This window comes from Actinomycetaceae bacterium MB13-C1-2, from assembly GCA_035621235.1.
Taxonomy (GTDB): domain Bacteria; phylum Actinomycetota; class Actinomycetes; order Actinomycetales; family Actinomycetaceae; genus Scrofimicrobium.
The window spans coordinates 1,551,935-1,609,605 of record CP141731.1 but is presented as its reverse complement, the minus strand read 5'-3'; the positions used below and the strand labels follow the sequence as shown (position 1 = coordinate 1,609,605).

Annotated in this window: 44 protein-coding genes and 3 tRNA genes (2 of these 47 running past the window's edge); 20 read left to right on the top strand and 27 right to left on the bottom strand. The window is 57.8% G+C overall.

Annotation, left to right across the window (positions count from 1 at the left end; all coding sequences use genetic code 11):
- Positions 1 to 941 carry the 5' portion of a 3-isopropylmalate dehydratase large subunit gene (gene leuC, locus U6G28_07035; protein ID WRS29283.1) on the bottom strand. It extends 460 nt beyond the left edge of the window, so only the first 941 of its 1,401 coding nucleotides appear in the window; the start codon lies at positions 939 to 941; its stop codon lies beyond the left edge, outside the window.
- Positions 942 to 1,193: 252 nt separating this feature from the next.
- Here leuC and U6G28_07030 point away from each other — a divergent pair, with 252 nt between their 5' ends.
- A complete protein-coding gene (locus U6G28_07030) occupies positions 1,194 to 1,931 on the top strand; it encodes an IclR family transcriptional regulator (GenBank protein WRS29282.1) in 738 nt (245 codons plus the stop codon).
- A 374-nt stretch (positions 1,932 to 2,305) separates the two neighbouring features.
- Here the strand turns inward: U6G28_07030 and U6G28_07025 are convergent, their stop codons facing one another.
- From U6G28_07025 to gltX, 5 genes are all read right to left on the bottom strand, one after another.
- The gene (locus tag U6G28_07025; GenBank protein ID WRS29281.1) at positions 2,306 to 3,574 is read right to left on the bottom strand and encodes a glycosyltransferase family 4 protein; all 1,269 of its coding nucleotides are present in this window, start codon (positions 3,572 to 3,574) and stop codon (positions 2,306 to 2,308) included.
- A 140-nt stretch (positions 3,575 to 3,714) separates the two neighbouring features.
- Positions 3,715 to 3,787: transfer RNA gene (locus tag U6G28_07020), tRNA-Glu, on the bottom strand.
- A 179-nt stretch (positions 3,788 to 3,966) separates the two neighbouring features.
- Positions 3,967 to 4,039 (bottom strand) — tRNA-Glu (locus U6G28_07015).
- 31 nt (positions 4,040 to 4,070) lie between these two features.
- Positions 4,071 to 4,142: transfer RNA gene (locus U6G28_07010), tRNA-Gln, on the bottom strand.
- A gap of 107 nt (positions 4,143 to 4,249) precedes the next feature.
- Complete coding sequence (gltX, locus tag U6G28_07005) at positions 4,250 to 5,767, bottom strand: glutamate--tRNA ligase (GenBank protein ID WRS29280.1); 1,518 nt, start codon at positions 5,765 to 5,767, stop codon at positions 4,250 to 4,252.
- Between the two features lie 159 nt (positions 5,768 to 5,926).
- On the opposite strand from gltX, the gene U6G28_07000 reads away from it, so the two are divergent.
- Positions 5,927 to 6,691, top strand: a complete 765-nt coding sequence (locus U6G28_07000) for a glycerophosphodiester phosphodiesterase family protein (GenBank protein ID WRS31213.1) — start codon at positions 5,927 to 5,929, stop codon at positions 6,689 to 6,691.
- A gap of 402 nt (positions 6,692 to 7,093) precedes the next feature.
- On the opposite strand, the gene U6G28_06995 is transcribed toward U6G28_07000, so the two are convergent.
- From U6G28_06995 to U6G28_06980, 4 genes are read right to left on the bottom strand one after another with little or no spacing between them, the layout of a single operon-like run.
- A complete protein-coding gene (locus tag U6G28_06995) occupies positions 7,094 to 8,251 on the bottom strand; it encodes an ABC transporter permease (GenBank protein WRS31212.1) in 1,158 nt (385 codons plus the stop codon).
- Between the two features lie 29 nt (positions 8,252 to 8,280).
- Entirely contained in the window at positions 8,281 to 8,985 is a 705-nt protein-coding gene (locus U6G28_06990) for an ABC transporter ATP-binding protein (protein WRS29279.1), read from the bottom strand.
- Positions 8,982 to 10,076 (bottom strand): HlyD family efflux transporter periplasmic adaptor subunit, encoded by a 1,095-nt coding sequence (locus U6G28_06985; protein ID WRS29278.1) that lies wholly within the window; start codon positions 10,074 to 10,076, stop codon positions 8,982 to 8,984. Before U6G28_06985 ends, U6G28_06990 begins: the two co-directional genes overlap by 4 nt.
- Positions 10,077 to 10,082: 6 nt before the next feature.
- Positions 10,083 to 10,595, bottom strand: a complete 513-nt coding sequence (locus U6G28_06980) for a hypothetical protein (GenBank protein WRS29277.1) — start codon at positions 10,593 to 10,595, stop codon at positions 10,083 to 10,085.
- A gap of 178 nt (positions 10,596 to 10,773) precedes the next feature.
- Between U6G28_06980 and U6G28_06975 the strand changes: the two genes are divergently transcribed.
- The 3 genes from U6G28_06975 (at position 10,774) to U6G28_06965 (ending at position 13,884) form a co-directional block, all read left to right on the top strand.
- Positions 10,774 to 11,439, top strand: coding sequence for a response regulator transcription factor (locus tag U6G28_06975; GenBank protein WRS29276.1), 666 nt, complete (start codon positions 10,774 to 10,776; stop codon positions 11,437 to 11,439).
- On the top strand, positions 11,436 to 12,596 hold the full coding sequence (locus U6G28_06970) for a HAMP domain-containing sensor histidine kinase (GenBank protein ID WRS29275.1): 1,161 nt from the start codon (positions 11,436 to 11,438) through the stop codon (positions 12,594 to 12,596). Before U6G28_06975 ends, U6G28_06970 begins: the two co-directional genes overlap by 4 nt.
- A 100-nt stretch (positions 12,597 to 12,696) precedes the next feature.
- Positions 12,697 to 13,884 (top strand): aminotransferase class I/II-fold pyridoxal phosphate-dependent enzyme, encoded by a 1,188-nt coding sequence (locus U6G28_06965; GenBank protein ID WRS29274.1) that lies wholly within the window; start codon positions 12,697 to 12,699, stop codon positions 13,882 to 13,884.
- Between the two features lie 45 nt (positions 13,885 to 13,929).
- Here the strand turns inward: U6G28_06965 and U6G28_06960 are convergent, their stop codons facing one another.
- Entirely contained in the window at positions 13,930 to 14,763 is an 834-nt protein-coding gene (locus tag U6G28_06960; protein ID WRS29273.1) for a glycosyltransferase family A protein, read from the bottom strand.
- 243 nt (positions 14,764 to 15,006) lie between these two features.
- Positions 15,007 to 15,774 carry a fumarylacetoacetate hydrolase family protein gene (locus tag U6G28_06955; GenBank protein ID WRS29272.1) on the bottom strand — a complete coding sequence of 256 codons (768 nt, stop codon included), beginning with the start codon at positions 15,772 to 15,774 and terminating at the stop codon, positions 15,007 to 15,009.
- 31 nt (positions 15,775 to 15,805) lie between these two features.
- Between U6G28_06955 and U6G28_06950 the strand changes: the two genes are divergently transcribed.
- Positions 15,806 to 18,535, top strand: a complete 2,730-nt coding sequence (locus U6G28_06950; protein ID WRS29271.1) for a DUF3516 domain-containing protein — start codon at positions 15,806 to 15,808, stop codon at positions 18,533 to 18,535.
- Positions 18,536 to 18,694: 159 nt separating this feature from the next.
- Here U6G28_06950 and U6G28_06945 read toward each other — a convergent pair whose 3' ends face one another.
- The gene (locus U6G28_06945) at positions 18,695 to 19,744 is read right to left on the bottom strand and encodes a biotin/lipoate A/B protein ligase family protein (GenBank protein WRS29270.1); all 1,050 of its coding nucleotides are present in this window, start codon (positions 19,742 to 19,744) and stop codon (positions 18,695 to 18,697) included.
- Positions 19,745 to 19,856: 112 nt separating this feature from the next.
- Between U6G28_06945 and ilvD the strand changes: the two genes are divergently transcribed.
- The 4 genes from ilvD to U6G28_06925 all read left to right on the top strand — a co-directional run bounded on the left by ilvD (position 19,857) and on the right by U6G28_06925 (position 26,442).
- Positions 19,857 to 21,731, top strand: coding sequence for a dihydroxy-acid dehydratase (ilvD, locus tag U6G28_06940; GenBank protein WRS29269.1), 1,875 nt, complete (start codon positions 19,857 to 19,859; stop codon positions 21,729 to 21,731).
- A gap of 9 nt (positions 21,732 to 21,740) precedes the next feature.
- Positions 21,741 to 22,934 carry a mannose-6-phosphate isomerase, class I gene (gene manA / locus U6G28_06935; GenBank protein ID WRS29268.1) on the top strand — a complete coding sequence of 398 codons (1,194 nt, stop codon included), beginning with the start codon at positions 21,741 to 21,743 and terminating at the stop codon, positions 22,932 to 22,934.
- Between the two features lie 248 nt (positions 22,935 to 23,182).
- Positions 23,183 to 23,914, top strand: coding sequence for an ABC transporter ATP-binding protein (locus U6G28_06930; protein WRS29267.1), 732 nt, complete (start codon positions 23,183 to 23,185; stop codon positions 23,912 to 23,914).
- Positions 23,914 to 26,442, top strand: coding sequence for an FtsX-like permease family protein (locus U6G28_06925; protein ID WRS29266.1), 2,529 nt, complete (start codon positions 23,914 to 23,916; stop codon positions 26,440 to 26,442). The genes U6G28_06930 and U6G28_06925 overlap by 1 nt, the downstream gene beginning before the upstream one ends.
- Before the next feature lie 90 nt (positions 26,443 to 26,532).
- On the opposite strand, the gene panB is transcribed toward U6G28_06925, so the two are convergent.
- The 7 genes from panB to U6G28_06890 form a co-directional block, all read right to left on the bottom strand.
- Positions 26,533 to 27,384: a 3-methyl-2-oxobutanoate hydroxymethyltransferase gene (panB, locus tag U6G28_06920; GenBank protein ID WRS29265.1), complete on the bottom strand. Its 852-nt coding sequence runs from the start codon at positions 27,382 to 27,384 to the stop codon at positions 26,533 to 26,535.
- Positions 27,385 to 27,432: 48 nt separating this feature from the next.
- Positions 27,433 to 28,350, bottom strand: coding sequence for a pantoate--beta-alanine ligase (panC, locus tag U6G28_06915; protein WRS29264.1), 918 nt, complete (start codon positions 28,348 to 28,350; stop codon positions 27,433 to 27,435).
- Positions 28,351 to 28,499: 149 nt separating this feature from the next.
- The gene (locus tag U6G28_06910; protein WRS29263.1) at positions 28,500 to 29,651 is read right to left on the bottom strand and encodes a branched-chain amino acid aminotransferase; all 1,152 of its coding nucleotides are present in this window, start codon (positions 29,649 to 29,651) and stop codon (positions 28,500 to 28,502) included.
- Positions 29,652 to 29,800: 149 nt separating this feature from the next.
- A complete protein-coding gene (locus U6G28_06905) occupies positions 29,801 to 30,871 on the bottom strand; it encodes a 3-isopropylmalate dehydrogenase (GenBank protein WRS29262.1) in 1,071 nt (356 codons plus the stop codon).
- A gap of 2 nt (positions 30,872 to 30,873) precedes the next feature.
- On the bottom strand, positions 30,874 to 31,899 hold the full coding sequence (gene ilvC / locus U6G28_06900) for a ketol-acid reductoisomerase (protein WRS29261.1): 1,026 nt from the start codon (positions 31,897 to 31,899) through the stop codon (positions 30,874 to 30,876).
- A gap of 2 nt (positions 31,900 to 31,901) precedes the next feature.
- On the bottom strand, positions 31,902 to 32,420 hold the full coding sequence (ilvN, locus tag U6G28_06895) for an acetolactate synthase small subunit (protein ID WRS29260.1): 519 nt from the start codon (positions 32,418 to 32,420) through the stop codon (positions 31,902 to 31,904).
- Between the two features lie 2 nt (positions 32,421 to 32,422).
- Positions 32,423 to 34,219 carry an acetolactate synthase large subunit gene (locus U6G28_06890; protein ID WRS29259.1) on the bottom strand — a complete coding sequence of 599 codons (1,797 nt, stop codon included), beginning with the start codon at positions 34,217 to 34,219 and terminating at the stop codon, positions 32,423 to 32,425.
- Positions 34,220 to 34,577: 358 nt separating this feature from the next.
- Between U6G28_06890 and U6G28_06885 the strand changes: the two genes are divergently transcribed.
- Positions 34,578 to 36,173, top strand: a complete 1,596-nt coding sequence (locus tag U6G28_06885; protein ID WRS29258.1) for a TrkA C-terminal domain-containing protein — start codon at positions 34,578 to 34,580, stop codon at positions 36,171 to 36,173.
- Between the two features lie 414 nt (positions 36,174 to 36,587).
- Here U6G28_06885 and U6G28_06880 read toward each other — a convergent pair whose 3' ends face one another.
- The 4 genes from U6G28_06880 to gatC form a co-directional block, all read right to left on the bottom strand.
- Positions 36,588 to 38,018 (bottom strand): NAD-dependent malic enzyme, encoded by a 1,431-nt coding sequence (locus U6G28_06880; protein ID WRS29257.1) that lies wholly within the window; start codon positions 38,016 to 38,018, stop codon positions 36,588 to 36,590.
- A 76-nt stretch (positions 38,019 to 38,094) separates the two neighbouring features.
- Positions 38,095 to 39,594: an Asp-tRNA(Asn)/Glu-tRNA(Gln) amidotransferase subunit GatB gene (gene gatB, locus U6G28_06875; protein ID WRS29256.1), complete on the bottom strand. Its 1,500-nt coding sequence runs from the start codon at positions 39,592 to 39,594 to the stop codon at positions 38,095 to 38,097.
- On the bottom strand, positions 39,591 to 41,105 hold the full coding sequence (gatA, locus tag U6G28_06870) for an Asp-tRNA(Asn)/Glu-tRNA(Gln) amidotransferase subunit GatA (GenBank protein WRS29255.1): 1,515 nt from the start codon (positions 41,103 to 41,105) through the stop codon (positions 39,591 to 39,593). Before gatA ends, gatB begins: the two co-directional genes overlap by 4 nt.
- Complete coding sequence (gatC, locus tag U6G28_06865; protein WRS29254.1) at positions 41,102 to 41,401, bottom strand: Asp-tRNA(Asn)/Glu-tRNA(Gln) amidotransferase subunit GatC; 300 nt, start codon at positions 41,399 to 41,401, stop codon at positions 41,102 to 41,104. The genes gatA and gatC overlap by 4 nt, the downstream gene beginning before the upstream one ends.
- A gap of 39 nt (positions 41,402 to 41,440) precedes the next feature.
- Here gatC and U6G28_06860 point away from each other — a divergent pair, with 39 nt between their 5' ends.
- Positions 41,441 to 42,724 carry a phospholipase D-like domain-containing protein gene (locus U6G28_06860; protein WRS29253.1) on the top strand — a complete coding sequence of 428 codons (1,284 nt, stop codon included), beginning with the start codon at positions 41,441 to 41,443 and terminating at the stop codon, positions 42,722 to 42,724.
- Positions 42,725 to 42,817: 93 nt separating this feature from the next.
- On the opposite strand, the gene ligA is transcribed toward U6G28_06860, so the two are convergent.
- Positions 42,818 to 45,130, bottom strand: a complete 2,313-nt coding sequence (gene ligA, locus U6G28_06855; GenBank protein ID WRS29252.1) for an NAD-dependent DNA ligase LigA — start codon at positions 45,128 to 45,130, stop codon at positions 42,818 to 42,820.
- Between the two features lie 735 nt (positions 45,131 to 45,865).
- Here ligA and U6G28_06850 point away from each other — a divergent pair.
- Together U6G28_06850 and U6G28_06845 are read left to right on the top strand one after the other, a co-directional pair.
- On the top strand, positions 45,866 to 48,550 hold the full coding sequence (locus U6G28_06850) for an FtsK/SpoIIIE domain-containing protein (GenBank protein WRS29251.1): 2,685 nt from the start codon (positions 45,866 to 45,868) through the stop codon (positions 48,548 to 48,550).
- Between the two features lie 64 nt (positions 48,551 to 48,614).
- Positions 48,615 to 48,863: a WhiB family transcriptional regulator gene (locus U6G28_06845; GenBank protein ID WRS29250.1), complete on the top strand. Its 249-nt coding sequence runs from the start codon at positions 48,615 to 48,617 to the stop codon at positions 48,861 to 48,863.
- 6 nt (positions 48,864 to 48,869) lie between these two features.
- On the opposite strand, the gene U6G28_06840 is transcribed toward U6G28_06845, so the two are convergent.
- Positions 48,870 to 50,357, bottom strand: coding sequence for a histidine kinase N-terminal domain-containing protein (locus U6G28_06840; GenBank protein ID WRS29249.1), 1,488 nt, complete (start codon positions 50,355 to 50,357; stop codon positions 48,870 to 48,872).
- A 110-nt stretch (positions 50,358 to 50,467) separates the two neighbouring features.
- On the opposite strand from U6G28_06840, the gene U6G28_06835 reads away from it, so the two are divergent.
- From U6G28_06835 to U6G28_06820, 4 genes are read left to right on the top strand one after another with little or no spacing between them, the layout of a single operon-like run.
- Positions 50,468 to 50,959, top strand: coding sequence for a DUF2505 domain-containing protein (locus tag U6G28_06835; protein WRS29248.1), 492 nt, complete (start codon positions 50,468 to 50,470; stop codon positions 50,957 to 50,959).
- A 37-nt stretch (positions 50,960 to 50,996) separates the two neighbouring features.
- Positions 50,997 to 51,425 carry an OsmC family peroxiredoxin gene (locus U6G28_06830; protein ID WRS29247.1) on the top strand — a complete coding sequence of 143 codons (429 nt, stop codon included), beginning with the start codon at positions 50,997 to 50,999 and terminating at the stop codon, positions 51,423 to 51,425.
- Positions 51,422 to 52,222, top strand: coding sequence for a thymidylate synthase (locus tag U6G28_06825; GenBank protein WRS29246.1), 801 nt, complete (start codon positions 51,422 to 51,424; stop codon positions 52,220 to 52,222). The genes U6G28_06830 and U6G28_06825 overlap by 4 nt, the downstream gene beginning before the upstream one ends.
- Positions 52,223 to 52,777, top strand: a complete 555-nt coding sequence (locus U6G28_06820) for a dihydrofolate reductase (protein WRS29245.1) — start codon at positions 52,223 to 52,225, stop codon at positions 52,775 to 52,777.
- 134 nt (positions 52,778 to 52,911) lie between these two features.
- Here U6G28_06820 and rfbC read toward each other — a convergent pair whose 3' ends face one another.
- The gene (gene rfbC / locus U6G28_06815) at positions 52,912 to 53,529 is read right to left on the bottom strand and encodes a dTDP-4-dehydrorhamnose 3,5-epimerase (protein WRS29244.1); all 618 of its coding nucleotides are present in this window, start codon (positions 53,527 to 53,529) and stop codon (positions 52,912 to 52,914) included.
- 159 nt (positions 53,530 to 53,688) lie between these two features.
- Between rfbC and rfbD the strand changes: the two genes are divergently transcribed.
- Together rfbD and U6G28_06805 are read left to right on the top strand one after the other, a co-directional pair.
- A complete protein-coding gene (rfbD, locus tag U6G28_06810; GenBank protein WRS29243.1) occupies positions 53,689 to 54,546 on the top strand; it encodes a dTDP-4-dehydrorhamnose reductase in 858 nt (285 codons plus the stop codon).
- Positions 54,547 to 55,140: 594 nt separating this feature from the next.
- On the top strand, positions 55,141 to 57,671 hold the 5' portion of the coding sequence (locus U6G28_06805; GenBank protein ID WRS29242.1) for a sodium-translocating pyrophosphatase. 37 nt of this gene lie beyond the right edge of the window; the window shows 2,531 of its 2,568 coding nt (coding positions 1-2,531); the start codon lies at positions 55,141 to 55,143; its stop codon lies beyond the right edge, outside the window.

Here is a 57,671-nt window from a genome sequence, read left to right as displayed (position 1 = left end):
GGGTCATCGAAGCTCTCCGGATCGGGAACCTCACTGGAAAGCGGCACACCCTGCCCGGGATTGGTCCCCCAAGTGACAAACGGTTCGATTTTATCGCCATCCAGGATTACCTCGGCGTCGAACTCAGCGTCCTCGTCAGTAACCAGGGACTTCCAGTACTCAACCGCGGAGTTCCATTCCTCGCCCTTTGGCGCATGCGGACGGCCCTTCAAGTAATCGAAAGTCGTCTGGTCGGGAGCGACCATGCCAGCACGCGCGCCCGCCTCGATGGACATGTTGCATATGGTCATGCGGCCTTCCATCGAAAGCTCGCGGATTGCCTGGCCCCGGTACTCAAGGACGTAGCCCTGGCCGCCGTTGGTTCCAATCTTTGCGATAACCGCCAGGATGACATCTTTTGCTGAGACTCCCGGCCGGAGTGAGCCATTGACGGTTATGGCCATGGTCTTAAACGGCTGAAGTGGAAGAGTCTGGGTCGCCAGAACGTGCTCGACCTCAGAGGTTCCGATTCCGATTCCCAAAGCCCCAAAAGCTCCGTGAGTCGAAGTGTGGGAGTCACCGCAGACTATCGTGGTCCCCGGCTGCGTCAGACCGAGTTGCGGGCCGACAACGTGGACAATGCCCTGCTCGGGGTCTCCCAGAGAGTGCAGACGAATCCCAAACTCACGAGCGTTTTTCCTCAGCGTATCGATCTGAAGTCGGCTAGTTAGGTCGCTAATCGGCAGGAAGATGTCCTTGGTGGGAGTGTTGTGGTCCTCCGTCGCGATGGTCAGGTCGGGGCGGCGCACCGGGCGCCCGGCAAGTCGAAGACCCTCGAAAGCCTGAGGACTCGTTACCTCGTGAAGAAAATGCAAATCAATATAGAGCAGGTCAGGTGCTCCGTCTTCGCCGGGTTTGACGATGTGGTCGCGCCACACCTTCTCAGCCATTGTGCTACCCATGTGTCCTAATCTCCCACCGGTAAGCGGTCAATCAAATCGGTTCTAGTTCCGCGCCATTCTGCTGTGAAATCGTCAAGAAACAAGCAGATTGGCGTGTCATAATCTCACGCCAGGTTAGTTCCATAGGGAACAATGTGTTGAGGGTGTCCGTCCCTCGCACCGTGATATATGCCGCGGGTGAATGTCGGACATTTTGGAATTCCATTCGATAACGATTTGGCATCTCACTAGTTGGAATGGCAGTATCCAAATATGGACAGCAACACGGACTCAAGCGGTGTTGGTGTACTCGACAAAGCAGCGCTCGTTCTGAACGCTCTCGAGTCCGGCCCCGCTACCCTTGCTCAGCTTGTGGCTGCGACGAAACTGGCGCGGCCCACAGCCCACCGACTAGCGGTCGCGCTGGAGTATCACCGTTTCGTTGCCAGGGACATGCAGGGGCGGTTCGTCCTGGGTCCAAGGCTTCAAGAACTCGCCTCTTCTGCGGGTGAGGATCGACTCATCTCCTCTTCCATGCCCATTCTTGTGGCGCTCCGCGACCATACGAAAGAATCGGCGCAGCTGTTCCGTTGGCAGGGCGAACACCGTGTCTGCGTCGCAGCGGCTGAGAGACAGGTCGGCCTGCGCGATTCGATTCCTGTCGGGGCAACACTGACGCTGAAGGCCGGGTCAGCCGCTCAGGTACTACTCGCTTGGGAAGAGCCAGAGCGGCTACACAGGGGCCTGATCGGCGCTACTTTCACTGCCACTACGCTCTCGCAGGTGCGTCGGCGTGGGTGGGCGCAATCTGTCGCGGAACGCGAGCCGGGTGTTGCCTCCGTCTCCGCGCCGGTACGAGGGGTTGATGGTCGCGTCATAGCCGCGCTCTCAGTCTCCGGACCGATTGAACGTATGGGCCGCCAACCTGGTCGTCTGTATGGGCCCGCAGTCGTTGCAGCCGCGAACCGTCTAACCGAGTTCTTGCGCACCGCAGAGGAAATGGGACTCTAGCGTTCCGGCTCGGACCGGTAATTTCTGCCGATGTGGCTGGTTTGTGGCGGAAAACCCTGGTGCGCCTCAGGAGAGCGCAACCACACTGGCAGATGCTCTGCTGTCACCCCTCTACCAACGGGCAATGCACCGGTATTTTCTGCCGATGTGGCTGGTTTGACCGTTAGGAATGTCTGATCTAGACGCGAAACCAGCCACACTGGCAGATACTCTGCAGACGCATAAGTGCGCGCACAAATCCTTGGGATGTCCTAGCAGTCTCACCGGGCTTCGTGCTGGATAGCTAGCCAAAACCTCCGCCTTCTTGCCCACTGCCCACATTATCTCGGCGCGAAACGGGCGACGACGGCCATGTTTCCCAACCGATGCCGCGACTAGTGGCGGCCTAGGTTTCTTAGTTCTGCGGCATCCTCGTAATGTCTCTTGAACTGTGGAAGCGCATGATCCCAGGTGTATGGCATAGGGGTTTGCCGATTGTGGCGCTTGTAAGCCTCGACCGCCTCCGGTTCCCGTGCCCATTCAACTAGAGTGCTAGTCATTTCTTGATCGGTGGCAACGCTTCTTCCCTCGACCCCATCGTGGACGGCGGCGCCAAAACCAGACTGTGAGCGAGAAAGGATCGCCAGTCCAGCCGCACGCGCCTCAAGTCCTGAGATCGAGAATGCATCCTTCACGCTCGGAGAGAGATAAATGTCCGACTGCGCGTAGAGGTTCACCAGGTCCGCCTTATCAAGGCGGCCGGGAAGCGAGACCCAGCCGGTCATTCCGTTAGATTCGATGAACCGCTCGGCGGATTCGAGCCCGGAGCCCTCCCCCGCAATCACGACACGCAACGGGTAAGCTCCCGGCACCACTTCAGTCCTAGTCCTCAGCGACGTTTCCGAGGCGTTTGCTGTGCGACTGTCCTTTCGAGCCTCGGATCGGGGCATGGACAAGGGACCATTGATGCCCAGACTATGCCCCGCATCCCGCAAGATCTCGAGTAGTTCGGGGACTCGTTTACGCGGAGCAAACCGGGTCGCACTAACGGCGACAAGCCCCTCGTGCGGAATCGGTGCAACCTGCCAGCCCGCGGCGTCAACGGAGTTGTTTTGAACTCTTACCCGTTCCGAATCGATGACCTTACGCACCGCCGTTGCTGTTAGCTCAGAGTTGGGGAGCCAAATTACGGGAGCGTCTTCAAGGCCAACCACACGGGCCCCCGCGCGGTAGAGCGGAACTGTTGGAAATCCTGACCAAATCGAATGAACGGACACCACAGTTGGCACAGTGGAGTCCTGCAACCGTAGGAGTACATGGGTCGCTACGGGGGTCAACTCACCAACATGGATGTGGACGACATCCGGTTGTTCATTTCCAATCAGTTCCTCGAAGCGTTTTGCCGCACGAGGATCAACGGGAAAACCGGCCGGGTTCGGCCATTCGGAACGGATAACTCGATATGGAACTTCGTCGCTCGCATTTTCGCGGACAAGTTTCTCTGAAGCCGATATTCCGACACCGCGACGTGGATGCTGCATCGTAGTGGTAAGAACGGTGACGTCATCACCACTCACCGCCTGTTGAAAGGCGAGTGCGGCAACCTGCGTTTCGATACCGCCCATCACCGGCGCGAATGCATCGGTTACGTGAACGATCTTCATTCCACTCCCACATAAAGCCCGGGCAGATACAGTGAAGGCTCCGCCCTCCGGTGCAACTGCCCAGATTGCGGAGCCTCGTCACGTAGCCTTCGCCACGTCATGTACTGCCTTCCAAATGATGCATAACCACTCGGATGAAGTACCCCCGACGGGATTTGAACCCGTGTTACCGCCGTGAGAGGGCGACGTCCTAGGCCGCTAGACGACGGGGGCCTATGTATCCCACTTCTGAATATTACTTCAGAAGCGGAAACTAGTCCGCTGCTTCGACTTACCGGGAGACCGGCAGTATCGATCCAATCAGACCAACTGAGTTCGACGAATCTCACTCAGCAAACTCAATCGACGTGAAGCTGGAAGCTAGCTTCCTGTTCCACATCTCAATCGTAGAGTACCCCCGACGGGATTTGAACCCGTGTTACCGCCGTGAGAGGGCGACGTCCTAGGCCGCTAGACGACGGGGGCCAGGATCGATCAGTTCCAAAGAACCAACCTGCTGGGGTACCAGGACTCGAACCTAGACTAAATGAACCAGAATCACTCGTGCTGCCAATTACACCATACCCCAAGGGTTTTGCCAGTCTCCGTGAGGGGAACCGACAAGGTGAAAGGCTACCGGAACTGCGCCACTCCACTCAAATATTCTGGGCGTGAGTGCCGTCACGGGTCACCTTTCTAGATCCGCTCGGCCAGTCGTTCCAGCCTGCGAATCGAAGAGCCTTTACCCAGAATTTCCATTGATTCGAACAGTGGCGGGGACACGCGGCGTCCGCTGATCGCGACTCGGGCGGGGGTAAATGCCAAACGTGGCTTTACTCCCATTTCCTCTACCAGAGAATCTCGAAGGGACTGTTGGACCCTCTCCGCAGTGAAATCCTGCTCAGGAATCGCGGTAAGAACCTCAATGGTTTGCGCAAGAATCTGCTCAGACTCGGGACGCAGAGTTTTCATCGCGTCCTCCTCCAACACCACTTCCTCGTCGGACACGAAGAAAAAGCCAAGCATCCCCTGGGCCTCCTTGAGGAGCTGAACCCGTGTCTGGATCAGAGGGGACGCCTCACGAACGACACGCTGTTCCTCGGGAAGCAGCGAGTCAAAGTTCTCTGCGCTAACGAAGTTCTCCTGATGCAAAAACGGAACAATTCGGCGCATAAAGTCATCGGGTTCAAGCATCCGAATGTGATCGGAGTTGATCGCGGTGCACTTCTTCAGATCGAAACGTGCCGGGTTCGGGTTGACATCAGCGATGTCAAAGGCCTGAACCATCTGGTCCATCGTGAAGATATCCTCGTCCGGACTAATTGACCAACCAAGCAGGGCCAGGTAGTTCAGTAGTCCCTCGGGGATCATGCCGTTTGCCCTGTGCAGCAACAGGTTCGATTCGGGATCGCGCTTAGAAAGCTTCTTGTTGCCCTCGCCCATCACGTACGGGAGGTGACCATAGAGCGGTATCTGCTCGGCTACGCCAAGTTCTATCAGCGCACGCATGAGCACGACCTGTCGGGGCGTCGAACTGAGCAAGTCCTCGCCGCGGAGGACGTGAGTGATCTTCATTAGGGCGTCGTCGACCGGGTTGACCAGAGTGTAGAGCGGGTCTCCGTTCGCGCGAACAATCACATAGTCAGGAACCGAACCGGCTTGGAAGGTCACGTCGCCGCGAACCAGGTCGCTAAAGGTGATGTCTTCCTCGGGCATCCTGATGCGAATGACCGGTTCTCGCCCTTCGGCGCGGAAGGCCGCCTTCTGTTCGTCGCTCAAATCACGATCGAAGCCGTCGTATCCGAGCTTGGGGCTACGACCAGCGGCAATATGGCGCGCCTCAACCTCTTCGGGGGTGGAAAACGATTCGTAGGCGTAGCCACCCTCAACGAGTCTGTTGGCGACGTCCCGGTATATGTCCATCCGCTCGGATTGACGGTACGGACCGTATGGACCCCCGACTCCGATACCCTCGTCCCAGTCCAAACCGAGCCAGCGCAGGGACTCGAGGATTTGCTCGTAGCTCTCGGCTGAATCGCGCTGAGCATCGGTGTCCTCGATTCGGAAGACAAAGGTGCCGCCGACGTGGCGCGCGTAGGCCCAGTTGAAGAGACAGGTGCGGACCATCCCGACGTGAGGTGAGCCGGTGGGCGAAGGACAGAAGCGAACGCGAACCGGCGAATCGGCGGGAGCGGGAACAGATGAGTTAGCCATGATTCGAAATCCTACCTTCCGCCCCATATGGACTCTGTGGCGCTAAAGACAGTCGTGACCAGAAGTACACCCTCTGAGCGGTTGCTGTTTGCGTGGCACACTGGTCTAGTTGGCCTCATTAGACCACGCTCACAGTATTCGGCCGAGGAGAGTCCTTTGATGGTTGTAGGAGAACCAACCGCGCACGTTCCAACCAGTGACCGGATCGTCTTTGCTCACAGGGGGCTCAATCACCGCGCTCCCGAGAACACGATGCCCGCATTTGGGCTGGCACGCGACAGCGGAGCTTCCTGGCTTGAGATGGATGTCGATATCCTCGGGGACGGCACTCCAATCGTCCTGCACGACACCACACTCGATCGAACCACGAACCGCTCCGGTCGACTTGCTGACTACTCGGCAGCGGACCTTGCCAACATTGATGCGGGCTCCTGGTTCAGTCAAGACTTTGCTGGTACCGCCATGCCGACCTTCTCGCAGTTCATCGACTTCCTCAATGAGAGCAAGATGAACTGCAACGTGGAGCTCAAATCGAATCAGATGGGTAAGGCTGGCACCGAGCGTCTGGTTGACGCGGTGATCGCTGAACTGGACCGTTTAGCTCCAAGCGTTGAGATTATCATCTCCTCGTTCTCCGCTCTCACATTGGAAAGGTTTCATGAACGCGCACCCCAGTACGCGATCGGGATGCTCTGGGAACAGCGGACCGTGGCGGAGGACTGGCTGACGACCCTCGAGACGCTGGGAGCCAGTTATGCGCATCTTGAAGACGGCCAGATGATCAAGCCGCAGATCGACATGCTGTCTGCGGCAGGTTACGGGGTGAACGTCTGGACTGTTAACTCTAGGGCGCGCGCAAATCAGCTGTTCAACTGGGGTTGCACTGGGGTGTTCACCGACGTCGCCGACAAGCTTGGTCACTAGGGTGTGTCTCCTGAATCTGTGCTCGGGCGAGGATGCCCGGGAAACTCGTGGTTGCAAGGCGGAAGAGGAGGCTTTGCTGGTGGCAAAGCCGACGATGACAACGTAGCAAGCGCGGATTTCTCGGTCACCACAGCAAGCAGAGATAAGCGAGCAGAGATATAGGAGACACGCCCTAGCATCTCGCGTCGCAGCTTCGCCACTATTTCGCGCACCGAGCCAATGCCTCGTGACGGTTCCGTGGCTTGTCTAGCCCCGGGGAACCTTCACTCGTCTGATTTGAGATGCGCGGACTCTGTGCCGCGATCTTGGAAACAAGTTCGCGGCACAGACACCGGATGGACAAGGGTCGGCGCCACGTTCTCACAGACCGATTGACGTGAACGCCGACCCAAGGGCGGGAAGTTAGGCAACCAGTGCGAGGGAGGGCGCCACCCTCGACGCCTTGATCGCCGGATACAGACCTGCCGCCGCACCGATAAGAATTGTCGTCCCCAGCGCTAGGCCCATCCCTGGAACCGAGACCGTCGGTGACCATCCGTTGATTTCGCAGACAATCCCCACGACCACGATTCCGAGGACCAAGCCCAGTGCCGCGCCAAGGAGCGACAGAGCCACCGCTTCGGCCAGGAACTGTAGTGCAACATGGACTCGGGTGGCCCCCAGGGCACGCCTCAGGCCGATTTCACCGCGACGTTCAAGCACGGAGATCACCATGGTATTTGCAACCCCAATGCCGCCGACCAAGAGTGCGACTCCGCCCAGTGCCACCAACAAACCGGTGAATGCCTGATCAGCCGCCTGCTTCGCAACGAGTGCGTCCGAGGGACGAGACACCTTCACTTCCGCAGGCGCCCGCGGATTCACAGTTGCCGGAATCAGTTGCCGAACAGAATCGATCGTCGACTCATCCAAACGCTGATAGATGGTGCTGGGGCTGCCGCTGAACTCAAAAACACTGCGCGCATAGGACTCGCCAACCAGTGCAGCAAGATCCAGTTCAGGGGCAAGCTTGGACGGCTTTAGAATGCCGACAACCGTGACCTGCTGATCACCCAGGAGGATTTGGCTTCCGACACTCACCACGCCCAGCCGTTGCGCGGCTTTGTCCCCGAGGACAACCGTTGGCAAAGTCGAAGTTGCCGAATCGAGCCATTTGCCCTTGGCGAGTTCGGTCGCAGTTACGTCAAGCAAAGCGAGATCGGCCACCATAGTTTCTATTCCGCCGGTGACATTCTTGTCGATCAACTCGCTGCGATAGGCGCTCTGTTCCGGCAGGATTGCGGTAGAACTCGCTGAAAACACGCCCTCAACTGATCGCACACGGTTAACTGTGCCTTCCGGCAGCTGAGCCTCATTCATTCCGGTTCGATCCGCCGACGAGTCCGCTACCGCAGTGAGAAGATTCGTGCCGAGCGAGTCTAGCTCCTGCTGTAACTGCGCCCGGCTAGAGGTCGAAATCCCCGTGATTGCAATAATGGCGGCAATACCAACCGCTATGCCTAGGGCTGACAGCAACGCCCGCGAGGCCCGCGAGAACAAGCCATGCAGTCCCAAACGCATGAGGTCCGCGACTCGCAACTTCGATCTGTTCACGCCGCGCTCACTTTCCTCGAATCGTCGACCACTAGGCCGTCACGCACAGTTATTTGACGTTCGGCTCTCGATGCCAGTTCTCGGTCGTGGGTAATCATGACGATCGTGCTGCCCTGCCCGTGCAAATCGGATAGCAACCGCATGATCGCCTCGGACGAGGCGCTGTCCAGGTTGCCGGTTGGTTCGTCTGCCAGTAGTAAAGGTGGACGTGCTACGAGCGCACGAGCAATCGCCACCCGCTGCCGCTCACCACCAGACATTTGCGCTGGCTTGTGGGCGCCACGTTCCGAAAGACCAACTCGTCCGAGGGCATCCCTCGCCTGAGCCATCCGTTTGCGCCCCGGCACCCCGAGATAGAGGAGACCGTCGGCCACGTTGTGCAAGGCACTGACCCCGGGATCGAGATGGAACTGCTGAAAGACGAATCCAATCGTGCGGGCACGCAAACCGGAAAGTCTGCTATCCGAGAGCTTTTCGGCGTTATGCCCTTCGAGCAGGACCTGCCCTTTTGTTGGTGTGTCCAGCGTTCCAATCAGGTTCATCAGGGTTGACTTGCCCGATCCGCTCGGACCCACAATCGCACAGAACTCTCCGTGCCTAATCTGCAGATCTACGCCAGCGCACGCCCTAACGGGTGGCTTCCCATAGTGCTTTTCTACCCCGCGCAATTCGACCACAGGAGTCCGACCAGATTCGATCATGACGGAACCACAACTTTCGTTCCCTCGGTGATTCCGTCGCCCTCGATCTCCGCGAATCCTCCAGCAATAAGTCCTACCTTGACCGGCACCTTGCGCGCTTGACCGTTCTCCATGACTTCAACTCCAAGTTGGTCACCGGAGAGCGCGCTTAGCGCTTCGAGTGGGACGTACAGGACGTTCTCGCGCACCTCGGAGGGAAAGTCCACGCTCACGTTGATTCGCTGGAGACCGCTTACTGCTTCCTGGTCGTTTAGCGCGACAGTAACGGGTATCACCACTGCCCCGTCCTTCTTCGATGGATCATCCTGGGTCTGTCCGACGTTTCGAATGACGCCTCCGACTTTCTTTTGGGCGGGGAGTTCGACCTCGACCTCAGTTCCAACCTGGGCGAGTTGCTGGTCACTCAACTTCACGTTGACAGTGACTTCCTTCGTCTGCCCAGAGAGCTGCAATACCGGACTCTCTGGATTGACCACACTTCCTAGGTTCGCCACGATTCCTGCGACACGAACGTCCGTCGGTAAAAAGACGACTGATCCGAGTTCGATTTCGCCGGTAACCTTTTGTCCCGTTGCTCGCTGCCAGTCCATGATTGCTTTCATGGTCGACCAGGTGAAATAGGGTCCTGGGTCACCGTAGAAGAATCCAAGCTCGGCGAGAGCACGATCCAACTGTTCGATGTCGGGTCCGGGATCCATTCCCTCGGTGAAGCCACGCCAGGCCGGCGTCTGGCCGTGCATCAGATAACGACCCACGTTATCTATCGCGTAGAGAACTTCTCCGGCGCCAATCGTGTCTCCGCCCTGAGGCAACCAGGTAACCGTACCCTCAGCGTTTGCACGAAGCTCTTTGGGTTCAGTGAAATCCAGTGTCCCGGGCATTCGCTTTGTTCCGGATAGAGTGCCTTTAGCCACCTCTGCCATGGCGGGAGGATCGGCCGACTGCGGACTAGCCCCTTGAGCAGATTTACCAAGAGCCGTGTAGGTGATGCCCAGGCCCAGGCACAGGGTCACGACGAGCGCCAGAGCCCATGGCCAGCGTTTGCGCTGAGATACGTCGCCCGCTTTGTGAGTGTTGGTTGATTCTTCCAAGGCCGCCTACTCCACTGTCACGCGAGTGACGAAACCACCATCGCACTTCTCTGCGATCTCGTCGGGCACGCTCTCGGGGAGGTGCAGATCCTCGGGTCGTTTGGGGTCGGGAACGTCGTAGCCGTTATCGCGGTAGCATTTCGCGGTCTCCCTCATGAACTCAAGGAGTTCAGCGTCATGTTCAGCTTGCTGAGCTTCGGGGAGCGGGGGCATCTCGCCAAGCTGCTTTTCGCAGCGTTCATTGGCTGCGAGCATCGCGTCAGCCTCCTCCTCCGTCATCGTTACCGACTTGTTGCCGCCAAAGGACATATCGACGCCCTCCTTCGCCAAACACTTCGTATACTCCTGCTCCCACTCCTCTCGGGTTAGCGATGTCGGAGTCGCGGTGCCATTCGACTGAGGGGCGGGCGCGGCTTTCGACTGGGGGGTAGCGGCGGGGCCGCACGCCGACAGTGACAGAGCTAGTCCTATAACAGAAATCGCAGCAGCGACGCGGGTTACTCGGTTGGAAGTTCTCACGTCAGTCCTTTCTTCGTTCCCGGCGCGAGCAGTTCTCACGCCACGAACAAGCAAACAGACCGGAGCGTTAAGTCAGCGTTAGCAAAAATCTTTACGCCGTCTTTATCCATTCACTGCTGAGATAGGTCTGTTCCGAGAACTCTGGGAAAATAACATAGCGGCAACTAGAGGGGGACCCATGCGCGTGCTGGTGGTTGAGGATGAGGTCTACATGGCCGATGCAATCAAGACGGGTCTATCACGAGCGGCAATCGCAGTTGATGTCGTTTACGACGGTCAAAGCGCCCTTGATCTTCTGGGCATCAATGATTATGACGTTGTGGTGCTCGACCGAGACTTGCCCCTGGTCCACGGAGACGAGGTCTGTGGATGGATCGGCGACCAGGGACTAGCAACGCGGGTACTAATGCTCACTGCCGCGCGCACACTGGACAACAAACTTGAGGGTTTCGAAATCGGCGCGGATGACTACCTCCCAAAACCATTTGAGTTTCCGGAGCTCCTGGCACGGGTTAAGACGCTGGCAAGGCGCACCGGGCCGGTACGAAATCCAACGCTTGAAAACTGTGGAGTCGTTCTTGATTCGTTTCGTAAGGAGGTCTATCGCGACGGTCGCCTCGTTCGCCTCACGAACAAGGAGTTTGCGGTCCTTGAAATCCTTATGGCCGCTGATGGCGGCGTTGTCAGTGCAGAGACCCTGCTAGAAAAAGCCTGGGATCAAAATGCCGATCCCTTCACCAATACGGTTCGAGTGACCATTTCAACACTGCGCAAGCACCTTGGCAAACCGGGTCTGATCTCGACGCTCCCAGGCGTTGGCTATAGGTTTGGACTGAGCGCATGAGCCCGCGCAAAGCTCGCCTAACCATCCGGGGGCGGCTCACCCTCGCTTTTTCCGTCATCTTTGCGCTGGTCGGCACGCTAATGGTCGTTGCCACCTACTTCTTCATGCGTTACGTGCCCCACTACGGCTTGATGCGCGAGGTTGGTACCGTCGTTTCTTTTGAGACGGAGGAGCTCAGCCCGCTCTCCATCGTTCGAACTCCAGACGATGACGCAATTCAGTCTGAGTGGTCGACGTTCGTTATTCAGGACGCGACGACACTGCTAAACGTGCAGCTTTTGATTTCACTGGTTTTCCTGGTGGTCCTGATATGTGCGGGAGCCGTGGCATCGTGGTTCATTGCCGGTCGAATATTGCAGCCAATAAACACCCTGAGCCAGGTCGCCAAGGATGCCTCGGAAGGTAACCTAAAGCAGCGCGTTGAGCTCGATGGCCCCGATGACGAAGTACGTCGGCTCGGAGCAACGTTCGACCACATGCTGACGCGCCTTGATGCAGCATTCGAGTCGCATAAGAGATTTGCTGCGGGCGCGTCACACCAGCTTCAGACCCCGCTCGCAGCGACGCGGACGATGATCGATGTCGCGTCATCCGATCCTTCCCCCAGCGTGGAGGGCTTACAAGAAACGCTGTCCAGAGTTCGGCAGATGAATGAGCGCAGTATTGAAACCGTCGATGCGCTGCTAGACCTGACCGCAATCGAGTACCGTTCGGACAACGTCGAGGAGGTGGACCTTGGAGTTCTTGTGGGCGGCGCACTGTCCGTCGTTGCGGCGGAGAGCGCAGACCGAGGCATCACGATAACCTCGGACATCGCACCGGATTCCCGAACGTTCGCGAATCCGGTGCTGATCGAACAAATGCTAGTGAACCTGCTACAAAACGCGGTGCGTCACAACCACGACGGCGGCAGCATAGAAGTGCGACTGACAGCAGACACCTGCCCCAAACTTCACATAAGTAACACAGGCGAGAAGGTAGACCCGGCTCGGGTAGAGCAGTTGACCGAACCCTTTAGTCGAGGAAGGGACCAGGCCGCAAAGACTGGGCACGGCCTGGGCCTTGCGATCGTCCAGAGTATCGCCGATGCAAGCAACGCACGGTTGACGCTGGAATCGAATCCCGAAGGAGGACTCTGCGTAACAGTGACATTTTGAGCATTACCCGTTGGAGTTCATCAATGGCGCGGGATCGGGATGTTCGCTGACTTTGCAGAGTAGTTTAGGCTCAAGAGCAACAATCGATAGGAGCACCACGTTGACCGTTTGGCACCCGACAGAACTACAGCTTCGCGACACCGGCTCCCTCAAGTGGACTGGAATGAAGACCGCTGACGGTCAAGAAACCATGGGTGCCTGGGTCGCGGAAATGGATTTTGCCACGGCTCCTCCAGTCGAGGAAGCCCTAGTTTCCTCAATCAAAAATGGTCTTCTCGGTTACCCGCCAAGGTGGGCGGATGAGGAGTCCATCAACGCACTTGTCTCCTTCCTCGAACGCCGCACCGGATGGGCCGTGAATCCGGGATGGGTGCGCTCCCACTCCAGCGTTCTCGGGGCGCTTCACACAACTATTGAGGAACTCACCCGGCCCGGTTCCGCCATCGTCGTGCCGACTCCGAACTACATGCCTTTCCTCACGATTCCAGGGGGACACGACCGCGAACTGATTGAGGTTCCCTCACTGCACTCCGCAGGCGCGGCCGATCCTCAGAAGGCTTGGTCCCTTGATCTCGAAGGAATAGAGGCGGCGTTAGCAAAGGGCGCAGGTCTGTTGATCCTCTGCAATCCCTGGAACCCAACCGGTCGGGTACTAAGCGTCCCGGAGCTTGAAGAGCTAAATCGAGTGGTCAGCAAGTACGACGCTCTGATCTTTAGCGATGAAATCCACGCTCCCCTGGTCTACGGGGATCCAGCTTCAATGGTGTCTTACGCGTCGCTCGGTGATGCCTACTCCCACAACACGGTTACCGCGGTAGCTGCCTCAAAAGCCTGGAACGTTGCCGGGTTGCCCGCCTCGCAAGTAATCGTTCCAAACGCGGAGCTTCGCGAGCGATGGGACCTAGCTCATCCCCGCGATCATGCCACCACCCTGGGTTCCGTCGCCGCTATCGCCGCGTACACCGATGGGGATGAGTGGCTCGCCGAAGTCATCGCGACCATCGATGCCAACGTGAGGCTGTTGGACGAGGCGCTACGCGATACCGCCGTTGACTACTCGCGTCCGCAGGGAACCTACCTTAACTGGCTTGGGTTCGACGCATACGCCCTGGACAGGACGCCGCAGAAGGTTCTACTCGATGACTATGCCGTCGCGACCAATGAGGGAGTCTCTCTTGGAACGGGCTACGAGCAGTGGGTTCGGGTGAACGCCGCGATGTCTCGGGGACCGTGGGAGGAGACCGTCGGGCGAATCGCGGACTTCGCGAGTAGGGCACCTTTGAAATAGCCCCTCGTCTGAAATAGCCCTTCGTCGGAGCACGCCAGTCAATTTTCAGCTGTTTCTTGACTCTATTCTCACCACTGATGCCATGCCTCCATCGCCAAATGTTGCGGTCTTCTGGCCTTGTGAAGCAAGTTCTTCCCAGTTGCGCAAGTGAAGCTGGCGACCATCGTCGAGGTCGAGGAGCACCTGACGGTAATTGGCCCGATAGTCGTCGGAATGCTTGTCGATCAGTCTCCCAAAGAGTTCGCTTCGGCCATTCATGCTGGTAATGTTCGCTGATACCGAGGAAGTCCGGTAATCAATAAGAGCCTCGGGAACTATCTCGATTGCTCCCCCGTCCGCCAGCAGCGAGAGGCAGAAGTCCCAGTCCTCAAATCCGTCCCGCATCGCCGCGTCATATCCGCCGCTCGCAAGCCATGCTGATTTTCGCATCATGATGCTGGAGGGGCTCTGATTCCTACTCAAGAAGTCAACCAACGTGCCGCCGCCGGGTTGTACCAGCGCCGTCGCCACCCCGAACATTCGCATCCAGGAGGAGACTCCCACAAGTCTGTCATCACCATCCAGTAGCTCAACAGAGCTCTCAGCGAACGTGGGCTTCCAGCGGTCATCACCGTCCAGTACCGCAACGTACTCGGTCCCGACAAGCGAAATCCCAAGGTTCCTGGCCGAGGAAACCCCACCGTTTGGCTGCCGGACAACCTCAACGCACGGGAACTTATCAAGTTCCGCAAGTACCTCGATGGATTTCTCATCCGTACTTCCATCATCAACGACTAGGACCTTTGCGGGGGCCAACGACTGACCTAATACTGACTCAGCCGCTTCACGAACGAAACCACGTTGGTTATGGGCGGTAATGACGACACTGTATGCGCTCATGCTAAGAACCTAGTTGACTGGGCGGAGTACCTGCCAAAGTGGGGCGTGGCCGGTTTACCGTTTGGGAACCGCATAATTTGGTCGCGAGGGTGACCACTGTGGCAGATACTCGGCGGCAGGGTCTGGGATGGCGGCCTGGAGACCCCTGATATCTGCCGGTGTGGCCCCTCATCGTCCGAAACCATGCCGTTCCCGAAGGACAAACCGGCCACACTGGCGGATACTCACTTCAGACGCAGCCTGCTACCGCCGTATCACCGGATTAGAAATCTTCCCGATTCCCTCAATCTCAACCTCAACACGATCCCCCGGATGCACCGGCACCGAGTCAGTTGGAGTCCCAGTGAGGATCACGTCCCCAGGCAACAGGGTAAAACAATGGGAAACAAACGAAACTAACTCCCGCACCGGGAAGATCATGTCCGCAGTATTGCCCTGCTGAATCGGGGTTCCATCAACCCTGGTTGTGATCTGCAGACTGTCAATATCTAGCTCCGGGTCAACCGTAATCCACGGACCAAGCGGACACGAGGAATCAAACCCTTTTCCGCGAGTAAATTGCCCATCCTTACGCTGCTTGTCGCGCGCACTCACATCATTTCCAACGGTGTACCCAAAAACAATGTCATCAACTCGGTCGACAGGAACATCCTTAGCAAGAGTCTTCACCACCACCGCAAGCTCACCCTCCGGCTCAATATGATTCGACCAAGCCGGATAAATAATCGGATCCTCCGGACCAGTAACCGAAGTATTTGGCTTGATAAAGATGACCGGCTCATCGGGAATGTTCTCCGGCGCGTGGGTCGGCCAGTTACGCGCCGCCGCAACCACCTTCGAACGAGGAATCACAGGGGCCAAGAGCCTGATCTCGTCTAGCTCAAAAACCTCTCCCGACGGTTCGATCGGAGAGAACATCGGGTCGCCCCTCAACACGAACACTCGATTCGAGTCGTCCTTGAGCAAACCGAACTTCGGGGAGTCACCATCTGAGAATCGCACGATACGCATGTCACCAGCTTAGTCATGGGATGATCAGGGTATGAAGGCTTCCCTGAACGAAATCCTGGATTCCCTTGAAGACCAAGGCGCGCTCGGTGACACCGATGAACTTCTTGATGCCTTCGCAAGCTGGGCGGATTCGACTGGCAGACCGCTGTATCCACACCAGGAAGACTCCCTGGTCGAACTTCTCTCAGGCAATCACGTAATCGCCCAGACACCGACCGGATCGGGCAAGTCGATGATCGCGCTGGCGGCCCACTTTATCTCGCTGGCTCGAGGTGGCAGGTCCTACTACTCCGCGCCACTCAAGGCCCTGGTGTCTGAGAAGTTTTTCGACCTGGTTGACGTTTTCGGTGCCGCCAACGTCGGCCTGGTCACCGGAGATGTGTCGCTAAACGCCGAGGCGCCGATTATCTGCTGCACCGCCGAGATTCTGGCGAACCAGGCACTTCGCGAAGGCTCTTCCCTTGACGCCGATACCGTGGTTATGGATGAGTTCCATTTCTACGCCGACCCACAAAGAGGCTGGGCTTGGCAGGTGCCGATAATCGAACTGTCAAAACCACAGTTCGTCCTACTTTCGGCAACGCTTGGTGACACCGCGGCAATCGCGGCCGATCTGGAAGAACGAACGGGACGTGAGGTCGCAGTAATCAGCGATGCCAAACGCCCCATCCCCCTCGAGTTCGACTACCTGGTTGATCCGCTACCAACGGTTGTCGAAAGACTGATTGACGAGGGAAGAACGCCGGTCTATATCGTTCACTTCACCCAGGCCGATGCTGTCAAAACCGCTGTCGATCTGGCCCGCACGGTTCCGATCACAATCCGCGACAAGGACCAACTCAAGCGCGAACTACAGGGCCAGAAACTCGACCGTGGTTTCGGCAAGCAACTGCGCGAGCTACTGCTAAAGGGCGTCGGCGTCCATCACGCAGGAATGCTCCCTCGCTATCGCCGTCTGGTCGAGCGCCTCACTCAAAAGGGCCTACTCTCCGTCGTCTGCGGTACTGACACCCTCGGCGTCGGAATCAACGTTCCGATCAGAACCGTCCTCTTTACCTCCCTTGTGAAATACGATGGCCGCCGAACTCGACATCTGAGCGCGCGCGAGTTCCATCAGATTGCGGGCCGCGCCGGGCGTCCGGGCTTTGATGATGAGGGCTCCGTGCGCGTGCTCGGAACTGAGGAAGAAATTGAGTCGGTGAAGCGCCGCGCAAAGATGACGGCTGCGCAGGAAGAAGGAGACGCCGCAAAGCAACGAAAGCTCCAGAAGCGCGCCGCAAAGTTGGGGGGAAAGTCGCAAAAAGGGAGCGGCGGAAGGGACAAGACTGTCTCGTGGAACCGTTCGACGTTCGATCGTCTGGTGGCCGCAGAACCCGAGATGCTCGTGCCACGCTTCCAGACCAGCCACTCTATGTTTCTCAACGTTCTCCACGGCAAAGATGACCCCGAGGAAAGACTGCTCCGACTTGCCAAGGAGGCGGCGAACACAGATCGTGAAGCCAACCCCGCTCTCGATCCTGGACGCAATGCCTATCTGCGCCAGTTCGGAGATATCTATCGCTCGCTATTGCAGGCGGGCCTCATTGAGCGGGTGAGCAACGATGAGGGCTCGAAGTTACGCGTCGTTCGTGATCTCCCAGACGACTTTGCTCTCAACCAACCACTCACCCCGTTTGCCCTGGCCGCTCTGGACCTCCTTGACCCCGAATCCGCCGACTTCAGCATGGACATTATCTCCGTCATCGAATCGGTGATGGAGGACCCATCTGCAGTTCTCTACGCCCAGCAGCGAAAGGCACGTGACATCGCATTCGCCGCTATGCGGGAAGAAGGACTGGAGTATGAGGAAAGACGTGACCGTATCGATGCCGTCACCTGGCCCCAACCGCTCAGCGAGTTGATAACCCCTGCATTCCATACTTTCGCCATCACGAATCCTTGGGTGAGGGGACGTGAGCCCTCACCCAAGCGGATTGTTCGGGAGATGGTTGAGGAGGGCCTGACGTTCTCCCAATTTGTCGCCAAATATGACCTGACCAGAAGCGAAGGAGTGCTGCTCCGCTATCTCTCAGATACCTATAGAGCGTTACGTCAGGTTCTCCCGGACTCCTACAAAACGGATCAAATCGATCAGGTTACCGACTGGCTTCGTGAACTTCTTGGTTCAGTGGATACCTCGCTACTTGCCGAGTGGGAAGGTTTGATGTCCGGGCAGTCTCGCCCGTCCTCGTCCGCAGAGGCCGAAGACGAGACTGCTTTCGGCGCCGACGAAAGCGGGCAGGTCCTCTTTGTCCGCAACCCTCACGCAATGGTTCGGGCAATACGAAATGAAACATTCGCTCGAGTGGAGCTTCTCGCACGCGACGCGTTCGAGGCGCTCGCTGAGAGAGAAGTAGAGTTTTTCCCCGGTGAAGCAACACAAAACAGTGATTTCACAGACTCCACGCAATGGGAAACCCTACTCGGAACCTACTGGGACGAGTATGACCGAATCGGTATTGGACCGGAAGCCCGCGCGGCCGACCTCTTCTCCCTCGCGCAGCATCCCGACGAAACTGAACTACTGCTCGCCCTGAGACTCGCGGATGCCTCAGCTATCCCGCTCACAGCGGAGGGCGACCGCGACTGGATTCTGGTCCGCCAGGCGATCCTTGATCCGGAAGACGAAGGTAACTGGCAACTGGTGCTGTTGGTAGACCGCGCGGCGACAACAAGGCAGAACCGACCGGTCCTTAGGACGGGAGCGTTCCGTTCGCTCTAGGTAATCGATCCCAAGGGTTTCAACGGTCGTGGACGGTCAGGGAGCGTAAGACCGGCTGGTTGACCTGTGTGAGCCCGAGTTTGCCAATCAGATAGGGGCCTTTTCACGCCCGAAACCCGGCGTGTCGCGCCCCTATCTGATTGGCAAACCGGAAGAGGGTTACGGAACTCTATGGACCCATTCAGGGGTGCTGAACTTGGTTTCGACACGCTGGCGTGCGACCTCTAAGTCGTCCTCCGTGATGCTCCCAGGCTGAGCGTCGTACTTTTCCGCGAACACCCGGATGAACTCGTCGATGATGTCTTCCCGTGGCATGCCCGTTTGTGATCGCATTGGATCGACCCGCTTAACCGCTGATCTAAGCCCCTTATCGCGAACCTTTTCACGCCCGATTCGCAAACATTCCATCATCTTCTGGGCATCAATATCGTACGAGGAAGTCATGTGGTGCATTGTGTACCCGTTGGCAAACCGTTTCTGAGCCGCACCGCCAATCTTTCCTGCGGGCGAGGCAATATCATTCAGTGGGACATACTTCGCCTCGATTCCGACCTTGCGAAGCGCCTCCATAGTCCACTGATCGAGGAAGGCGTAGGAGTCTTGGAAACTCATTCCCTCGACAAGGGCCGTTGGTACCACAACAGAGTAGGTAATGCAGTTTCCGGGTTCCATGAACATGGCACCGCCACCGGAGACTCGACGTGAAACGGTGATCCCGTGTCTGTCGACGCCCGCCTGATCAATCTCGTTCTCATATGACTGGAACGAACCAATCACGATCTGGGGACTGTCCCACTCCCAGATTCGCATGAACGGCTTGCGCCTTCCCGCGGCGACATCCTCGACCAAGGTCTCATCCATGGCAACGTTAATGACCGGCGAAACGAACGGACCGTGGATCACCTCAAGGTCGAGATCATCCCAGTCAACCGCTCCCCCAACCGCGCGGCGAAAAGCAGTCGCGATGCCCGAGGGGGTGAGTCCAAACAGGACATCGGCCGGTTCGAGAGTCTCTTCCAAAAGCCCTGCAACGTGGCTAGCAGATGCGTCTAGAGGAAGTCCTTTCAGCGCTGCTTCTAGGCGGATAATAACCCCGTCCGGCTCAGCAAAGAAGTCCCCTGCGATCCGGGCGCTACCGACGTAATCCCCATCAGGCTCAACATCGACAACGACTAGTTTCTGGCCCTGTTCTTTGTACTCACCGTGCATACGTACGAGGTTACGCCAGTCCAACGATCGTATGCTCGGACGCACAGTCGGTGCTAGCCGCGAGCGAACTAGACTTGCCCAGAAGCAGGCAACACCACCTAGAGGAGGCAGCATGGCTCGCCGACTTCGGTCCGCAACCTCAACCGCCGGCAGGAACATGGCTGGAGCACGCTCACTTTGGCGTGCCACCGGAATGACCGATAGCGACTTTGGCAAGCCGATTATCGCGGTCGTAAACTCGTTCACCGAGTTCGTCCCCGGCCACGTTCACCTTCGGAACATGGGCAAGCTGGTCGCTGACTCGATCAAAGAGGCCGGTGGAGTCGCCAAAGAATTCAACACCATTGCAGTTGATGACGGAATCGCAATGGGGCATGGCGGCATGCTCTACTCGCTCCCCTCGCGCGAGCTGATTGCCGACTCAGTCGAATACATGGTTGAGGCACACTGCGCCGATGCCATGGTTTGCATTTCAAACTGTGACAAGATCACCCCCGGAATGCTGATCGCTGCGATGCGGCTGAACATTCCCGCTATTTTCGTCTCGGGTGGCCCGATGGAGGCTGGAAAGAACCTCCCCGAAGACGCGATTATAGGTGGATCAAAGACCGGTCACGGGAACCTCATCACAGTCATGAATGCAACGGCCGACGACTCTATCAGCGACGATGAGTTGCTTCAGCTTGAGAAACTGGCTTGCCCGACCTGTGGTTCCTGTTCCGGCATGTTCACCGCGAACTCCATGAACTGTTTGACTGAGGCTCTTGGCCTGTCTCTGCCTGGCAACGGTTCTACCCTTGCAACCCATGTGGCCCGCAAGGAGCTGTTCGAGGAAGCTGGTCGCACCATCGTCGAGATGTGTCATCGCTATTATGACGAGGAGGATGACTCGGTTCTCCCCCGGAACATTGCCACGGAGGACGCCTTCTGGAACGCAATCTCCCTTGACATGGCAATGGGCGGTTCCTCGAACACGGTACTTCATATCCTCGCGGTAGCACGCGAGGGCGGCATCAAGTTCACTCTTGACACTATCGGTGAGGCGGGCGATCAGATCCCCTGCCTCTCGAAGGTTGCGCCGAACCACAACGATTACCACATGGAAGACGTCCACCGTGCGGGTGGAATCCCTGCGATTCTGGGCGAACTGGACCGCGCTGGCCTGCTGCGACACAGCGTTCATACTGTTCACTCCCCCGATATCGAATCTTGGCTGGGCAAGTGGGACATCCGCGGCGAGAATCCCTCCCCCGAAGCGATCGAACTGTTCAGTGCCGCCCCGGGAAACGTGCGGACCACGGAGGCCTTCTCCACCGACAACCGCTGGGTGGAACTCGACAAAGACGCTGCTGGCGGATGCATTCGCGATGTCGAGCACGCATACACTGCCTCCGGTGGCCTAACTGTCCTCTACGGAAATCTGGCCGAGGACGGCGCGATCGTGAAGTCCGCTGGCATCGATCCTTCCCTATTCCATTTCGAAGGCCGCGCCCGCGTCATGGAATCGCAGGAAGAGGCCATCGACCGCATCCTCGACAAGACAGTTGAGGCGGGCGACGTCGTTGTGATTAGGTACGAGGGTCCTTCGGGCGGACCCGGCATGCAGGAAATGCTCTACCCAACCTCATTCATTAAAGGCCGCGGCCTCGGCGCGAAGTGTGCGCTGATTACGGACGGTCGCTTCTCGGGCGGAACTTCGGGCATTTCAATCGGACATATCTCCCCTGAGGCGGCATCGGGTGGAACCATTGGCCTGATCGAAGACGGCGACCGTATCCTCATCGACGTCAATCAACGCAGGCTCGACCTTCTGGTTGATGACGAGGAACTGGCGAGGCGCCGCGAAGCCCAAGAAGCGCGTGAACATCCATGGACCCCAAAGAATCGCGAGCGCTGGGTCTCTCCCGCCCTTAAACTCTACGGAGCGACCGCACTCTCGGCTTCACAGGGGGCGGCTCGCGACATCTATCGCGTAGTTCCCGAATGAGAGCGGCCAATGCAGGTATTGACTGGTGTTCCTAAGCACCATGACTGGGGGTCATTCGATGCTATCCCCCGATTTCTTGGGGTGGAACCGGGTAGTGATCCGGTAGCCGAGCTTTGGTTCGGTGCCCATCCCCTGGGGGCGAGTGGGCTTCCGGATGGCTCCGATCTGAAAACACTGATCGAGTCCGATCCGGAATCTACTCTGGGGCCATCAACGCAGTTCACGTTTGGCGATGAACTTCCCTATCTGGTGAAGCTAATTGCTCCGCGGGGCGCGCTTTCGATTCAGGTTCATCCGGGACGCAGGCGGGCCGCAAGAGGATACGACGAAGAGGAGGCCGCCGGAGTCAAGTTCGACGCCTTTGAGCGCATCTTTCACGACCAGACCCACAAACCAGAGATGGTTTACGCTATCTCTGAGTTCGACGCGCTCATCGGTTTTGCAGTACGACGTCAGGCGCGTGAGCGCCTGGAGAATCTGGGCGGCAAGACCGCCTCACGTCTCTCACGCAAACTACTTCTGGCAACCGGACGAGGGATAAAGCCCGTCGTTTCATGGATTCTCGATCCGAAAGACGGTCCTGACGCGGCCGACGTGCTCGATTTCGTCAGCGCTTGCGAACGAAGAGTGAAGTTGGGTGAGTCACCAGATCTGTTCATCGACCAGGCGACAGTCAAGCTCCTGGCGCAGTTCGGCCCCGATCCAGCGATACTCATCGCATTCCTGATGAATCATGTTCACCTGGATCCGGGTGAGACAGCGTTCCTGCAAACCGGCACGGTTCACTCTTATCAGCAAGGAATCGGACTTGAGTTGATGGCCAACTCCGACAATGTCGTCCGCGCGGGTCTTACCAGCAAGCATGTTGATACTGAGTTGTTCCTCGAAATCGCTGACTTCGATGGTGTTCCGCCAACTCGCATCGCGCCGGAACACCCGATCCCCGGTATCAACCACTTCCGGTCCCCTGTCGAGGATTTTGAGCTAGTGACAGCAGAGCCAAAAGCGCCCGGTGCTAGGTCCCCTCTGCCTCTTCCTGGATCGGGACCGAGGGTGATGGTGTGTCTCAAGAATTCCGTTCGCGTCACCACGATGAAGGGCTCGGTTGAACTGCATCAGGGTGACGCTGTCTTCCTTCTGGACACGGACGGCCGTGCCGTCGCCGAGGGAGATGGAACGGTAGCAGTCTGCGGAGTCCCGTAGCCCGTCCCGTCCCCGCACCCCTCTGGCTCAGGGCCTTGCGACATCCGCCCGAACTCGCCGCCTTTACCCCGCGTTTGGTTTGCCAATCACATAGGGGACTTTTCGGCCGCGAACCGCCGCGTGTCGCCGCCCCATGTGATTGGAGATCCGCACGAGGGGCCAAATTGGGGTCCCCTAGATCCTCTTTCGGGGTTTGTTCAGGGGATTAACCCAGGCCGTCCCGGGTTGAGCGATGTAACACTTAGGCCATGCACAGAAATCCCCAGGCGCCCCAAGTCGTCTCTGCACTTGATTCGGTCAGCAAGCTTTACGGTCAGGGAGACACCGCCGTTACTGCCCTCGACAACGTCACCATCGGGTTTCGCTCAGGCGAGTTCACTACAATCATGGGGCCGTCGGGGTCCGGCAAGTCAACCCTACTGAACGCGCTCGCCGGGCTGGACTCCGTTACCTCTGGCGAGGTGGAACTCGAGGGTGTGATCCTCGGAAGTCTCTCCGATGACAAACTAACTCGCCTACGTCGTGACCGCATCGGTTTCGTGTTCCAGTCTTTCAATCTGATTCCTACCCTGGATGCACGGGACAATATCCTTCTTCCTTCGCGGCTGGCGGGAACCAAAACGGACGAGAAACTGTTTGAGATGGTCGTTGAAACCCTTGGGCTGCGCGATCGACTTCACCACCTCCCCTCTCAGCTCTCAGGGGGACAGCAACAACGCGTTGCCCTGGCTCGCGCTCTTGCAACCGGCCCGGCAGTTGTTGTCGCCGACGAACCAACAGGAAACCTTGACTCCGCCTCCACTCAGGAAGTCCTTGGCCTACTTCGCTCGGCAGTCGACGAACTAGGCCAAACGGTCATAATGGTGACCCACGACAGACACGTTGCGGAGAAATCAGACCGAGTGGTCGTCATGCGCGACGGCAAAGTCTCTGCCGACCTGTGGAAACCCACTTCCGAGCACATCGAACAGGTCGCCTGATGCGCGAGTTAGTCGCAGGAAACCTCAGACACCACGGCAGACGATACACGGCAACGATCGTTGCCGTAGCAATAGCGGTAGCCTTCGTCGCTGCCGCGCTGGTATTTGGCGGGTCGCTCAACGCGGGTGTCAAAAGCAGGGTTGCTGGTCGATACGACCAAGCAGCAGTGGTTGTGCAGAGCGACGGACCCGATGATAGCCGGAACTTAAGAGATGCCCAGAAAATCCTCGACCAAGTCCCCACGGTTGCCGGAACGTTTGTCGATCAGTCTGGGTACTACGAGGGAAAGATGGTTGGTCAGGAGAACCTCTGGTTGCACGCATCACTAGTTCCAACTCCAAAACTCGGCACCATTCCACTTTCGGACGGTGCGCTCCCCGCATCGCCAGATCAAGCAGTCGTCTCCCTCGAACTGGCGGAGCGTCTAGGCATCGGTGTAGGCGATTCCCTTGCCCTGGTTCAGGACAACTTCGTCTGTGATGACACCGGGTGTCAGGAATCCGAGGGTCCACAGACCGAAGTCAAACTAGACATTGTTGGGATCGGTGAGAAAGAGGGCGGCTCGCTCGCATACCAGGTGACTGACCTCTGGGTGACTCCCGAGGCAATGGATAAGCTGAGCCCCGGTTGGACCGGATGGGAGTTGCTTGTCGCCGGTGAGAGTTCAAAGCCATCGAAAAGCCAGCAGGACGCATTGAAAACTGACGTGATTGATGCTCTGGATTCCGCCGGTATGAACGGCGGATTCACTGAGACGGCGTACTCGGTGGTGGACCAGGAACTGGAGAGTATCAACACTAGCCAGTGGACAATGACTCTGATGTTGCTCCTCTTCCCAGTCATCGCCTCGATTGTTGCCCTAATCGTCGTCGGCACAACCTTCCAGGTGGTCTTCCGCCAACGTGAACGCGAACTAGCTTTACTGAGGACAATCGGCGCGACCGGCAAGCAAGTACGACGACTAATGCTGCTGGAATCGGCGGTCGTTGGGTTGATCGGTTCACTCATCGGAGTCCTCATCGGATGGTTTGGCGGTGCCTTAATCGCGCTTACGGCTGACGTTGTGCCCTCGTACCTAAGTGCACTCACTTCTGTCGGTTGGAGAGCATTCGCACTACTTCTGCTAGTCGGAACACTATTTACCCTGTTCGCGGGCTTCCGTCCAGCGGTCAGAGCCTCCCGCGTCCCACCGATCCGCGCTCTGGCGGGCGATACCCAAGGAATCCAGGGAGTAACGAGAAAGAGGAAGATCGTTGCCCTCGTTTCGAGTGTCATCACCGTCGGACTTGGGATTTTAACCTGGGTTCTTGCAAACGGCCCCGAGGAAGGAAAAGAAGATGCGTTTCCAATGGTCCTCTTGGCCGCAGTCGCTACCGCAGCCGCAGTAATTACGTTCGTTGCGGCGATACTACCGATAATCACAAGGATGTTCGGGTCCCTCGGCAATCGCGAGTCCTTCAAACTCGCTGCGGGTAACACCGCCAGAAACCCGGGACGCACTGCAGCGACGGGCATTGCGATCTTCATTGGGGTAACACTGATTTCGATGTTCACCCTCGGCGCGCAATCGCTTCGTGCTACCTCTCAGGCAGCCATGGATGGGAGCGCCCCGATCGACATGATGGTAAGTGGCGATTCGCAGGGACTGTCCGCCAAACAGATTAGTGAAATGAAAGCTCTCGACGGGGTCGACGCTGTCGCTGTCGAGGGCGCGTGGGTCAACGCGAAACTCCTAGATACGGGCGCGACTTGGACCGGGTACTTGCTGAACTCCACGGGCACCGAAGAAGTTGTACGAGGTGCAATCCCCAACCTCGGATCCGGACAGATAACAATGCCCTGGTGGGGCGCGGATTCCGCATCGGCGGTTGAGATATGTGCTGGAGACAAGTGCGGAACCACTGAGGGAGTGCCCGCCGGAGCTTTGGCTGATGCCGGACTGATGTTGACGACAGACGCGACTATCAAACAACTCGGCCTTGAGACCACGCCGGTTCAGGTCTGGCTGAAACTGGACAATCCTGATGACTACAAGGCAATCATCACCGAGATTGGCCTGATTGCGCCCGACGCAGCTGTGGACGGATTTGTCGCAATGCGCTCGGCAATCGATGACATCGTAAACGTCCTCGTAATGGTTGTGGTCGCCCTGCTAGCGGTCTCCGTACTGGTCGCACTAGTCGGAGTTACCAACACGCTCTCGCTCTCGGTTACTGAACGGGTCAAGGAGAACGGACTACTTCGAGCGCTCGGAATGACTAAGCGGGCCATGCGATCGATGCTTGGATGGGAGGCAGTTCTGATTAGCGGCGTTGGAGCAGTGGCCGGAATGATAGCCGGCGCGTACTTCGGGATCGTCGGGTTTACCTCGCTCCCGATTGGAGTCGAAAACCGAATTATCCAGATTCCTTGGGCCCAGTGGTTCCTGATCCTTGTGGTCGCAGTCGGTGCGGCTCTGCTGGCATCGGTGATACCGGGAAGAACCGCGGCTAGAGTCTCCCCAACGGAGGCCCTAGCGGCAGAATAGATGCGGCTACCTGAAAACGTCTCCGGTAGAGCAGAGTGACGGTACGCCTAGGGTCTTGGAAGATATCCGCAGTTCTTCTCAATGGGAGATCTAGTTCGAGTTCGCCAGGAGGTTTCTGGCGGCTTCCACTGCTTCCTGGGTTGCCTTGTACTGATGCTCTACTGCGGGGAACCTGCCATCGCGAACCTCATCCGCGTACGCCTTGATTGCCGCAGTCACTTCTTCACCCACGTTGCCGTAACGCTTCACGAACTTTGCGGTGTGTCCCTCGGTGATTCCTGCAAGATCGTGCAGGACGAGGACCTGCCCGTCCGCGGGTCCGGCCCCAATTCCTATTAGTGGGATAGAAAGATGCTGGAGCAGTAGCTCTGTCAGTTCCGACGGAACCGCTTCCACGACCAGGCAGAAGGCGCCAGCTTCCTCGACTCCCAGGGCATCCGTAATCAGGCGTTCGGCGCTCGCGGTTGTCCTTCCCTGAGCACGCAGGCCGCCAAGCGCCGTCGCCGTTTGCGGGGTTAGACCGATGTGTCCGACGACGGGAATCCCTGCGCCAACAATCGCGCGGATACGGCTGAGCCGAGCCGGGTTTCCGCCCTCTAGCTTCACCGCATCGGCTCGAGCCTCGTTTACGAAGCGGACTGCGGTCGAGACCGCCTGCTCATCCGAGACCTCAGTTGATCCGAACGGAACATCGCACACGACGAATGCCGATTCGCTCCCCCGATGAACCGCTTTCGCCAGAACCAGCATTTCATCGGTCGAGACCGCAACGGTGGAGTCGTAGCCCAGTACTACCTGTGCGCCCGAGTCCCCCACCAAGATCATGTCAACCCCAGCCCTCTCGGCGGCGCGAGCACCCGGGTAGTCGTATGCAGTGACCATGACAATGGGCTCACCGTTTGCCCGCATTTCCACAAGCCTGGGGATTGTCATCTTCGGCATTTAGTTGTCCTAGGGTTAGTACGAGGTCGTAGTTTGAAAAGCTACCCTTCAAGATACCCCGGTCGCGCCCGTGGCGTCGTGGCCCGGCGACACAAGCATCACATTGTCAATCAGGCGCACCTCGCCGACTCGGGCAGCGACAGCGCAAAGGACAGGGCCCTCAACGGCCTCGGCCGGACGAAGGGTCTCAGGATTAACAAAGGCTAGATACTCCACGTCGACGTCTGATTCGGTGAGGACGCGCAAGCCTACTGTTTCGAGCTCGCCGGTGTCAGTTTCACCATCTGCAACTGCCGCCGCGACGGTGAAAAGGGAGCGTGAGAGCGAAAGCGCCCGTAACCTATCCTCGCCCGTCAATCGTTCATTGCGGCTTGAGAGCGCCAGTCCGTCTTCGGCTCGCACGATTGGACATGTAACGATCTCAGTTGGGATTCCAAGATCGCGAACCATTCGCCTCACGACAACCACTTGCTGAGCATCCTTCTGCCCAAAGTAAGCGCTGTCCGGAAGCACCATGATCAGGAGCTTGGCGACCACCGTTGCCACACCGTCAAAGTGACCACGTCCCCGGCGAGCGCCTTCAAGGGTCTCGGAGAGGGGCCCGTTCACGCTCACAGTTGTTGCATATCCATCGGGATACATTTCGGCGGCAGAGGGAATGAATAGCAGGTCGACTCCCGCTTGCTCGGCGAGACCGGCGTCCCTTTCCTCAGCCCTCGGGTAGGCGACGAGGTCCACTGCTTCGTTGAACTGCGTCGGGTTGACGAACACTGACATGACGACAATGTCGTTTTCAGATCGCGCGGTCTTGACCAAGCTCAGGTGCCCCTCGTGCAACGCTCCCATCGTGGGGATCATGCCGACAGAAGGAACCCTATTTCGGCCTGAACCGCTCTTGTCGGTAAACGCTTCGGACAGCTCAGCGAGCGCTTCATGTAACTCGGCAACTGTGCGAACAGTCTTCAAAGTACCCCCTCCGCCACCTGCGGTCCCAGTTCCCAGTCACGCCGCCCCCCGGTTTTCCAATCAGATAGGAGGTCGACACGCCGCATTTTACGGCGGAAAAGTCCCCTATCTGATTGGCAACCCGGAAGAAGATCGAGGGGAACCGGGCTCTAGACCAGCTGATACATCCAGTTATGACGATCCGGCACCGTTCCGTGTTGGATTCCGCTGAGTTCATCGAGGATCTCGCGCGTCAGCTGGTCGCCGCTGATCTTCACATCGAAGCCTTCTCCGGCCAACTGGCCGATTGGAACAACCACGGCGGCAGTCCCACAGGCAAACATCTCGACAACTTCGCCGCTTTCGATAGCTTCGATCAGCCATTCGAGTTCGATAGTGGTCTCGTCAACCTCGGTGCCCTTGTCAGCCAACAGTTGAATGATCGCGCCCCGGGTTCCACCCTCAAGGATCGAACCCGTCAGCTTCGGGGTCAAAACGGTTCCGTCTTTTTTGATGACAAACACGTTCATCCCGCCGAGTTCTTCCAGGTTCCGTCCAGTCTTCGGGTCCAGGTAGCAGACCTGTTCGAATCCCTTGGCAGATGCCAAACGCTGTGGAAGCAGTGATGCTGCGTAGTTTCCACCAGTCTTTGCATCACCGGTTCCGCCGGGAGCGGCGCGGCAGTACTCTCTAGTTATCCAAATGGATACGGGGGCGAGGCCACCCTTGAAGTAGGGACCTACCGGAGTTTCGATCACCACGTACTTGTAGTGCTTTGCGGGGCGCACGCCAACGAAGGACTCGTCAGCGATCATAAATGGACGCAGGTACAAACTGGAGTTCTCGGTCCCAGGAACCCAGCGCTCGTCGGCACGCACCAACTGAACCAGGGAGCCGATAAAGTCCTCGGGCGGAATCTCTGGCATCGCCAGCCGCCTGGCGGAGTGGTTCAGTCGGGCCGCATTGAAGCCGGGGCGGAAAGTCCACACACTACCATCAGCCCAACGGTAGGCCTTCATTCCCTCGAAGACTTCTTGTGCATAGTGAAGAACCGCAGCTGCGGGGGTCAGATCTAGGGGCCCATAGGGAACGACACGCTGGTCGTGCCACCCCTCCTTCTCGGACCAGTCAGCGACGGCCATATAGTCGCCGAAGTTGACCCCGAATGCCAGAGCTTCCATCGCGGTGGCATGGTCCTCATCCGAAGAAGGGTTCTCATTCACCGTTATCGGGAAGCGCTCTGCGGCAGTGTCCGGATCAGGTAGTTGCTGCGAGGCTACCTCTTTCGCAAGTTCTGTTTGATTGCCTGCCGAAGTTGCCATTCGTCGCCTCCTTCATTCAGCTGCGGGCGGGATGTCCGTAGCGCCTCTGGGCCAATCCAATCACGGATTCGGCCCTGCTATTACGTTAAAAGTCCTAGTAGAAACTGACTGGTAACGCCTACCAGCTCGCACTGTCAGGGCCGTGTTCACTAAGAATGTAGCTGGTGCAACTGGGCGTCCAGGGCGCCAAGCACCGCGTCGCCAACCGCTACTGTCGAACGTACTGCGTCGGGATTCACAGCGCGCCACTCCATATCGGATTTGATCGCGCTGTTGACCCGCGCGGCCTCCTCCGTGTATCCCTGAGCTTCCAAGAGGAGCTGGACGGAGGCAATAGCGGCGATCGGGTCAGCGATGCCCTTGCCCGCAATGTCCGGTGCCGAACCGTGGATCGGTTCAAACATCGAGGGGAACACTCCGGTCGGGTTAATGTTCCCGGAAGCAGCAAGACCGATCCCGCCAGTAATCGCAGCGGCCTCGTCCGTCAGGATGTCACCGAACAGGTTGTCTGTGGCGATAACATCGAAATCCGCGGGCCGAGTCAACAGGTGGATTGTCGCGGCGTCGACATGCAGATACTCCACCTCGACCTCAAGAAACTCGCTACCGACTTCGTCAGCAATGCGCGTCCACACTCCCCCTGCGAAGGTGAGCACATTGACTTTGTGGACCAGTGTCAGCTTCTTGGCGGGTCTGGACTGCGCCAGTTCGAAGGCGTAGCGAAGCAGTCGTTCGACCGCGAACGCCGTGTTTACCGATACTTCGGTAGCGACCTCGTTTGGGGTGCCTACCCGAAGCGCCCCGCCGTTTCCGACGTAGGGACCCTCCGTTCCTTCGCGCACTACTACGAAGTCAATCCCCTCAGGATTCTTGAGGGGAGAGGCGACGCCGGGGTAGTACACCGACGGACGCAAGTTGACGTATTGGTCAAAGGCAAACCGGAGTTTGAGAAGAAGGCCCCGTTCGATAATTCCTGGCTTGACCCTGGGATCGCCAACGGCACCGAGCAGAATCGCGTCAAACCTGGCTAGCTCATCCAAATCCTCTTGCTCGAGGATATGTCCCGTATCAAGATACCTCTGGCAACCAAGATCAAAGTGCTTTAGCTGGAGGTCTACGCTGGCGTCCGCGCCAACTCTTGTCAGAACGCGGACAGCCTGCGTAGTTACCTCCGGACCAATGCCGTCACCTTCAATGACCGCAACACTCAGACCGCTCACGACTAGCGTGCCGCCGAGCCGTCAACGTAGTCCGAGTCGCCCTGTGTCCAGCCGAACTTCTTACGAAGTTGCTGTCCGGTCGCCTCGATTGGGTGGGACTCGCCCTCGGCGCGCAGTGCCTTGAACTCCTGACCGCCATTATCCTGGTCCTCAATGAAGCGGGTGGCGAAAGTGCCGTCCTGAATGTCCGACAAGACCTCCTTCATCGCTTCCTTGACCTGCGGACCAATAACGCGGGGACCTGAGACGTAGTCGCCATACTCGGCGGTGTCTGAGATCGACCAGCGCTGCTTGGTGATTCCGCCCTCGTTCATGAGGTCAACGATTAGCTTCATCTCGTGAAGTACCTCGAAGTAGGCGATCTCTGGCTGGTATCCCGCTTCGGTCAGAGTCTCGAAACCATACTGAACCAGCTTCGACATCCCTCCGCAGAGAACTGCTTGCTCGCCAAATAGGTCAGTTTCAGTCTCTTCGGTGAAGGTCGTCTTGATGACCCCTGCACGAGTGGCACCAATGGCCTTGGCATAAGAGAGGGCCAAGTCCCAAGCCTGACCGCTCGCATCCTGCTCAACAGCGATGATCGCAGGGATTCCCTGTCCGTCCACATAGGTCTCGCGGACCTTGTGTCCCGGGCCCTTGGGAGCCACCATGCACACGTCGTGAGACGGGTCCGGCGTGATGTATCCATAACGAATGTTGAAGCCGTGAGCAAAGAAAATCGCGGCATCTTCCTTGAGGTTGGGGGCAATCTGGTCTGCATAGACAGTGCGCTGGTACTGATCTGGAACCAGGATCATGACCACGTCGCCCTGGGCGACGGCGTCTGCGACCTCGGCAACCTCAAGTCCGGCCGCCTCGGCCTTGGCCCACGAGCTTGAGCCAGCCCGAAGACCGACGACAACGTCTACGCCGGAATCGCGCAGGTTCTGAGCATGGGCGTGGCCCTGGGAGCCATAACCAATGATCGCCACCTTCTTCGACTGGATGAGCGAAAGGTCGGCATCGTCATCGTAGTATGCATCTGCCATGGTTACTTCTCCTTGATTTGATCTGTCAGTGATTTGGAACCGCGGCCGATTGCGACCGCGCCCGATTGAGCAACTTCGCGGACCCCATAGGGTCCGAGTGAGGCGAGAAGTGCCTCCAGCTTGGCGAGTGTGCCCACCGATTCGATGACCACAAAGTCAGTCCCGACGTGAACCACATGGGCGCGGAACAACTCCACAATCTGAAGGACGGCGGTACGCGTCTCATCATTTGCCGTGACTTTCAGCAGTAGCAGGCGGCGCTCGACGCAATCTTCCTGCGGCATTTCAACGACCTTCAGGACATTGATCAACTTATTCAGTTGCTTAGTAACCTGTTCGAGCGGCGCATTGTTCTTGGCGTCGACAATAATGGTCATTCGTGAAACGTCGGGTCTCTCAGTCTCTCCAACGGTCAGCGACTTGATATTGAAGTCGCGCCGGGCGAACAAACCGGCAACACGTGTAAGGACTCCCGGCTTGTTCTCGACAAGAACGGAAAGAGTGTGCAGTTGCTCAGACATGATCATTCCTCCCCATCCCATGTCGGCGCCAGCCCGCGGGCATAGCGAATGTCATCGTTCGAGACGCCAGCGGCGACCATCGGCCAGACCATCGCGTCCTTGGAAACTCGGAAGTCTATGAATACCGGTCGGTCATTGATGGACAGGGCCCACTCGATGGCCTCGTCCACCTCCTCTTCCTTTTCGACGACGCGACCAGGAATCCCGTACGCTTCGGCGAGCTTTACAAAGTTCGGGACCTGCTCGGCATCGTGATCGTTTAGTTTCGTGTTTGAGTAGCGCTCGTTGTAGAACAGGTTCTGCCACTGACGCACCATTCCAAGCACCGAGTTGTTGATCAGGGCGACCTTGATCGGAATGTCATTGATGACGCAAGTAGCCAGTTCCTGGTTTGTCATCTGGAATGACCCGTCACCGTCAATGCACCAGACCACCGCGTCGGGATTTGCAACCTGGGCTCCCATCGCGGCAGGAACCCCGAATCCCATGGTGCCGAGCCCGGACGAGGAAATGAAATGACGCGGATGATCAAAACTAATGAACTGTGAAGCCCACATCTGGTGCTGCCCAACACCAGTCGCGTAGAACGCCTCCGGACCACTCAAATCGGAAAGTCGCTTCAGAACGTACTGGGGGGCGAGTCTGCCGTCATCCGTGTTCGTCCATCCGAGCGGGTACGAGTCGCGTAGACGATTTAGGTAGCGCCACCATCCACCGAGATCAGCCCTGGTTTCCGAGGGAAACTCTTTCTCAAGGGCTGCGTTGAGCATCTCAAGTACCTGGTTCAGATCACCGACGATAGGAATATCGGCGTACCTGTTCTTGGATATCTCTGCCGCGTCGATATCAACGTGAACCACTTTCGCACGAGGTGCAAAGGTGTCGAGCCGCCCCGTAACCCGGTCATCGAAACGAGCTCCTAGCGCGACCACCAGATCCGCGCGCTGAAGCGCACCAACCGCCGCGACTGTCCCGTGCATGCCCGGCATCCCAAGATTGTGAGGATCCGAATCGGGAAAGGCTCCGCGTGCCGTAAGTGTGGTGACCACTGGAGCATCTGAAAGCTCAACCAGCTTCGCTAGCTCACGCGACGCGTTCCCACGAACAGCTCCCCCACCGACGTAGAGGACGGGAGCCTGTGCTTCAGCAATTGCCCTAGCCGCAGCCGCTACCTGTTTCTTGGAAGGCTTCTGAGGAACCCTGTAACCCGGGATGTCCAGCGGTGGTGGCCACTCAAAGTCGAGTTCCTCCGACTGGGCCGATTTAGTTATGTCGACAAGCACCGCTCCCGGACGACCCGTGCCAGCGATCTCGAATGCCTCCGCGATACGCGAGGGAATCTCCGCTGCCTGCGTCACCAGGAATGAGTGTTTCGTTACCGGCATTGATGCCCCAACGATGTCCGCCTCTTGGAAGGCATCGGTACCAATGAGCGAGGCTGCCACCTGGCCCGTGATAATAACGATTGGAACCGAGTCTAGGTTCGCGTCCGCGAGCGCGGTCATCGTATTCAGCGCCGCTGGGCCCGAGGTGACGATTGCGCACCCAACCTTGCCGCTGGAAATCGCGTATCCCTCAGCCCCGTGTCCGGCGCCCTGTTCATGCCTAATGAGGATGTGTCGAATGCTGGAGTCCATCAACGGGTCGAAGGTTGGCAGAATAGCTCCGCCCGGCATACCGAAAACCTCGGTTATGCCAATCTTTTCCAACGACCTGACGATGGCTTCAGCGCCTGTCATACGTTCAGGTTTTGTCACGCTCTGTGTCTCCGTCCTTGCACTGCCCTGACTTACTTGCACTGATTCTGGTTGCAAAAAGTCCCTCGCGTTTCGCGTGGGGAATAAGGCGTGCGGCCCATCTGATCAGACAGCAGGAACCGCACGCCCCGGTACAACGACCAGGAGCGCGCCTACGGTATTTCCCTGCGTGTTTAGCACGATCCCAATAGTACGGCCCGAAGCTAACTACCGCTTCGTGTCTCATACTTTGGCGCCCGAGAGGAGACTTGGCGCCTCATATGTAGCCCAACCGTAGCGCCCAACCCGAAAAGGCGTGCTCAGCGCCACGCCACAGGTCCTATATGAAGTGGAGCCAACCTGTCTACGATTGGACCGGACCCAAACGGGTCCTTGATATCCCACACGAAAGTGACATGCGGTGACGGCTGTTTTCGAACTCTTAGCATCCTCCCCCATCCTCTACCTGTTCTTGCTGATAGCAATCGGCATGATGTTTGGTCACATCAAGGTGAAGGGCGTGAGCCTTGGGGCCGCGGCGGTCCTGTTCACCGCTATTGCAATCACCGCCTGGGCGGGAGAACTCGGTGTAGACCTGCAGATCCCACCCTTTATAGGAACCCTGGGTCTAGTCCTATTTGCGTTTGCAATCGGGGTGAACTCCGGTAACTCGTTCTTCCACAACCTGAAGACGGCTATTGGGCCGATGCTGACAATGATTGCCCTGATGTGTGCCGCTGGTGCCGGGGCCTTCCTAATTGGAACCAAAGTCTTTGGCCTCAGCGTTCCAGTCGCTGCAGGCACATTTGCTGGGGCGCTAACCAACACTCCCGCGCTGCACGCTGTAGGTGAGGCAACCGGAGATCCCGGACAGGCCACAATTGGCTACTCCATTGCATACCTCTTCGGCGTCGTTGGCATGTTGGCTGCCGCGATGGCTGCTCTCTCATATGGCAAGCACGACACCGACACTCCTAGTCCTATTGCGAACCGCACGATTCGTATCGAGCGCGAGGACCACCCGTTCATCGGCGATCTCTATGAGAAGTTTGGGGGCAAGGTAACGTTCTCTCGCCTTCGTCGAGGAGAACAGGGTCCAATCTCGCGCCCCTCAATGTCGGACACTCTGGATCCCGGCGATCTGATAACAGTCGTTGGTCCTAATGAGATGGTTGCAATGGTCTCCAAGGAACTGGGGCACGGTTCTTCACACTCGCTCATGCGTGATCGTTCATACCTGGACTTCCGTCGAATCACAGTTTCTGACCCGCACATCGCTGGTCACACCGTCGGCTCACTGAACCTTTCACAGAAGTACTCCGCAACGATTTCGAGGGTTCGCCGCGGCGACGTAGATATGGTCGGTGACCCCGATTTGGTTCTACAGCTCGGTGACCGTGTTCGCGTGGTGGGGCCGACTTCCAAGATGAAGGAGATCACCAAGTTCTTTGGCGACTCCGCGAGGGGCCTGTCTGACATCAACCCGATCGGCCTTGGCCTCGGAATGACCGTCGGCATGCTTATCGGCATGATTCCGATCCCCCTACCCGGTGGTGGAGACTTCGAGATTGGCGCGGCAGCGGGCGTTTTGATCATTGGCCTGATCTTTGGCAAGGTCGGACGTATCGGCCCAGTTGTAACGACGCTGCCTTACACGGCGTGTCAGGTAATGATTGAGCTCGGCCTGATCATCTTCTTAGCTCAGGCCGGATCGGTTGCTGGCGGACAGATTATGGAAGCCTTCCGTGGTGGTACGTGGCTGTCTATCCTGGCTCTCGGCGTGATAGTCACGCTGATTATGGCGATCGGCATGTACGCCACGTTCCGTTGGATTTGGCACATGGGTGGAACACAGTTGGCTGGTGCCCTCGGTGGGGCCCAGACTCAGCCGGCCGTTCTCGCATTCGCCAACGGTCGCACGCAGGATGATCCTCGTGTCGCTCTCGGATACGCGCTTGTTTACCCCGTGGCAATGGTTTCGAAGATTCTGATCGCAACGGTGATAGCGGGGTTCTAGGGTGGCCTAGGAATCCGGCAACTGACCACACGAAACGTCCGGGTGGGAATCGGTTGCAGTGTTTGCCGTGACCCGGACTATTCGCCCATTCGCGTATGGAAATAACGCTTGAACTGACCAGTAGTCCGAAATACGAGTGTCACAAGCAGAAAACTACCGGAATCCGGGGTGTCAACAACGATTTACTCGTTGACACCCCGGATTTTGGCTCTTGTCCGCCGCGAGTTCTCCGAGGACTCGGCGGGACCCCCGCGGAACGCGTAATTGGCCCAGCTTGTCGCGGCCAGATCACAACCACAAAAGCGACAGGTGCCTTGGGCGAGAAATCCAATTAGTCAAAGGACGCCCAGGAATTGTGCTCCGTCAAGGTTTCGTCTCAGCTTGCGTCGATACCGTTATTCGACCTGATCCAAGTTACTCAACCTGGCCCAGGTCCTCTTGTTCCGCTATCTTCACCGTGTCAGCCCCTGCCAGAGCTTTCCTGGTGGCGTGAGCGACCGCAGGAGCGATTCGATCATCGAAGACACCCGGAATAATGTAGTTCTCACTCAGCTCATCTTCGCTGATCACTCCGGCAATCGCCTCAGCACTGGCCCTCAGAACCTCACGGGTAATCTCGGACGCCCGAGCATCAAGGACCCCGCGGAACAGTCCCGGAAAGGCGAGTACGTTGTTGATCTGGTTCGGATAGTCCGACCGACCTGTCGCCACAATTCGTGCATGCTTGTCGGCCTCGCGAGGATCGACCTCTGGAGTCGGATTCGCCAGAGCAAAGACAATCGCGTCCTTGTTCATCTTCGCGACATCGTCGCCGTTAAGCAGGTTAGCCGAAGAGACCCCGATGAAGACATCGGCGTCTTCCATGCCATCCTTGAGACTCCCTCTAACCTTTCGGGGATTAGTCTTTGCAGCGAGCGCCCGACGTGACTCGTGCGCTCCCTCCATGTCGTCAATGCAGAGAGCTCCGGTCCGCCCGTAGGCGACAATATCCTTCGCACCCGCCGCCAATAGCAACTCGATTATCGCGTTTCCAGCGGCGCCGACTCCCGAGACAACAATGCGCACGTCCTCGATCTTCTTACCAACGATCTTCAGGGCGTTGATGAGCGCCGCCAAGACAACGATTGCGGTCCCATGCTGGTCGTCGTGGAAGACAGGAATATCCAGTTCTTCCTTTAGCCTCGCCTCGATCTCGAAGCAGCGCGGGGCAGAGATATCTTCGAGGTTGATTCCCCCATACGCCGGAGCGATCGCCTTCACAATCGCGATGATCTCTTCCGTGTCCTTGGTATCCAGCACCACGGGCCACGCATCCACCCCGCCGAAGTGCTTGAAAAGGACGGCCTTGCCCTCCATCACGGGCAGAGCCGCCTCCGGTCCGATGTCGCCAAGGCCCAGAACGGCAGTGCCGTCAGTTACCACCGCGACCGTGTTCGCCTTCATCGTCAGCAGGCGCGCTTTCGAAGGATTGTCCGCAATCGCGTGACAGACACGCGCCACCCCGGGAGTGTAGATACGGGACAGATCGTCACGGTTACGCAGCGGCGCACGTGACTCGATCTCGATCTTGCCCCCGACGTGATCGAGGAATGTCTGGTCCGCAACCGGCCCAACACTAACTCCCCCAAGTCCTTCCAAGGTCTTTCGAACCTCGCGACGATGATCAGAGTTGCGCAAGTCCAGGGTCATATCGATGACCAGCTTGCCCGACTCGGCTTCCGCAACATCCAGACCTTTTACGCTGGCCTCTGCATCAGATACAGCCTGAACGATATCCGCGACGCGAATCTGAGACTCGTCAACCGTCAATCGGTACGAAGCGGTGTAAGACGGTGAATTGGGCACTCTTCTCCCTAACTTGTCATATTTCTTGTTCGAATAGGAATGAGGGGCCGATCCTCTAGATTCGGCCCTTCATCCCCTACTGCTCTAGCATCTCCATAATCAACTCACGGACGCGGGCGGCATCAGCCTTGCCCTTGGTTAGCTTCATGACGCCGCCAACCAGCGCGCCAACAGCTTGTACCTTACCTCCACGAATCTTTTCGACCACATCTGGGTTCTCAGCCAGAACCGTCTGGATTGCTTCCGTCAGGGCTCCGTCGTCCGAAACGACGACCAAACCCCGAGACTCCGCGACCGCAGCCGGATCACCCTCACCAGCAAGGACTCCATCAAGGGCCTGCCTGGCCAGTGAATCGGTCAGCGCCCCGGAGTCGATTAGTCCCTGAAGCTCGGCAACCTGAAGTGGGGTGACAGCAAGTTCCGCGAGCGCTACTCCCTCATTGTTCGCTACACGAGACAGTTCACCCATCCACCATTTTCTGGCAGCCGCTGGAGTGGCTCCGGCTGTGACGGTCGCGTCAATCAGGTCAAGGGCACCCGCGTTCACGACATCGCGCATCTCCAGATCCGTAAACTTCCATTCGCCGCGCAATCGCTTCCGCTTCGCCGCTGGCATTTCGGGAAGGGTGGCCCTCAGTTCCTCGATCCATTCGATCTGGGGACGTACCGGCGGCAAATCGGGGTCAGGGAAGTAGCGATAATCGTCCGCGTCAGACTTCGGTCGTCCGGACGAGGTGGTGCCATCCTCTTCGTGGAAGTGTCTAGTCTCCTGGAAAACTAACTCGCCCGAGTCAAGGACGTCCGCCTGGCGAGCGACCTCGTACTCCACCGCCCGCTCAATGGCGCGGAAGGAGTTGACGTTCTTCGTCTCGGTGCGCGTTCCAAAAGGAGCGTCCGGGCTAGGGCGCAACGAAACGTTAACGTCCGCTCGCAAGTTGCCTCGCTCCATCCTTGCGTCCGAGATATCCAGAGCGATCGCAATGTCACGCAGGGTTTGTACATATGCAGCGGCAACCTCTGCCACGCGGTCGCCGGCGCCGGTCAGCGGCTTAGAAACGATCTCGATTAGAGGAACCGATGATCGGTTGTAGTCCACCAGCGAGTAGGTCGCACCGTGGATCCGCCCATCAGCACCACCAACGTGAGTATTCTTGCCCGCGTCCTCTTCCAGGTGTGCCCGTTCGATCTCGACACGGAAAACCTCGCCGTCGCCGAGTTCAACATCAAGATAGCCGTCGTAGGCAATCGGCTTGTTCGACTGTGAAATCTGGTATGCCTTGGGCAGATCAGGGTAGAAATAGTTCTTACGAGCAAAGAACGAGTCCTGTTCGATCTTGCAGTTCAGTGCCAGACCGAGTCGAATTCCAGACTCGACCAGTTTCTTGTTGAGCGTGGGAAGCGATCCGGGCAACCCTGCTGACGTCGGGGTCACGGCACTGTTCGGCTGACCGCCAAACTGAACCGGAGCGTTATCGAACGCTTTCGAGTTTGTGTTTAGCTCGACGTGACACTCAATCCCGAGCACCGGATCATACTTCGATGTCGCTTCTCGGTACGTCTGCTTGTTAGGAGTCACTTGGCGTCTCCTTCCGAGATCACTATCGCGTGGGGTGGGGCGACAACCCGCTTCGAAACCAGTGATTCGATCAGAGCTCCAACTCCGTACATCTGGTCGTCTGCTCCGACCGGGGCGATGACCTGCATTGCCGTCGGAAGTCCAGAATCATCGACACCGTTGGGGATCGACATGGCTGGAACGCCGGTCAAGTTCGCCGGGATTGTCGCGACATCATTGAGGTACATCGCTATCGGATCGTCGATCCGCGCCCCGATCGGGAACGCGGTCGTCGGGGTGGAAGGAGCCAGCAACACGTCAGCTAGCTCGAATGCCTTGTCTAGATCCTGACGAATCAGGGTTCGCACCCTCTGAGCTGAACCGTAGTACTGGTCCTGGTATCCGGCTGAGAGGACGTGTGTTCCGAGGATTATGCGGCGCTTCACCTCGTCACCAAACCCTGCTTCCCTGGTTGCCTTCATGACGTCAGAGGCAGTTGGATTTGGGACGTCCGGGACGACGCGCAGACCGAAACGCATTCCGTCAAAACGTGCCAGGTTCGATGAGGCCTCAGCCGGCATAATCAGGTAGTAGGCGGGAAGGGCGTAGTCGAACGAGGGACAGGAAACGTGGACAACTTCGACCCCTGCCTCACGCAAATCTTCGACCGCGCGGTTGAAGTTCTCTTGAACCTCACGTTGGAAACCCTCGCCCAAGAACTGGTCAACGATACCAACGCGGAGTCCCCTACCACCTTGCGCCAGACGATCCTCAATGGCACCCTGCAGGTCCGCCGGATCAGCCGGTAGCGAGGTTGAGTCGAGTTCATCGTGTCCCGCGATTAGCTCCTGAAGGGCAGCGGCATCACTGATGTCCCTGGCCACAGGGCCAATCTGATCCAGCGAGGAGGCCAGCGCCACAAGGCCGTAGCGCGAGACTGCACCGTAGGTTGGCTTGACACCGATGGTCCCGGTGAAGGCGCCGGGTTGACGAATCGATCCGCCTGTATCAGACCCGAGGGCCAGAGGAACCATGTACGAGGCGACTGCCGCAGCCGAACCACCTCCCGAACCACCGGGGATCAGGCCCGTGTTCCAAGGGTTGCGCGTAGGACCGAAGGCAGAGTGCTCGGTCGAGGAGCCCATCGCAAACTCATCGAGGTTCGTCTTCCCAACGATCGGAAGCTTCGCTTCCTTGATCTTCGCAATGACCGTCGCGTCGTACGGTGGCTTCCATCCGGCAAGGATTTTCGATGCGCAGGTGGTGTCAAGTCCCTCGGTGACGATGTTGTCCTTGATTGCAATCGGAACGCCAGCAAGGGGATGCAGTTCTTCTCCAGCTGCCCTTAGAGCGTCCACCTCTTCGGCAGTCTTCCTGGCACCCTCTTCATCAACGGTGAGAAACGCATTTACAACATCGTTGTACTCAGCAATGCGGGCGAGGGAGGCATTCACCAACTCCGCAGAGGTCACCTCACCACGCTGCAGTGCCTCTGCCATCTCCAGTGCGCTCTTGTAGATTAGGTCACTCACTGCTCCTCCTCCAGAATCTGAGGAACCTTGAACATAGAATCCTCTTGCTCCGGAGCCGCCGCGAGTAGCTGTTCAGGATCCATTGGTGTTCCTGCAACATCCTCGCGAAGCACGTTCACCAACTGGATTGACTGGGCACTCGGCGCGACATCCACATCTGAAATCTCTGAGACTTGACCGGCATACTCTGCGATGACAACCAAGCCCTCGGTAAGGCGCTCAGCTTCCTCGTCAGTTATTCCGATTTCGGCGAGGTCTGCAAGACGCTTAACCTCTTCGATTGAAATTGTTGACATAGAGCAAAGTGTAAACGCCAGACACCTTAGGGTTATGACATGACTACGAAGCGGAAGGCCGAGCTCGAACTCGCAATGGAGAGATCCGGCAAAGCCTGGAAGTGGATACGCCGAGGCATCGTCGGTTCACTGGCAGCGCAAGTCGCGGGCGTTGTGGCTGTTTACGCCATTGATGCTCGCCGCAAGAGACGCTCGCCAGGCGGGTTCAAGGGGTTCTCATCTGCACGGTCCGACACCACGGTCGTGGATGGAAACCAGATAAAAACCTATACGCGGGGAACAGAACTTTACGCAGATCAGATCGCCGCGATCAACAATGCCAAAGAAATGGTGTACTTCGAGACTTATGTTTGGCGTAGTGACCGGATCGGATGGATGTTCAAAGACGCTCTCTACGCAGCGGCGGAACGAGGTGTCAAAGTATTCGTCATATATGACGGCTTCGGCTCGCTGAAGTCATCGGTAAAGTTCAAGCACTTCAAGAACCATCCGAACATGTACGTCCACCGACTTGCAGAAATACGCAAGGGCACGGCGACGGCCAACCCCCGGGCGACTGGACGCAACCACCGGAAACTGCTTCTGGTCGACGACAAGATTGGATTCGTCGGAGGTTTCAATGTTGGCGTCGACTTCGGAACCGAGTGGCGAGACACTCACATCCGCATCATCGGGCCGGCGGTTCGTCCGCTAAGCCTTGCCTTCCGCCAGTTCTGGAACCTATTCCGAGCCAAGAACCAGCCCGAACTCCCGGACTGGGAAGAACTCCCCTGGTCTGGAAGTATCACTCCCGCGTTTAATCTTCCCTCAAGTCTTCTGTTCCCGGTTAGAGGTCAGTATTTGGAGGCGTTTGAGAAGGCGACACAGAGCATCGACCTTACGACCGCGTACTTCATTCCCGACCGTGACATTCTCCATGCCCTAATTCGCGCCACCAAGCGAGGAGTTCGAGTCCGTATTCTGGTGCCAGAGTATTCCAACCACATTCTGGCGGACTGGGTGGCGCGTCCATTCTTCGGTGAACTCATGGAAGCCGATGTCGAGATCTGGTTGTACCAGCACGCGATGATTCACGCCAAAACACTTGTGATCGATAACTACAGAAGTATTGTCGGAACCGCCAATATTGACCGACTATCAATGTCGGGAAACTTTGAAGTGACCGTGCAGATTGACTCCGAAAACTTCGGAGAGCAGATGGAACGCATCTTTGAACGCGACCTAGAGACGTCACGAAAGCTCAACCTCAAGGAGTGGAACGGTCGTAGCCGGTGGGTCCGTTTCCTTGAGCGCTTGGTCTCTCGCTTCTCTTTTATCGTCTAGGTTCATACGAAAAACGCTTAGCCGCTCCCAAGGAAGTCACTCGCTCCGCTTCGGCAGACACCGGTTTGCGCGCTTCCGAAAAGAGCTAACAGATCAGTTCCCCAGTACAGATTCCACCCCATCATCAAGCAAAGCCTGGAACATTTCAGCTGGAACTATGGGGACTCCCAAAGATTCTGCCTTGGTTGTCTTGGACCCGGCACCCGGCCCCGCAACGAGAGCCGTAGTCTTCTTTGAGACTGAAGAGGATGCCTTGCCGCCACGGATCATCACCGCATTGTTCGCCTCATCTCGCGAGTATCCAGGCATTGCTCCCGAAACTACTATCGTGGCACCGGCCAGCGTCTGTGGCACCTCCGGCAACTCCTCAATGTGAGTGAGCGCGCCCGATTTCATCCATTGATCGACGATCTCCCGGTGCCAATCCACCTGGAACCAGTCACTGACCGACTCTGCGATTATTTGACCGACTCCCTCAGTCTGGGCGAGGTCTTCTACCCGGGCCCCTGATATGGCATCTATCGTTTGGAACCTAGCCGCCAGGGTTCGAGCCGCAGTCGGACCAACGTGTCGGATCGACAAAGCGACGAGGAACCGCCACAGGGGGCGCTCCTTTGCGGCTTCCAGTTCTTCCAGCATTTGAAGCAGCGACTTGCTGGGTTTCGAGGTGATCGGAACGTACTCCCCCGACTTCTTCTGGTACCCCTTGGACCAAAAATACCGGACTTGCTGATAGTCGCCGGTGGATACGCCCCTCACACGAACCGGCCGCCACACCATGACGTCTGAGACCGCACCGGCAGTCAGGTCGAAAAGGTCTTTGGCATTGCTCAACACCGGTTGTTGGGGCTCTGGCAACAGGGCCTCGGCCAAAGCGAAGGTGTCTCCATGATGCCCCTCAGAAACCAGTTCAAGCTCGGTCCCGTCTTCGAGGAATACCCTTCTTCCCTCGACCAACGCCGCCGCGACCAGTTCTCTGCCCATCTCGGGTTGGGTAAGAGCTGCAGCCGCCTCGGCTCCAAGCCCCTCGATATCCAGAGCTCCGCGCGATCCAAGGTGGATGAGTCGCTCGGTGATTTGCGCGGGACAACTGGCAGTGTTTGGGCAGCGAAGATCAGCATCCCCTTCTTTCGCCGGAGCTAAGGGCGTCCCGCACGACGGGCACTTTGTCGGCATCTCAAATCGCCGTTCGGTACCGTCGCGGTCAGCGGCAACGGGGCCTACCACCTCAGGAATTACGTCACCGGCCTTACGGACGACGATCATGTCCCCAATCAGGATTCCCTTTCTCTCGACCTCGCCCGCATTGTGAAGAGTTGCGTGTTGAAGGTGCGACCCGGCAACCAATACCTTCTCAAAAACCGCGTACGGTGTGACTCTGCCAGTACGACCTACCTGGACCCGAATATCGAGTAGGCGAGTAAAGACCTCTTCTGGAGGATACTTGTAGGCCACAGCCCACCGCGGCGTTCTTGAGGTCGCTCCCATTTCCCGCTGACGCGCAATCGAGTCAACCTTAAAAACGACTCCGTCAATCTCGTGCTCGAAACTTCCGCGATGCTCTCCGAAGTATCGGATTGACTCAAGTCCCTCTTCAAAAGTGTCAACCAGACGTGTATGTTTCGAGACTGGCACGCCCCACTTAGAAATCTGTTGATACCAGCCGTGCTGGGTCTGCGGCATAGCGGTCATTCCCTCCACGGCACCCAGCCCGTGAGCAACAAATGACAGAGGCCGCTTTGCGGTTGCCTCAGGATCTTTCTGACGTAGCGAACCCGCCGCCGCGTTGCGCGGGTTCACGAACGGTCGTTCCTGATTCGCAACTCTTAGGGCGTTAACACGTTCAAAGTCATCAAGGCGAAAGTAGACCTCGCCTCTGATATCGACTGTGTCGGGGACGTTAGAGCCCTTCAGTCTGAAGGGAATCGACTTGATTGTCCTCACGTTTGCCGTTACGTCTTCGCCCACGAAGCCATCGCCACGAGTTGATGCCTGGACGAGCACGCCGCCCTCATATCGAAGATTGACGGCCAGGCCGTCTACCTTGATCTCCGCAGTCATCGCCACATCCTCGCCGGGCCAGCGAGAGACGGTGCGATGCCACCATGCCTGGACTTCCTCAGGGGAAAACACGTCTTCGAGGCTGGTCATCTGCACCTGATGATGCACCGGTGTAAAGGCTGCCGAGGCGGCCCCACCGACTGTTAGCGTCGGCGAATCAGGTGATGCAAGTTCGGGAAACTCCGTCTCAAGATCCTGCAGCTCCCGGAACAAAACGTCGTACTCAGCGTCGGAGATTGTCGGCTCGTCACTCACGTAGTAGGCGTTTCGAGCAGCTTCGATCAACTCCACCAGTTCGTTCCACCGCTGGCGGGCTGCAGTAAGTTCAGCGTCTGTCGTATCCACGGGACCTCCCGCTGTCATTCTTCCATTACCCTCCGGCACCGTCACCCTGCGGCGTGAATGCCCGCGCCTTCGTTCATCGCGTCGCCCTGGTGGTGGACACTCCCTCGTGTCTGCATCTCGCCGTAAGAAGAGGACATGATCTCGCCGTTATTCTTGGTGATTCCCAGTACGCACAGAACCGCCTACCTCGGACGAGGGAAAGCCCCTCGAACAGAGGTCATTCCCGGTGCGCACGAAACCACTCTCAGCAACTTCGCTTTCTCCGGCAGCAAGTAGAACCATTCCCAGTACACGCAAAGCCACCAGTCCACAAGGTCAGCAATTGGGTTAACTTCCCAACAGGAAACTCGGAGCATACCAACCTGGTTCGATCTAGGGCACTCTTCTTGGATGTCACACTCCCTGGTGGTTCAAGCGCTTGGTTGCTCCGCGTACCTAGCGTGCGTTAAGGGCCCGGACGCTGGGTGCATATTTCCCGCGAGTCCCAACTTGCCGCTGGGCCGCGACGCCGGGTTAGTCGATCCCTACACCGAGGAGGCGCACCTGTGCTTCGAGACGACTCCCCAGGGATTACTTGTTCATGACGTGAACCGGGTGAACCCCGTGATGGCGGTGCATAAAAGGAGCAGGATTCATCGCGGCAAACAGCTGAGAGTTGGGACGAACCAATGGTGCGTTCGCGAACGCACCAGGTTTCCGGGCTGGCTCCCGCCGACCTCTCCCAGATCCGGACCCATGCGTTATCTACGCCTGCTCTTACCCGTTCTCATGTTGCTGGGCTTCGCCAGGTTCATTCCGATCTCTACTTCTGCGGGTCTCGCATTGTTCGGCGCATCGACGCTACTGGCGATGATCGCGCTGCTCCGGTTCTTAGCCGTGACCGCGTCCCGCCGTGATCCTGCATCGTTGCTGGCGGCGCTCGCCCTCGCTCTGTTGGACGAGGAGAGGCCACCAACCGAGTTCTCGGAGACGACCACTCAGCGTCCGCAAAGGAAACGTGACGCGGGTACTGAGTCGGACCGGGTGGCGATCATCGAATCCGCGAGGACGGTCTATCTGCGTCCTAGAAGAAGACGCAGGCTCTCCATCGAATCCGGGCAAGCAATAGGGGTCGTTGGGAATCAAGCCCGTGAGTACTCTCTCTGGATCGCGGCACAACTTCGACTACAGGGTCTAGCGCCCGTGGTATCGTCGGCTCGCGACGACCTCAGACCCGCCGCGACCACTCCTCTTATTGTTTGGGCCAGCACGGTCGAAGCCCTGGGTAAGTGTCCCTCCCTCGTCCTTCAGTCCTACCCGGTGGCCGGGACTGTTTGGTGCGAGGAAGTGACCGAGCTTCTAGGAGTCGCCTCCAGAATGGTTCTACCAGGTCACGTCTCATTTGAGGAGTTACATGGCAAGCCCGAACTGACTTCGATTCGAAGTCGGTGGCGCAGCAGACCAACTCGCCCACTTATGCTCGGACGCGGTCCTGGCGAGGCTACGTTCGACCTCGACCTAATTCGTGACGGCCCACATGCTCTGGTTGTCGGAGGAACTGGTTCAGGCAAATCGGAGTTTCTCACCACCCTCGTCTTCGCATTGGCGGCCACGTACTCCCCCGAGCGGCTTCGGCTTCTGCTGATCGACTACAAGGGTGGGGCGGGACTGCTAAGTGCTACCCCTCTCCCACACGTTGAGCGCCTAATCACCGATCTTGACGGGAGCCAAACTCCCTGGTTGCTCAGAGTTCTCGCAGCAGAGATCAGGCGCCGCAAGACCCTGCTTCTACACTTGGGCTTCCGATCCCTGGAACAGTGGCATGCAAACCACTCCTGTTCGGTAGACCCGCCACCCCTGCTCGTCATTGTGGCGGACGAGGTTAGGACCCTGGCCGATCACAGCCCAGAGTTACTGAAACAACTCACCCATATCGCAACGCAGGGGCGTTCCCTCGGGATTCACCTGGTCGCTGCGACTCAGCGTCCGGGAGGAACCGTTAGTTCCGACCTCCGCGCGGTACTCGACATTCGCGTGGCTCTCCGATGTTCTGAGATCTCCGACTCTGTGGACGTCATCGGGAGCCGCAAAGCGGCCGACCTTCCAAGAGTACCGGGACGCGCCGTGGTGAACACGGGCACCGGAACACGGACCATCCAATCCGCCCTGGTCCAGGGGCCTGAAGATTGGGTTTCGGAGTTTCGACTGGCTCAGGAATCCAAGGAACTCCTCGCCCTGCTTCCATTGCCGCTACCGGAGGCGGTTGATTTTGAATCTCTTGGTGACCTTAGTGATCGGGGCGGTTCAGTTGTTGGGCTTTTTGAGGATGCCCTCGGTTGCGACATAGGGAACCTGGTCTGGGATGGCAGACCGATGCTGATAATGACAAGTCCAGTCATTGCGCACCAGGTCCGGGAAAGCGCCGTCGCGATGGCATCGGCCGTCGCGATGGCCGCAAGGAACTCGAAACCCGAGAATCCGCCCGTGCGCATTATTTGGGGCGATTTGCGCTCCCCGCGCGGGGAACGATCTTGCCACAACTACGGCGATGTTCTGCGACTTGTCGAATCAGAATTTGCGGCGATGGGCAACTCCCGGTCGGCTCGCCCTTCCGTGATCGTCCTACCCGACCTTTCAGTCATGCTTCAAGCACTTCAGGCCTCCGTTGGTGTGGAACGAGCACATGATTGGTTCGCCAGACTCCTAGAACTGGCCGAGACAACGTCTCTGCACCTCATCGGTATCGCCACCTCAGGCGGATCGTTCGTTGAGCAGTTTCCGTGGCGGGTCTATCGTTTTTCGTCTGTCGAACAAATGAGTTCTCCTCGGATCGCCGCCTATACGCCCGCGGAACTGGGCGGCGAGCGTCCCAAACCCGCACAGATGGTCTCAGCACAGCCGGGACGGGTGGTGGTAGCCCGTCCCGATGGGGGCAGTGTCTACGCTCAATTAGTTGAGCCTCCGCTCCAAGATCGAGCCGTGCCGCTCGTTAGGGCCCAGCCGGTCCAAACGAGGCCCGGGCTAAATGGACTGCAGATTCCTACGAGCATCCCTCGAATGCCTGCCCTGGTTGTCATTAGTACAGACTCGTCCGTGACCAATCAGGTAACCGTTACACTCGGCGGATCAGAGTGCTTCAGTTCCGTAGAGCACATGGACCCCTCTGGCTGGCCGCGTGTTGTACCCTCCCCCAACCTGGTTGTTGCCGCCATTGAACCTAATCGTGAGTTAGCCAGGTGGCTTACGTCCGGACTCGGCGCATCCGGCACATGGGTAATGGCATCGCTGCCATTCCCGCGGCGGTGTGGTTTTGTCTGCTACGACACAAAGATCGGGACGCTTGTCCTGGAGCAACATACCGATAGTGAGCGTTCGCACACAAAATGGCCGAGTTATGAACATTCCCCTATTGCCGATGTCGTTTCATTGGCCGAAACTTGATCCATACAAACGCAACGGGGCCTGAGCGCAGCCGTGCGTGAGGGCCGATACGAGGAGCCGATTGATGGACTGGCGAAGCCGAGCCGCATGTCTGAACGTGGACCCTGAACTCTTTTTCCCGATTGGAAACACGGGTCCGGCGCTCTCACAGGCGACAGAGGCCAAGGCCGTCTGCTCCTCCTGCGATGTCGAGGACACCTGCCTTCGCTGGGCGATGGAGAACAACCAGGACTCGGGCGTCTGGGGCGGAAAGAGCGAGGAAGAGCGCCGGTCGCTCAAGCGCCGCGCCGCAAGGGCACGCCGCGCCTCCTAATCTCGCCTATTCCTGACCGGTTAGCTCTTCTGTAAAGCGCAACTCGGCCCTGGTTCCTCCACTGGGGAGTTCGGTCCAGTTAATCGTTCCGTGAAGTTCTCCGGTGACCATGGCTGTAACGATCTGTGTGCCGAGACCCCGGTTGCTTCCGACCAGGTCCGTCTCTTCTTCCTCTTCATCGATCGACCCCTGGTCCTCTACTGCAACCGTTAGAGTGTCGCCGTCCCTACGCGCGATAACCCTAATAACGCCGCCCTCGGACGGAGTTCCGTGCTCAACCGCGTTCGATACCAACTCGGCGAGAACGGTGGCGAGCGCTGAAGCATGCTCTGCACCGAGCTCACCGAACTCTCCCGAGATCTGAAGGTCCACCGGAATACTCGCCGTTGCTACCTGAGCGGACATCTGCAGAATTCGAGGGGCGACATCATCAAATCGCACCACCTCGTCGACGTTCTGCGCCAGCGCGTCGTGCACCGACGCAATCGACTCAACCCTCCTTCCCGCCTCCCGAAGGGCCTCCTTCACTTGCGCTGAAGCATTTCTTCGCTCCTGTATCCTCAGAAGCGCTGACACGGTCTGTAGATTGTTCTTCACGCGGTGGTGAATCTCCCGAATCGTGGCATCCTTGGTCATCAGCTGCTGCTCCTGACGCCTCATTTCCGTCACATCGCGGGTAAGAATCACGGCGCCCACTCGTTGCCCCGATCGCATCAGAGGGATTGCCCTCATAACGACAGTCGTTCCGCGAGAGGTAACATCAACGCGCCAGGGGGCCTTGCCCATCAGTACGACAGCGAAAGTCTCCTCGATACGTTCCACGTCGCTCATAGCTTCGGTAACCGCTTCGATCAAAGTACGCCCGGTCAGGTGACCTTCAACCCCAAGACGCCTCATCGATGAGTTTGCATTCGGACTCGCTTCTAGAACGACGCCGTCTGCGTCAAGGAGTATGACCCCATCGGTCACCCGAGGAAGGCCATGGGCGGATGAGGTCGGAGCATCGGCATCTGGGAATGTCCCATCCGCGACCATCTCACAGAGCACATCGGCCGCCAGCAGAGTCCATTCCTGAGATCCGGCTTGCCTGGACGCCGCGGACATGTTCGCCTCTCGGCTCATCACCGCGAGCACTCGCCCACCGTGCACAACTGGCACGTACGAGACGCTAGCCGAGTAAAGGCCGGCCCACGTCACCGTGTCGGGCTCAACGATTCGCGCCGTGCTCCAAGCCTTCTGGAGCTCCTCCGTTCGAGAAGCCGCAGCGTAGAGTCCAACGACATCTTCAACATGAAGCGTCGCCGTCGTGGCCGATCGACTCAGGGCTGCCGCAATAAAACGGCCGTCGCTTGTGGGGAGCCAAAGAACCAAATCCGCCGATGCTAAGTCGGCAATGACCTGCCACTCTGATCGGAGCATGCGCAACCAGACGAGATCGTCGGAAGACAGCGGCAGTGCATCGTGGGTGTCGATGAGTTCTTGGAAGGTACGCATGAGTCAAGACTAGTTCGCCTCTGGCTGGAGACTCCCATGTGCATGCCACGCCCAATAGGATTGGGAGTGGAAAATCATGTTGTCAACCTAAGACTATTGCGGGAGTGAAGATGGAGTTCAAGGAAGAATACGAGTACGACGCCTCAATCGATGCCATCTGGGCAATGCTCTCGGACCCAAGCTACGCGATTCTCCGGGCTTCAAAGCTCCAGTTGGCGGACCCTGAAGTTAGCGTGGACGCGAGTAGTGACCGAATCTCCTCGACCACTCGCGTGGCGGTTCCGACCGAGATGTTACCCGCAGCGGCGAAGCGCTTTATCAGTCCTAACACGGAGGCTGTGCTTGCTGAGAAATGGACCCGCCCTAGCAATGATGTGATCCGAGGGCAGTTGGAACTCTCGGCCGCCGGAGTCCCTGCAAACATAAAGCTCGTCTCTGTACTCACCGCCGATGGCACCAAGACCAAAGTAGTTTCAGACGGGAATGTCAAAGTGACGATTCCGTTGCTCGGCAAGCGACTAGAGAGCGAAGCCGTCAAGTTTGCGCCGATGATTATCAAGGGTGAGCAGGAGGCCTCGGCCGAGTATCTCGCCTCGCACTGACTATCCGCACCTGTCCAAGGAAAAGCAGGAGGAAACAATGACTCAGGAAACACCGACACCAAAAATACTCAGCGTGAATCGAATCGGGACCAGGGAGTACACCGCGACGAACTCAAAGGGGGCGGAGTTGGTGATCGGGGACGGAGAAGGACAGTTCACCCCGGGAGACCTGCTCAAGCTCGCGATTCTCGGTTGCAATGTACTTTCGTCAGATGCACGCTTCGCTCGCGCGTTGGGAGAGGACTTTGAGTTGACCGGCACAGTTAGCGCTGAGTATCTGGAGTCGGAGGACAGGTTCACGGAGTTCTTTGTCGAGCTTGCCCCGGTCCTCGGGGACATGTATCCAGAAGACAGAGACCGTCTGCTACGGCGCGCGTCCGGAGCAATCGACCGCTACTGCACCATAAGTCACACTGTCACCAAGTCCGCCCCGACTTCTCTGACAATTGACGGAGAGCCACAATGACGATTGACAGCCAGTACGAGGATCTGCTGAGGGATGTTCTCGACAACGGAGTCAGTAAGGATGACCGAACCGGCACCGGAACCATTTCTGTCTTCGGACGACAGCTTCGCTATGAGCTTTCCAACGGATTCCCAGTAGTGACAACAAAACGCATTCACCTCAAGTCAGTGATCGGTGAGCTTCTCTGGTTCCTCAGTGGGTCCTCGAACGTCGCCTGGCTACAAGACAACGGCATCCGTATCTGGAATGAGTGGGCGGACGAGAACGGCGAACTCGGTCCCGTCTACGGCGTTCAATGGCGTTCATGGCCCGGACCTGGCGGCGAGGGGATTGACCAGATAAGTGACCTGGTTGAGACCATCAAGACCAATCCTGACTCACGGCGCATGATTGTCTCCGCATGGAACGTTGGGCAACTCCCCGAGATGGCCCTGATGCCGTGCCACGCGTTCTTCCAGGTCTACGTTGCAGACGGAAAACTTAGTCTCCAGCTCTACCAACGCAGTGCCGACCTGTTCCTCGGCGTACCATTCAACATCTCCTCGTACGCCCTCCTGACTCATATGCTGGCGCAGCAAACTGGACTTCAGGTCGGCGACTTCATCTGGACTGGCGGGGACTGCCACATCTACCTAAACCATCTCGATCAGGTCGAAGAGCAACTCTCACGCGAACCCTATGAGTTCCCATCCCTGGAACTGAGGACCGCAGACTCGATTTTCGATTATGGCTTTGACTCATTCGAGGTGAAGGACTACCAGTACCACCCCGCAATCCGAGCGCAGGTAGCGGTGTAGATGAGTAGCGCAGAAACCGCCTTAGACACTCGACCCGTCCGCGCCTCGATCTGGGCAGAGGACCGCGTCGGAGTGATCGGAGACGGCGAAAGAATGCTGTGGCATGTTCCGGCAGACTTCAAGCACTTCAAAGAATCGACTATTGGATGCCCAATCATAATGGGTCGTGCCTCATTCGAGGCCCTGGGCGGCCCGCTTCCCGGCCGGGTCAACATCGTCGTGACTCGCTCCCCGGGCTACCAAGCGGAGGGGGTGCATGTCGCGCACTCGATCGAGGATGCTCTTGAGATAGCAGATCGCTCCGCCGAGGCGACCGGGGCGAAGACTGTGTGGATCACCGGTGGTGGCTCCATTTATCGAGAAACAATGGACCTGGTCAATGAACTGGTGATTACCGACCTGGATCTCAAGATTCCCGCCGACGACCGGACACTGGTAATGGCCCCCATAATCGACCCCGACATTTGGCAAATAGACCGGGCGAGGACAGATGATGAGTGGCGTCCTCGTTCCGGGGACGCCCGGTGGCGGGTCACCACTTATGTCAGGCGTTAGTGCTCCCCGCCGCGAATTCGTTTCCTAGATTGCGGGCAGAGTCGGCATATCGCAAGACAAGCGAGGTTGCCCAAGAGGTGCTGGCTTGGGGGCGTGAAACAGGGGGCTAAGTGGCAGCGCGTAACAACAACTACTCAACTACGCAGAGATTCACGGTATGCTGTGACCTCGTCATACGCTGGCAGAATCCCCTGTTCCAACGCTTCAGCAAGCGTCGGGGCCGCGAGATCCTTCGGTGAAAGAACCGGACTGATCGGATTACCTGCCCCATCCTCACTCGGCCACTCAATCCCGATCTCTTCATCGAGCGGGAAGACCCCGAACTCGCGTCCAGGTGCGTAGCCGCTGGACACCATGTAGCAAACAGTCGAGTTATCCTCCAGCGCCATAAATGCGTGCCCTAGTCCCTCGGAGATATAGAGGGTGCTCGGAGAACGAGAGTCAAGTAGTACCGCCTCGTACTTCCCGAACGTCGGCGAACCGACACGGATGTCAACCACGACATCAAGGACCGCCCCGCCCAAACACGTAACGTACTTTGCCTGCGAGACCGGTAGCTGGGAAAAATGAACTCCCCTAACTACGCCGGCTCTAGAGTTGGAAACATTGACCTGCGGGGCGCTGAAAGAATGTCCAACCGCCTCCTCAAAAGTCTGCTGCTTGAACATCTCCATGAACCAGCCGCGATCGTCTCCGTGCACGGTAGGAGTGACCTTCCATGCGCCTTCGATACCAAGTGGTTCCCAGTCCATTGTCGGCTCCTAACGAACGAACGTGACCGCACAATTACCCTGCTGGCGGTCCTACCAACGCAACCCTATTCTCTTCGATACCCTTAACCACGAAGATGAGTCGATCCCGTGGCGGGTTCCTCACTCTTGCCCAAAATCGGTTCTGCGGAAGGTGTCACCGTGAAGGTCCTAGTTACCGGCGGATATGGAATGTTGGCCCAGGATGTCATTCGTGAACTTGACTCGCGTGGAGTCGAAGTGGTTGCCGCAGACAAGGACACCCTCGATATCCTCGACCTTCCGGCACTGAGCGAACGGCTACAGCTGGAACAGCCGGACGCTCTGGTGAACTGTGCTGCTTGGACCGCTGTCGATGCGGCAGAGGAGAATGAGGCAGGAGCGTTCCTCATAAATGCGGTTGCCACCCAGAACTTGGCCCGGGCCGTGACAAAGGTGGGTGCGAGGCTGGTCCACATCTCGACCGACTACGTCTTTGACGGTGAGAGTGAAACGCCATACCAGGCCGCCGATCCTGTGAGTCCGCTCGGTGCGTACGGGCGCACCAAGGCCGCTGGTGAGTGGGCGGCGCGCTGTGAAGCTCCGGACACACTGATTGTGCGCACCGCTTGGCTCTACGGTCGCGGTGGAAACTGCTTCCCCAAAACCCTCGCCGGAGTGCTCGAAAAGAACGGGGAGGCCAACGTCGTTGATGACCAGCACGGGCAGCCAACCTGGACAGGGGACGTTGCGCGGATCATCGCTGACTTACTTGAAACCAACGCTCCCGCAGGTATTTACCACGCGACCAGCTCGGGTCAGACGACTTGGTGGGGCTTCACTCGTGCCATCGCCGAGTCGATTGGAGTCGCCCCTGAAGCTGTCAAGGCGGTGACATCCGAAGAGTTCGTGCGGACCGCTCCGCGTCCGGCTCATTCAGTGCTGGGACACGACTCACTGGTGGAGGCAGGAATCAAGCCCATCGGCGCCTGGGACAAACGCTGGCAGATTGCAAGCGAAGAAGTGCTTGCAGCGCGCTAGTTATCACGCTCCGGTGGTACCCCGATCTCCAATAACCTGGGGTAGAACAGTGGTTCCGGGCCAAAGCAGTGTCACTAGACCAGAGCAGTACCACTAAACCTAAACCAAAACCGTGTTCCTGGGTCAAAGCAGTGCCACTAGACCAGAGCAGTACCACTAAACCAAAACCGTGTTCCGGGGCCAAAGCAGTGCTCTTGAGCATCGGAGTCTTGGGTGCCCGAGTCACGGACAACTTCAAACGGTCTGATGGGGTGACTGGGAGTGCTGTCGGGTCGTCCGAGTCGCGGGCAACCCGCTTGCCGATCTTATGTCTCACCCCTATTGACGGCGTCCCACTAGGAGAGGTTGCCATGTGCGCATATGAGGCCTCCGCGGGGGTGAGGTCGTCCGTCCGGGTTGGGGTGATCGTGTGCGCGTATGAGGTACTAGCGCGAACTATTCCCAGAACCAACTGGCGCGGACGAAAGTGGCCGTATATGAGACTAACGGCCTAGATAACGACAGGTTTGTTACCTATTCTTAATGTTGGTTGAGATTTGGCTCATGCTCGGCCGACTATAGGTTTCCCATCGTTTCGATAGTTCGAGGCACGAAATGCAATCTGCCACTGGCGGCACACCAAAACCAAGTCGTAAGCGTCTCCGAGTCGGTCTTTGGGGGGTGATTGCAACAGTAGGATCAGCCTTGGCTTTGGGCGGTTGTGCCTCTGGCGGGGCCACCGACGCCGCGTCTGATGGACACCAGATTGGCGGCGAGGCGGCCCTTGTACTTCCAGATCTAAATGGGATGGTAACCGCTACCGGGTTGGGTGGCCGTGCGGTCCTATTCATCGGAATGTTCGTCGCGGTTTGTGGCCTTGCATTCGGATTCTTCAGCTACGCGAAGCTGCAAAAGCTTCCAGTTCACAAGGCGATGCTGAATATATCTGAGCTGATTTACACCACCTGTAAGGCCTACCTGGTTAAGCAGGGCAAGTTCCTTCTGATCCTGTGGGCCATTATCACCGCAGTGATCGTGATCTACTACAAGTTCCTGGTGGGATTCGCCTGGGGGCGCGTCGCCATCATCGTGGCTTTTTCGCTCTTGGGCATGGCGGGTTCATACGCGGTTGCCTGGTTTGGAATTCGGGTCAATACCTTCGCGAACTCTCGCATGGCTTTCGCATCGCTAAAGGGCAAGCCTCTTCCGCTGCATCAGATTCCAATGCGTGCAGGCATGTCGATCGGCATGGTACTGATCTCGCTCGAACTACTTATGATGCTGGTGATCCTGCTGCTGCTGCCACCAGAGGTCGGTGGCTCCTGTTTCATTGGCTTTGCCATTGGCGAGTCACTCGGAGCATCAGCACTGCGTATCGCAGGCGGAATCTTCACCAAGATTGCGGACATCGGCGCTGACCTAATGAAGATTGTCTTCAAGATTGACGAAGACGATCCTCGTAACCCTGGCGTTATTGCCGACTGCGTCGGTGACAACGCTGGTGACTCGGTCGGACCGTCGGCTGACGGATTTGAGACCTACGGCGTGACAGGCGTTGCCCTGGTCACCTTTATCATCTTGGCTGTGCCGGACGCCGCAGTTCAGGCGCAACTGCTTGTGTGGATCTTCGTGGTCCGCGCCGCAATGATCATTGCTTCTGGCTTGGCTTACTGGATCAACTCGGCGATTACAAAGTCGCGGTATGCGAATGCTGTAGAGATGGACTTCGAGAAGCCGCTTTCCTCCCTCGTTTGGATCACCTCTGGCCTGTGCATCCTGTTTACCTTTGGCACAACGGCTCTGATCCTCGGAGGCACCGATGGAGGAATCGGCTGGAAGCTCGCAGCAATCGTCACCTGCGGCACCGTGGCGGGCGCACTGATTCCAGAACTGGTCAAGGCATTTACCTCGACTTCTTCACGACACGTCCGTGAGACGGTTAAGTCCTCGCGCGAGGGTGGAGCTTCACTGAACATCCTGTCCGGCCTGGTTGCGGGCAACTTCTCGGCATACTGGCTAGGTATCGCAATCGTCGGTCTGATGGCGGTCGCCTTCGGAATCTCGACCACTGGTCTCGGCGATTTCATGCAGGCACCCGCAGTGTTTGCATTCGGCCTGGTGGCGTTTGGCTTCCTGGGGATGGGTCCGGTGACGATTGCCGTTGACTCGTACGGCCCGGTAACCGACAACGCCCAAAGCGTCTTCGAACTGAGCCAGATTGAGTCGATCCCGAACATTGATGAAGAGATGGAAAAGGAGTACGGCTACAAGCCCGAGTGGGAGCGCGCCAAGTTGATGCTCGAAGAGAACGACGGCGCTGGCAATACCTTCAAGGCAACCGCGAAGCCGGTCCTCATCGGCACCGCAGTCGTAGGCTCAACGACCATGATCTTCTCGATCATCATCGGCCTGACCAATGGGCTCACCACTAACCTGGAGAGTCTGTCTATCATGCATGCCCCGTTCCTCCTCGGCTTTATCCTGGGCGGTGCAGTAATCTACTGGTTCTCGGGAGCTTCGATTCAGGCAGTCACTACCGGGGCCTACCGTGCAGTTGAGTTCATCAAAGCGAAAATCAAGCTGGATGACTCCAGCGAGAAGGCCAGCACTGAAGACTCGCGCAAAGTGGTTGAGATTTGCACCCAGTACGCACAACAGGGCATGTTGAATATCTTTCTAGCGGTCTTCTTCATTACTCTCGCATTCGCCTTCGTCGAACCGTTCCTGTTCATCGGCTACCTGATCTCCATCGCGATCTTTGGTCTGTACCAGGCGATCTTTATGGCGGACGCCGGAGGAGCCTGGGACAACGCAAAGAAGGTCGTTGAGGTCGATCTTCACGCGAAGGGCACAGCTCTTCACGACGCAACTATTGTTGGCGACACGGTTGGTGACCCCTATAAGGACACCTCGTCCGTGGCGCTGAACCCGATTATCAAGTTCACCACACTGTTCGGACTGCTCGCCGTTGAACTGGCTGTGTCGTTGGTCGGGGACGGATTCCAGACAATGGTCTACATTTTGGCGGCCGTGTTCTTCCTAATCGCTAACTTCTTCGTCTACCGTTCTTTCTACGGCATGCGAATTCAGTCGGGTAAGGATAAGAAGGACGAACCTGCCGAGATCGTACTGCCAGAGGGCGGTGC

Excerpts from the sequence above, each read along its gene's own strand:
- U6G28_06860 (WRS29253.1), top strand. The coding sequence starts at position 41,441 with ATGACTACGAAGCGGAAGGCCGAGCTCGAACTCGCAATGGAGAGATCC.
- U6G28_06910 (WRS29263.1), bottom strand. The coding sequence starts at position 29,651 with ATGGCAACTTCGGCAGGCAATCAAACAGAACTTGCGAAAGAGGTAGCC.
- U6G28_06955 (WRS29272.1), bottom strand. The coding sequence starts at position 15,774 with ATGCGTATCGTGCGATTCTCAGATGGTGACTCCCCGAAGTTCGGTTTG.
- U6G28_07030 (WRS29282.1), top strand. The coding sequence starts at position 1,194 with ATGGACAGCAACACGGACTCAAGCGGTGTTGGTGTACTCGACAAAGCA.
- U6G28_06820 (WRS29245.1), top strand. The coding sequence starts at position 52,223 with ATGAGTAGCGCAGAAACCGCCTTAGACACTCGACCCGTCCGCGCCTCG.
- ilvD (WRS29269.1), top strand. The coding sequence starts at position 19,857 with ATGGCTCGCCGACTTCGGTCCGCAACCTCAACCGCCGGCAGGAACATG.
- U6G28_06945 (WRS29270.1), bottom strand. The coding sequence starts at position 19,744 with ATGCACGGTGAGTACAAAGAACAGGGCCAGAAACTAGTCGTTGTCGAT.
- U6G28_06995 (WRS31212.1), bottom strand. The coding sequence starts at position 8,251 with ATGCGTTTGGGACTGCATGGCTTGTTCTCGCGGGCCTCGCGGGCGTTG.
- U6G28_06930 (WRS29267.1), top strand. The coding sequence starts at position 23,183 with ATGCACAGAAATCCCCAGGCGCCCCAAGTCGTCTCTGCACTTGATTCG.
- U6G28_06950 (WRS29271.1), top strand. The coding sequence starts at position 15,806 with ATGAAGGCTTCCCTGAACGAAATCCTGGATTCCCTTGAAGACCAAGGC.
- U6G28_06990 (WRS29279.1), bottom strand. The coding sequence starts at position 8,985 with ATGATCGAATCTGGTCGGACTCCTGTGGTCGAATTGCGCGGGGTAGAA.
- U6G28_06845 (WRS29250.1), top strand. The coding sequence starts at position 48,615 with ATGGACTGGCGAAGCCGAGCCGCATGTCTGAACGTGGACCCTGAACTC.
- ilvC (WRS29261.1), bottom strand. The coding sequence starts at position 31,899 with ATGGCAGATGCATACTACGATGACGATGCCGACCTTTCGCTCATCCAG.
- U6G28_06960 (WRS29273.1), bottom strand. The coding sequence starts at position 14,763 with ATGAGCGCATACAGTGTCGTCATTACCGCCCATAACCAACGTGGTTTC.
- manA (WRS29268.1), top strand. The coding sequence starts at position 21,741 with ATGCAGGTATTGACTGGTGTTCCTAAGCACCATGACTGGGGGTCATTC.
- gltX (WRS29280.1), bottom strand. The coding sequence starts at position 5,767 with ATGGCTAACTCATCTGTTCCCGCTCCCGCCGATTCGCCGGTTCGCGTT.
- U6G28_06835 (WRS29248.1), top strand. The coding sequence starts at position 50,468 with ATGGAGTTCAAGGAAGAATACGAGTACGACGCCTCAATCGATGCCATC.
- U6G28_06825 (WRS29246.1), top strand. The coding sequence starts at position 51,422 with ATGACGATTGACAGCCAGTACGAGGATCTGCTGAGGGATGTTCTCGAC.
- U6G28_06830 (WRS29247.1), top strand. The coding sequence starts at position 50,997 with ATGACTCAGGAAACACCGACACCAAAAATACTCAGCGTGAATCGAATC.
- U6G28_07000 (WRS31213.1), top strand. The coding sequence starts at position 5,927 with ATGGTTGTAGGAGAACCAACCGCGCACGTTCCAACCAGTGACCGGATC.
- U6G28_06970 (WRS29275.1), top strand. The coding sequence starts at position 11,436 with ATGAGCCCGCGCAAAGCTCGCCTAACCATCCGGGGGCGGCTCACCCTC.
- U6G28_06840 (WRS29249.1), bottom strand. The coding sequence starts at position 50,357 with ATGCGTACCTTCCAAGAACTCATCGACACCCACGATGCACTGCCGCTG.
- U6G28_06975 (WRS29276.1), top strand. The coding sequence starts at position 10,774 with ATGCGCGTGCTGGTGGTTGAGGATGAGGTCTACATGGCCGATGCAATC.
- U6G28_06925 (WRS29266.1), top strand. The coding sequence starts at position 23,914 with ATGCGCGAGTTAGTCGCAGGAAACCTCAGACACCACGGCAGACGATAC.
- rfbC (WRS29244.1), bottom strand. The coding sequence starts at position 53,529 with ATGGACTGGGAACCACTTGGTATCGAAGGCGCATGGAAGGTCACTCCT.
- U6G28_07025 (WRS29281.1), bottom strand. The coding sequence starts at position 3,574 with ATGAAGATCGTTCACGTAACCGATGCATTCGCGCCGGTGATGGGCGGT.
- ilvN (WRS29260.1), bottom strand. The coding sequence starts at position 32,420 with ATGTCTGAGCAACTGCACACTCTTTCCGTTCTTGTCGAGAACAAGCCG.
- U6G28_06850 (WRS29251.1), top strand. The coding sequence starts at position 45,866 with ATGCGTTATCTACGCCTGCTCTTACCCGTTCTCATGTTGCTGGGCTTC.
- gatC (WRS29254.1), bottom strand. The coding sequence starts at position 41,401 with ATGTCAACAATTTCAATCGAAGAGGTTAAGCGTCTTGCAGACCTCGCC.
- panB (WRS29265.1), bottom strand. The coding sequence starts at position 27,384 with ATGCCGAAGATGACAATCCCCAGGCTTGTGGAAATGCGGGCAAACGGT.